45 protein-coding genes (1 of these 45 cut by a window edge) are annotated in these 53,286 nt (G+C 71.7%); 17 read left to right on the forward strand and 28 right to left on the reverse strand.

The genetic code is table 11. The annotated features are described in order from the left end of the window. The 3 genes from LXT23_RS43655 to serB all read left to right on the forward strand — a co-directional run. Positions 1 to 276 carry the 3' end of a TIGR02266 family protein gene (locus LXT23_RS43655; protein WP_253986434.1) on the forward strand. It extends 474 nt beyond the left edge of the window, so 276 of the gene's 750 nt are visible here — the last part of the coding sequence; its start codon lies off the left edge, out of view; it ends in the stop codon at positions 274 to 276. Between the two features lie 73 nt (positions 277 to 349). Further along, the gene (locus LXT23_RS43660; RefSeq protein WP_253986435.1) at positions 350 to 1,918 is read left to right on the forward strand and encodes a serine/threonine-protein kinase; all 1,569 of its coding nucleotides are present in this window, start codon (positions 350 to 352) and stop codon (positions 1,916 to 1,918) included. Positions 1,919 to 1,931: 13 nt separating this feature from the next. Next, positions 1,932 to 3,125, forward strand: a complete 1,194-nt coding sequence (gene serB / locus LXT23_RS43665; RefSeq protein ID WP_253986436.1) for a phosphoserine phosphatase SerB — start codon at positions 1,932 to 1,934, stop codon at positions 3,123 to 3,125. Between the two features lie 75 nt (positions 3,126 to 3,200). On the opposite strand, the gene LXT23_RS43670 is transcribed toward serB, so the two are convergent. After that, the gene (locus tag LXT23_RS43670; RefSeq protein ID WP_253986437.1) at positions 3,201 to 4,049 is read right to left on the reverse strand and encodes a GspE/PulE/PilB domain-containing protein; all 849 of its coding nucleotides are present in this window, start codon (positions 4,047 to 4,049) and stop codon (positions 3,201 to 3,203) included. An 81-nt stretch (positions 4,050 to 4,130) separates the two neighbouring features. On the opposite strand from LXT23_RS43670, the gene LXT23_RS43675 reads away from it, so the two are divergent. Together LXT23_RS43675 and LXT23_RS43680 are read left to right on the forward strand one after the other, a co-directional pair. Further along, on the forward strand, positions 4,131 to 4,325 hold the full coding sequence (locus LXT23_RS43675) for a CPXCG motif-containing cysteine-rich protein (protein WP_253986438.1): 195 nt from the start codon (positions 4,131 to 4,133) through the stop codon (positions 4,323 to 4,325). Positions 4,326 to 4,556: 231 nt separating this feature from the next. Further along, positions 4,557 to 5,000, forward strand: a complete 444-nt coding sequence (locus LXT23_RS43680; protein WP_253986439.1) for an Hsp20/alpha crystallin family protein — start codon at positions 4,557 to 4,559, stop codon at positions 4,998 to 5,000. A gap of 111 nt (positions 5,001 to 5,111) precedes the next feature. On the opposite strand, the gene LXT23_RS43685 is transcribed toward LXT23_RS43680, so the two are convergent. The 6 genes from LXT23_RS43685 to LXT23_RS43710 form a co-directional block, all read right to left on the reverse strand. Beyond that, a complete protein-coding gene (locus LXT23_RS43685) occupies positions 5,112 to 5,732 on the reverse strand; it encodes a response regulator (protein WP_253986440.1) in 621 nt (206 codons plus the stop codon). A gap of 34 nt (positions 5,733 to 5,766) precedes the next feature. Then, positions 5,767 to 6,348 carry a KdsC family phosphatase gene (locus LXT23_RS43690; RefSeq protein WP_253986441.1) on the reverse strand — a complete coding sequence of 194 codons (582 nt, stop codon included), beginning with the start codon at positions 6,346 to 6,348 and terminating at the stop codon, positions 5,767 to 5,769. Positions 6,349 to 6,381: 33 nt separating this feature from the next. Beyond that, positions 6,382 to 7,218: a 3-deoxy-8-phosphooctulonate synthase gene (kdsA, locus tag LXT23_RS43695; RefSeq protein ID WP_253986442.1), complete on the reverse strand. Its 837-nt coding sequence runs from the start codon at positions 7,216 to 7,218 to the stop codon at positions 6,382 to 6,384. Continuing rightward, entirely contained in the window at positions 7,215 to 8,855 is a 1,641-nt protein-coding gene (locus LXT23_RS43700) for a CTP synthase (protein ID WP_253986443.1), read from the reverse strand. The genes kdsA and LXT23_RS43700 overlap by 4 nt, the downstream gene beginning before the upstream one ends. Positions 8,856 to 8,939: 84 nt before the next feature. Further along, positions 8,940 to 9,173 (reverse strand): hypothetical protein, encoded by a 234-nt coding sequence (locus LXT23_RS43705; RefSeq protein ID WP_253986444.1) that lies wholly within the window; start codon positions 9,171 to 9,173, stop codon positions 8,940 to 8,942. Between the two features lie 307 nt (positions 9,174 to 9,480). Continuing rightward, positions 9,481 to 11,250 (reverse strand): ABC transporter ATP-binding protein, encoded by a 1,770-nt coding sequence (locus LXT23_RS43710; RefSeq protein ID WP_253986445.1) that lies wholly within the window; start codon positions 11,248 to 11,250, stop codon positions 9,481 to 9,483. A 106-nt stretch (positions 11,251 to 11,356) separates the two neighbouring features. Here LXT23_RS43710 and LXT23_RS43715 point away from each other — a divergent pair, with 106 nt between their 5' ends. After that, the gene (locus tag LXT23_RS43715) at positions 11,357 to 12,205 is read left to right on the forward strand and encodes an aldo/keto reductase (protein WP_253986446.1); all 849 of its coding nucleotides are present in this window, start codon (positions 11,357 to 11,359) and stop codon (positions 12,203 to 12,205) included. On the opposite strand, the gene LXT23_RS43720 is transcribed toward LXT23_RS43715, so the two are convergent. Together LXT23_RS43720 and kdsB are read right to left on the reverse strand one after the other, a co-directional pair. After that, positions 12,198 to 13,136, reverse strand: coding sequence for a hypothetical protein (locus LXT23_RS43720; protein ID WP_253986447.1), 939 nt, complete (start codon positions 13,134 to 13,136; stop codon positions 12,198 to 12,200). The genes LXT23_RS43715 and LXT23_RS43720 overlap by 8 nt on opposite strands. A 2-nt stretch (positions 13,137 to 13,138) precedes the next feature. Then, the gene (kdsB, locus tag LXT23_RS43725) at positions 13,139 to 13,888 is read right to left on the reverse strand and encodes a 3-deoxy-manno-octulosonate cytidylyltransferase (RefSeq protein WP_253986448.1); all 750 of its coding nucleotides are present in this window, start codon (positions 13,886 to 13,888) and stop codon (positions 13,139 to 13,141) included. A gap of 105 nt (positions 13,889 to 13,993) precedes the next feature. On the opposite strand from kdsB, the gene wecB reads away from it, so the two are divergent. From wecB to LXT23_RS43740, 3 genes are all read left to right on the forward strand, one after another. Then, complete coding sequence (gene wecB / locus LXT23_RS43730; protein WP_253986480.1) at positions 13,994 to 15,124, forward strand: non-hydrolyzing UDP-N-acetylglucosamine 2-epimerase; 1,131 nt, start codon at positions 13,994 to 13,996, stop codon at positions 15,122 to 15,124. A gap of 144 nt (positions 15,125 to 15,268) precedes the next feature. Continuing rightward, positions 15,269 to 16,273, forward strand: a complete 1,005-nt coding sequence (locus LXT23_RS43735; protein ID WP_253986449.1) for an RluA family pseudouridine synthase — start codon at positions 15,269 to 15,271, stop codon at positions 16,271 to 16,273. A gap of 79 nt (positions 16,274 to 16,352) precedes the next feature. Then, positions 16,353 to 16,589: a hypothetical protein gene (locus tag LXT23_RS43740; protein ID WP_253986450.1), complete on the forward strand. Its 237-nt coding sequence runs from the start codon at positions 16,353 to 16,355 to the stop codon at positions 16,587 to 16,589. A 72-nt stretch (positions 16,590 to 16,661) separates the two neighbouring features. On the opposite strand, the gene purF is transcribed toward LXT23_RS43740, so the two are convergent. Continuing rightward, positions 16,662 to 18,047, reverse strand: a complete 1,386-nt coding sequence (gene purF, locus LXT23_RS43745) for an amidophosphoribosyltransferase (protein ID WP_253986451.1) — start codon at positions 18,045 to 18,047, stop codon at positions 16,662 to 16,664. 146 nt (positions 18,048 to 18,193) lie between these two features. Here purF and LXT23_RS43750 point away from each other — a divergent pair, with 146 nt between their 5' ends. Continuing rightward, a complete protein-coding gene (locus LXT23_RS43750) occupies positions 18,194 to 19,504 on the forward strand; it encodes a neutral/alkaline non-lysosomal ceramidase N-terminal domain-containing protein (protein WP_253986452.1) in 1,311 nt (436 codons plus the stop codon). 57 nt (positions 19,505 to 19,561) lie between these two features. Next, entirely contained in the window at positions 19,562 to 20,350 is a 789-nt protein-coding gene (locus tag LXT23_RS43755) for a crotonase/enoyl-CoA hydratase family protein (RefSeq protein WP_253986453.1), read from the forward strand. A 27-nt stretch (positions 20,351 to 20,377) separates the two neighbouring features. Here the strand turns inward: LXT23_RS43755 and LXT23_RS43760 are convergent, their stop codons facing one another. The 4 genes from LXT23_RS43760 to LXT23_RS43775 form a co-directional block, all read right to left on the reverse strand. Beyond that, positions 20,378 to 22,351 (reverse strand): heparinase II/III family protein, encoded by a 1,974-nt coding sequence (locus LXT23_RS43760; protein WP_253986454.1) that lies wholly within the window; start codon positions 22,349 to 22,351, stop codon positions 20,378 to 20,380. Positions 22,352 to 22,444: 93 nt separating this feature from the next. Further along, entirely contained in the window at positions 22,445 to 22,753 is a 309-nt protein-coding gene (yhbY, locus tag LXT23_RS43765) for a ribosome assembly RNA-binding protein YhbY (RefSeq protein ID WP_253986455.1), read from the reverse strand. Positions 22,754 to 22,802: 49 nt separating this feature from the next. Then, positions 22,803 to 24,869, reverse strand: coding sequence for a DnaJ domain-containing protein (locus LXT23_RS43770; RefSeq protein ID WP_267146745.1), 2,067 nt, complete (start codon positions 24,867 to 24,869; stop codon positions 22,803 to 22,805). 1,112 nt (positions 24,870 to 25,981) lie between these two features. Further along, complete coding sequence (locus LXT23_RS43775) at positions 25,982 to 26,794, reverse strand: hypothetical protein (RefSeq protein WP_253986457.1); 813 nt, start codon at positions 26,792 to 26,794, stop codon at positions 25,982 to 25,984. A 133-nt stretch (positions 26,795 to 26,927) separates the two neighbouring features. Between LXT23_RS43775 and LXT23_RS43780 the strand changes: the two genes are divergently transcribed. Beyond that, complete coding sequence (locus LXT23_RS43780; RefSeq protein ID WP_253986458.1) at positions 26,928 to 27,704, forward strand: TSUP family transporter; 777 nt, start codon at positions 26,928 to 26,930, stop codon at positions 27,702 to 27,704. Positions 27,705 to 27,713: 9 nt separating this feature from the next. On the opposite strand, the gene LXT23_RS43785 is transcribed toward LXT23_RS43780, so the two are convergent. The 7 genes from LXT23_RS43785 to LXT23_RS43815 form a co-directional block, all read right to left on the reverse strand. Further along, positions 27,714 to 28,229 (reverse strand): YfbM family protein, encoded by a 516-nt coding sequence (locus LXT23_RS43785; RefSeq protein WP_253986459.1) that lies wholly within the window; start codon positions 28,227 to 28,229, stop codon positions 27,714 to 27,716. A gap of 116 nt (positions 28,230 to 28,345) precedes the next feature. Continuing rightward, positions 28,346 to 29,629, reverse strand: a complete 1,284-nt coding sequence (locus LXT23_RS43790) for a sensor histidine kinase (RefSeq protein WP_253986460.1) — start codon at positions 29,627 to 29,629, stop codon at positions 28,346 to 28,348. 165 nt (positions 29,630 to 29,794) lie between these two features. After that, positions 29,795 to 30,304, reverse strand: coding sequence for a biotin/lipoyl-containing protein (locus LXT23_RS43795; RefSeq protein ID WP_253986461.1), 510 nt, complete (start codon positions 30,302 to 30,304; stop codon positions 29,795 to 29,797). Positions 30,305 to 30,334: 30 nt separating this feature from the next. Continuing rightward, positions 30,335 to 31,852: an acetyl-CoA carboxylase biotin carboxylase subunit gene (gene accC / locus LXT23_RS43800; RefSeq protein WP_253986462.1), complete on the reverse strand. Its 1,518-nt coding sequence runs from the start codon at positions 31,850 to 31,852 to the stop codon at positions 30,335 to 30,337. Between the two features lie 40 nt (positions 31,853 to 31,892). Continuing rightward, a complete protein-coding gene (locus LXT23_RS43805; RefSeq protein ID WP_253986463.1) occupies positions 31,893 to 32,507 on the reverse strand; it encodes a hypothetical protein in 615 nt (204 codons plus the stop codon). A gap of 118 nt (positions 32,508 to 32,625) precedes the next feature. Next, positions 32,626 to 34,185 carry an acyl-CoA carboxylase subunit beta gene (locus tag LXT23_RS43810; protein WP_253986464.1) on the reverse strand — a complete coding sequence of 520 codons (1,560 nt, stop codon included), beginning with the start codon at positions 34,183 to 34,185 and terminating at the stop codon, positions 32,626 to 32,628. A gap of 10 nt (positions 34,186 to 34,195) precedes the next feature. Beyond that, a complete protein-coding gene (locus tag LXT23_RS43815; protein ID WP_253986465.1) occupies positions 34,196 to 34,885 on the reverse strand; it encodes a Coq4 family protein in 690 nt (229 codons plus the stop codon). 203 nt (positions 34,886 to 35,088) lie between these two features. On the opposite strand from LXT23_RS43815, the gene LXT23_RS43820 reads away from it, so the two are divergent. After that, positions 35,089 to 36,249: a site-2 protease family protein gene (locus tag LXT23_RS43820; RefSeq protein WP_253986466.1), complete on the forward strand. Its 1,161-nt coding sequence runs from the start codon at positions 35,089 to 35,091 to the stop codon at positions 36,247 to 36,249. Positions 36,250 to 36,258: 9 nt separating this feature from the next. Here the strand turns inward: LXT23_RS43820 and LXT23_RS43825 are convergent, their stop codons facing one another. Then, positions 36,259 to 37,647 (reverse strand): hypothetical protein, encoded by a 1,389-nt coding sequence (locus LXT23_RS43825; protein WP_253986467.1) that lies wholly within the window; start codon positions 37,645 to 37,647, stop codon positions 36,259 to 36,261. A gap of 331 nt (positions 37,648 to 37,978) precedes the next feature. Further along, complete coding sequence (locus LXT23_RS43830) at positions 37,979 to 38,332, reverse strand: hypothetical protein (protein WP_253986468.1); 354 nt, start codon at positions 38,330 to 38,332, stop codon at positions 37,979 to 37,981. Positions 38,333 to 38,591: 259 nt separating this feature from the next. Between LXT23_RS43830 and LXT23_RS43835 the strand changes: the two genes are divergently transcribed. From LXT23_RS43835 to LXT23_RS43850, 4 genes are all read left to right on the forward strand, one after another. Beyond that, a complete protein-coding gene (locus tag LXT23_RS43835; RefSeq protein WP_253986469.1) occupies positions 38,592 to 41,681 on the forward strand; it encodes an aminotransferase class I/II-fold pyridoxal phosphate-dependent enzyme in 3,090 nt (1,029 codons plus the stop codon). A 162-nt stretch (positions 41,682 to 41,843) separates the two neighbouring features. Continuing rightward, the gene (locus LXT23_RS43840) at positions 41,844 to 42,842 is read left to right on the forward strand and encodes a class I SAM-dependent methyltransferase (protein ID WP_253986470.1); all 999 of its coding nucleotides are present in this window, start codon (positions 41,844 to 41,846) and stop codon (positions 42,840 to 42,842) included. A gap of 93 nt (positions 42,843 to 42,935) precedes the next feature. Beyond that, positions 42,936 to 43,751 carry a hypothetical protein gene (locus LXT23_RS43845; protein ID WP_407692955.1) on the forward strand — a complete coding sequence of 272 codons (816 nt, stop codon included), beginning with the start codon at positions 42,936 to 42,938 and terminating at the stop codon, positions 43,749 to 43,751. A gap of 61 nt (positions 43,752 to 43,812) precedes the next feature. After that, positions 43,813 to 45,198: a WS/DGAT/MGAT family O-acyltransferase gene (locus LXT23_RS43850; protein ID WP_253986471.1), complete on the forward strand. Its 1,386-nt coding sequence runs from the start codon at positions 43,813 to 43,815 to the stop codon at positions 45,196 to 45,198. A 6-nt stretch (positions 45,199 to 45,204) separates the two neighbouring features. Here LXT23_RS43850 and LXT23_RS43855 read toward each other — a convergent pair whose 3' ends face one another. The 5 genes from LXT23_RS43855 to LXT23_RS43875 all read right to left on the reverse strand — a co-directional run. Then, positions 45,205 to 46,608, reverse strand: coding sequence for a sigma-54-dependent transcriptional regulator (locus LXT23_RS43855; RefSeq protein WP_253986472.1), 1,404 nt, complete (start codon positions 46,606 to 46,608; stop codon positions 45,205 to 45,207). Further along, positions 46,605 to 48,137, reverse strand: a complete 1,533-nt coding sequence (locus LXT23_RS43860) for a sensor histidine kinase (RefSeq protein WP_253986473.1) — start codon at positions 48,135 to 48,137, stop codon at positions 46,605 to 46,607. The genes LXT23_RS43855 and LXT23_RS43860 overlap by 4 nt, the downstream gene beginning before the upstream one ends. A 64-nt stretch (positions 48,138 to 48,201) precedes the next feature. Then, complete coding sequence (locus LXT23_RS43865) at positions 48,202 to 48,987, reverse strand: phosphodiesterase (RefSeq protein ID WP_253986474.1); 786 nt, start codon at positions 48,985 to 48,987, stop codon at positions 48,202 to 48,204. Between the two features lie 71 nt (positions 48,988 to 49,058). Continuing rightward, positions 49,059 to 52,301: a GspE/PulE/PilB domain-containing protein gene (locus LXT23_RS43870; RefSeq protein WP_253986475.1), complete on the reverse strand. Its 3,243-nt coding sequence runs from the start codon at positions 52,299 to 52,301 to the stop codon at positions 49,059 to 49,061. Positions 52,302 to 52,353: 52 nt separating this feature from the next. Beyond that, on the reverse strand, positions 52,354 to 53,286 hold a 933-nt coding region (locus tag LXT23_RS43875), incomplete at its 5' end, for an RDD family protein (protein ID WP_256561748.1).

Genomic DNA, 53,286 nt, shown 5'->3' on the forward strand with positions numbered 1-53,286 from the left:
GCGCCGGACGGGCACCACGCGCTGCTGATGCTGCGCGAGGGCCGCTTCAACCTGGTGATGACGGACCTCTACATGCCGGTGATGGACGGCTTCGCCCTCGTGGAGCGCATCCGCGAGGAAGAGGCCCTGAGGACCATCCCCATCATCGCCATCTCCGCGGGCGGCAAGGAAGCGCAGGACCGCGCCATGCAGCTGGGCGTGGACATCTACCTGCGCAAGCCGGTGCGCTTCGTGGAAGTGCTGGAGACGGTGAAGCAGCTGCTGCGCATCAAATAGTGCGCGGCGCGCACTTTAGAGTGCGACCAACGTTGAGCGCCGGCGCGGGGTCCGCGTAGAGTCCTCCGCACCCATGCCGAAGCCCGCCATCAACCGCGACACCGTCAGTGGCGAGGCGCTGTTCATCCTCCGCAACCTGAGGGAGAACGGCCGTCTAGGACGCTCCAACAAGCTGGCCGATGTGAAGGCCACGCTCGAGCCGTCCGTGTCGCTGGAGTTCGACAACTACTTCTTCTTCCTGCGCAAGTTCCACTACATCGCCATGGACCGCGAGGCCCAGCTCAAGCTCACCGAGCACGGCGAGCGGGTGGCGGGTGGGGAGCTGCAGGACCGCTTCACCTCCGAGGTGGGCGAGTTCTTCGCGGATCAGCTCGGCCCCTCCGAGGACGAGCCGCCCGTGGCGCAGGGCACCGACGAGCCGCTGGTGATGCCGCCGCCCCCGCCGGAGCTGCTGCTGGACGAGGCGGAGGTGGTGATTCCGCCCCTGCCGCCGGCTCCGCCCCCGGCCATGCCTCCCGCGCGCGGCTCGCGCACCGGCCTGCCCGCGCTGGAGGTGACGGCGTCGCAGGCCTCACCGCTCTCCCTGGCGCCGGCCACCCCGGCGGCGCCGGAAGCCCGCCGGGAGGCGACCCTCATCGCGCCTTCGCCCTTCGCGCCGTCCGCGCCCACGCCGGTCGCCGCATCGCTGCCCTCCATCACTCCGCCGCTCGCCGCCGCCCCCATGCCTCCTCCCGCCGCTCCGACTCCCGCCGCTGCCGCGCCGGCCGCCGCCTCCGCCCCGAAGGGCGCGGAGCTGGACCTGCGCTACCAGAAGTTCGACCCCATCGGCACCGGGCCGCTGGGCACCGTCTTCAAGGGCCGCTTCACCGCGCTGGGGTTGGACATCTGCCTCAAGGAGCTGAAGGACATCTTCGGCTACTTCTCCTTCCTCCAGCGCGGCGAGGTGCTGCGGCGCCTGAAGAAGGAGCTGTGCGCCCAGGCCCAGGTGCGGCACCCGGGCGTGGTCCAGGTGGTGGACCAGAACGTGGACACCGCGCGGCCCTACTTCGTCCTGGAGCTGATGCACGGCAGCCTCAAGGAGCGGCTGGACGCGGGCGGTGGCAACGGCATCCCGGTGCCCGTCGCGCTGCGCGCGTTCCTGCAGATGGCGTACGGCCTGCGGGCCGCGCACGCCTCGGGCCTCACGCACCACAACCTCAAGCCGGAGAACGTCCTCTTCGACGCGTACGGCAACGCGAAGCTGTCCGACTTCGGCCTGGGCCGCGTGGTGGAGGTGGACGCCACCAAGGGCATGCCCCAGGTGTTCATGGGCACCGGCGGCATGTCCTATATGGCCCCCGAGCTGCTGGGCCGTGGGGGCAAGGAGCCGGGCGCCTCCGCGGACGTGTACGGGCTGGGCATCCTCCTCTACGAGATGCTCACCGGGCAGATTCCGGGCCGCCGCTCCGCGCTGCCCTCCGAGGTCAACCCCGAGGCCCCCAGCGGCCTGGACCAGCTCTTCGACAAGGCCACCCAGGACAAGCGCGAGCAGCGCTACCCGGACATGGACGCGATGCTGGAGGACTTCTACAAGGCCTTCCCGGACAAGGAGTACCTCGTCCGCGGCGACGTCATCCTCTCTTCGGACACTCCGAAGGGGTAGCTGACGGGTGCCCATGACCTCGCGCCCGTCCGGCAGTGTGCTCGTCAGCGTCACCGGGAAGGACCATCCCGGCATCACCTCCCGCCTCACGGGCCTGCTCGCCGAAGCGGACGCGGAGCTGCTCGACGTGGAGCAGGTGGTGGTGCAGGGCCGGCTCACCCTCTGCCTGCTGGTCCGTCTCCCCGAGGCGAGCGGCGTCCTGAAGGAGCTGCTCTTCGCCGCGAAGGAGCTCGGCGTGGAGCTGGACTTCCATGCGGTGGAGGAGACTCCCGCGGTGGCCGGAGGCGGCCCGCAGCGCTACGTCGTCACCGCCGTGGGCCGCGCGCTGGGCGCCCGGGAGCTGCACGCGCTGTCCGCGTGTCTGGCCGGGCATGGCGCCAACATCGAGCGGATTGCCCGCCTCACCGAGACGCACCTGGGCTCGGTGGAGATTCGCATCACCCTGCCTCCGGCGAAGGACCCGGACGCGCTCAAGCGCGCGCTGCTGGAGCTGTCCATGAAGGCCACCTCCTTCGACGTGGCCCTCCAGCGCGAGAGCCTCTACCGGCGCAGCAAGCGGATGGTGGTGATGGACATGGACTCCACGCTCATCCGCATCGAGGTCATCGACGAGCTGGCGCGTGCGCACGGTGTGGGCGAGCAGGTGGTGCGCATCACCGAGCGCGCCATGCAGGGGGAGATGGACTACGACGAGTCGCTGCGCCAGCGCGTGGCGCTGCTGGCCGGGCTGGACGTCTCCGTCCTGCGGCGCCTCGCCGCGGACCTGCCGCTCACCGAGGGCGCGGAGACGCTGGTCCGCGTGCTCAAGCGCCTGGGCTACCGCACCGCCGTCATCAGCGGCGGCTTCTCCGTGGCCGCGGAGGCGCTCAAGTCGAAGCTCGGCATCGACTACGCGTACTCCAACGTCCTTGAGGAGCAGGACGGGAAGCTCACCGGCCGCACCCTGGGGCCCATCGTCAACGCGCGCCGCAAGGCCGAGCTGCTGGAGACGCTCGCCCAATCAGAAGGCATCCTCCTCGACCAGGTCATCGCCGTGGGGGACGGCGCCAACGACTTGCTCATGCTGGAGCGCGCCGGGCTGGGCATCGCCTTCCGCGCCAAGCCCAAGCTGCGCGAGGCGGCCGACACGTCCATCTCCGCCAGCGGCCTCGACGCCATCCTCCACCTGCTGGGCCTCACCGGACGCGAGCTCCAGGAAGTCCGCTAGAGGACACCGGCCGCGCAAATCCCGCGCGGCCCGCGCAAGGCCTGCGCGCCGGGCGCAAGGCCTGCGCGCCGGGGGCTACAGCCGCATCCGCGCCGCCAGCTCCTTCTGCTGGAGCTGGCCCTTCTCCAGCAGCAGCTCCAGCAGGGCGCGGAGGATTTTGGAGCTCTTCTCCTGGTTCTGCTGCACGGTGTTGAGGCGCTGCAGGTCCTCCTCCGTCCACTCCGACTTGGGCGTCCCGCCGGCGAGGATTTCGTCGAGGATGTCTCCGGCGCTCGCGCCGGCGCCGGGGACGGGCGGGCCCGGCTTCTCCGCGGGGGCGGTGGCGGGGGACCCGGGCGGGACGATGTCGGCGATGCGCTTCACCACCGTCTTGCCGCTCATGTCGACGACCTTGAACTCGTCCTCGCCCTGCTCGTCGAACTCGCCTCCGGAGGAGGACTGGGACGGGGAGCCGCTGAAGCGGGTGCTGGAGACGGGCTCCTGGTTCCGGTAGTGGCGGAGGATGGCGTGCTCGATTTCCCGCTCGCTCGCCACCATGACGACCACGCGGGCGCGGCTCTTCGCCGCCACCTGGTCCAGGGTGGACAGGTCCGTGGGGTCCGCCATGGCCAGCACCAGCGTCTTCCCGTTGTCCTTCAGGCCCACCGGGAAGATGCCCTTCTGCTCCGCCAGGGTGACGTCCACGCGCGCCAGCGCCCCGGCGTCCCGGGTGATGTTGCCCAGCTGCACGCGCTGCATCCCCAGGCCCTGGCAGATGGCCTCGGCGATGGTCTCATCCGTGGCCAGCCCCAGGTCCGCGACGATGCGCGACAGGCGCCCGCCCCACTGGTCCTGACTGGCGAGCGCGCTGCGCAGCTGCAGGTCGTCGATGACGCGGGCCTTGACGAGGATTTCGCCGATGCGATTGCGGGAAGGAGCGGCCATGGTCCGACAGTCTACCGTCTGAATGCGCGGACGCTCAGTCTGTGATGCATACGCCTGCTCCAGCCCCCCAGGAGGCACCCCATGCAGCCCTTCGCCGAAGCCGCCACCCAGGTCTGCCCCTACTGCGGTGAAGAGGTCGAAGTCGACGTGGACCCCGTCGGGGCCAGCTCGGAGACCTACATCGAGGACTGCTCGGTGTGTTGCCGCCCCTGGACGGTCCACGTGTCCCGGGAGGAGGACGCCGTGTCCGTCTCCCTGGGCCGCGACGACGACTGAGCCAGGGCCTCTCTGCTCCCTGGCAGGGCAGGCGGGCAGGCTGCGAAAGCGGGGTGCAGGAGGGCTCCTGGCGGCGCGGGGGCGTTGCTTGACACGTCCGCGAGCATGGTTCTCTTGAGTCCTGTGAGGCGGCGCTGGAGCCCCGGTGGGGGGCCGCGGCGACCGCGAAATGGACAACCCTTTGTCAGTCATGACGTGCGCCCGGAAGGGCGACACGCACAGGAGAAGACCATGCAGAGCCGCAACCCGTTCAACTCCGCCGTCGTCGTCAACCCCTTCATGCGCGACTTCGACGCGCTCTTCCGCGAGCTGACGCAGCCGGTGCGCCGTCAGGCGCCGCGTGAGCGCGTGCCCGCCGCCGACATCATCGAGACCGAGAGCGGCGTGACGCTGCAGCTGGACATCCCCGGCGTCGAGGCGAAGGCCATCCAGGTGAAGGTGGAGAACGACGTCCTCACCGTGCAGGCCGAGCGCAAGGCGGAGCCGCAGGCCCAGGGCGTCACCGTGCACCGCCAGGAGCGCGGCTTCGGGAGCTTCGCGCGCACGTTCGCCCTGCCGGACACGGTGGATGCCTCCAAGGTGGAGGCGCGCTACGAGAATGGCGTGCTCACGCTGACCCTGCCCCGTCGCGAGGAGTCCAAGCCCCGCGTCATCCAGGTCAAGGTCCAGGGCTGAGCCGCGCGCAGACCTCTCCCGGGAGGCCGCTTCCCGCGTCAGCGGTGGCGGCTTCCTCCACACTTCCCCCCTGCCGAGGGCTTCCGCGAGGGGAGCGGAAGCCCTTCCTCCCTAGCGCTTGGCGCTCAGCGCCAGCGGCACGCGGAACAACTCCAGCACCTGCTGCACGTCCAGCGGCTTGGCCATGCACGCCAGCGCGCCGGCCTGCTTGCTCTGCTCGACGACCTCGGGCGAGTGCAGGGACGTCATGGTGATGAGCCGCACGCCCTCCATCTGCTTGCGCGCACGAATCCGCCGGCAGACCTCCAGGCCGTCGATGTCCGGCATGTTGAGGTCGATGATCATGCCGTGCGGCTTCTGCTCCGACACCAGCAGCAGCGCTTCCACGCCGCTCGTCGTCGTCTGCAGCTCCACCTGCGCCGCGTAGGGCTTGAACGCGCGCTTGATGGCGTCCAGCACCGCGCGCTCGTCATCCACCACCAGCAGGCGCACCGTGCCGCTGCCCAGCTCCTCCGGAACCGGCATCTGGTGGGTGATGAGGAAGGTGCGCAGGTCCGCCGAGCGCACCCGGCGATGGCCACCCGGAGTCCTGAATGCCATCAGGATGCCCCGGTCAATCCACTTGCTCACCGTGGACGGATCCACCTGAAGCAAACGACTGATGTCGTGCGTCGTGTAGAGCTGGTCCGTCATCGCCGTACTCCCCTCTTGCTGCATCATTCCGCTGCCCATGGAATTAATCACCTACCTTGAATACGGGGTTTCTTCAACCACCCTGCGCAACGCGTCTATCAGTCCCTCTCATCAGACCCACTGCGTCGTCCCAGCGGCCACTGGCCTTGAGACAAAGCTCCACGAGCTCCCGAGCGGCCCCTCGGCCGCCTGGGCTCTGCGTAACGAAGTGGACCTCCTGACGCACTTCAGGAACCGCATCCGCGGGACAAGCGGCCAGTCCCACGCGTGACAGCGGGGCCAGGTCGTTGTGGTCATCTCCCATGTAGGCACATGCCTCGGCGGGCACGCCCAACTGCTGGAGAAGCTCGTCCAGTGCGGCACCCTTGTCGCGGCGGCCCTGGAATACAGCGGCCAGCCCGAGCTCCCGCCCGCGGACCTCCACGATGCTCGAGGTGCGGGCCGTGAGGATGGCAGCAGGCAGGCCTGAGAGGCGGGCCATGACCAGGGCGTGGCCATCCTTCACATCGAAGCGCTTCATCAGCTCACCGGCGGCGCCGTAATAGAGGCCACCGTCGGTGAGGACCCCGTCTACGTCGAACACGAGCAGGCGCACGCGTGCCGCGCGGGACGTCAGCTCTTCCTTGCCTGGCTTGGAAGGCGCTTCAGTCACCATGGCTTGCCTGGTTCCTCCCCATGTTCAACCTCATCAGCCGGGCTCGTGCCCCAGCACCCGGCGGATGTTCAGCACATTTCGTACCACGTCCTCGAACATCTGTGGATTCAGTGAGCACGGACCGTCACACAGGGCACGGTCCGGATCCTCATGGACTTCCGTGAACAACGCGTCAATCCCGGCGGCGGCCGCGGAGCGGGCGAGCAGGGCGACGAACTTGCGCTCGCCGGCCGTCTCCCCATTGCCGGCGCTGGGCAGCTGCACGGAGTGGGTGGCGTCGAAGCAGACGGCGAGGCCCGCCTCGCGCATCTGGGCGAGGCCGCGCATGTCCACCACGAGGTTGTTGTAGCCGAACGTGGAGCCGCGCTCGGTGACGAGCACGTTGGGGTTGCCCGACTCGAACGCCTTGCGCGCCGAGTGGACGATGTCCTTGGGGGCCACGAACTGCCCCTTCTTGAGATTCACGCCCTTTCCAGTCCGAGCCACGGCTTCCACCAGGTCCGTCTGCCGGCACAGAAAGGCCGGTATCTGGATGATATCCACTACTTCCGAGGCAGGCCCGACGTGGCTGGTTTCGTGGACGTCCGTGAGGACCGGGACACCGACCTCTTTCCGGATGCGTGCTAGAATTCGCAGCCCTTCCTTGAGGCCCGGGCCTCGGAAGGACTTCCCGCTTGTCCGGTTGGCCTTGTCGTAGGAGCACTTGAAGGCATACGGCACGCCCAGCCGGCCCGTAATCTCCTTCAGCATGTGGGCGTGGCGCAGGGCCATGTCCTCGGACTCGATGCTGTCCGGGCCGGCGATGATGAAGAGCTTCTGGCCGGGGCCGACCTTGAAGCCGCACAGTTCAATGGGGAGGGTACCGCTCATGCGCGCACCTGGCCGGCCGTCGCATTCGCGTCACGGTGTTCCACCGCCGCGCGGATGAAGCCGGAGAAGAGAGGGTGGGGAGCAAAGGGCTTGCTCTTGAACTCGGGGTGGAACTGGCAGCCGACGAAGTAGGGGTGGTCCGCCAGCTCAATCATCTCCACCAGGTTGAGCTCCGGGTTGTGGCCGGAGATGACGAGGCCGGCCTCCTGGAGCTTGCCGCGGTAGGCGTTGTTGACCTCGTAGCGGTGGCGGTGGCGCTCCTGGATGAGGTCCTGGCCGTAGAGCTTCTGCGCGAGCGAGCCGGGCTTCATGGCGCACGCGTAGCTGCCCAGGCGCATGGTGCCGCCCTTGTCCTGCACCTTCACCTGGCTCTCCATGAGCGTCACCACCGGGTGCGGGGTGTGCTCGTTGAACTCCAGGCTGTTGGCGGCCGCCAGGCCCAGCACGGTGCGGCTGAACTCCACCACCGCCATCTGCAGGCCCAGGCAGATGCCGAAGAACGGCACCTTCTTCTCGCGCGCGTAGCGCACGGCGGCAATCTTGCCCTCGGTGCCTCGCACGCCGAAGCCGCCGGGCACCAGGATGGCGTCCACGCCGGCCAGCAGCGCCTCCGGCCCCTGCGCCTCCACGTCCTGGCTGTCCACGAAGTGCAGGTTCACCTTCACGTCGTTGGCGATGCCGCCGTGGAGCAGCGCCTCGTTGAGGCTCTTGTAGCTCTCCGTGAGGTTGACGTACTTGCCGACAATCGCGATGCGCACCTGCCCTCGCGCCGGCTCGTACACCTTGCGGATGATGTTCTCCCAGCGCTCCAGGTGGGGCGCGCGGCTCCAGATGTTGAGGACCTCCGCGAGCCGCTCGTCCAGGCCCTGGCGGTGCAGCTCCAGCGGCAGCTCGTAGATGCTCTTCACGTCCGGCGAGGTGAACACGCTGCGCGTGTCCACGTTGCAGAACATGGCAATCTTGTCCTTTATCTCGCGCGACACCTCGCGGTCCGTGCGGCACACGAGGAAGTCGGGCTGGATGCCAATCTCGCGCAGCTTCATCACCGAGTGCTGCGTGGGCTTGGTCTTCACCTCGCCGGCCGCGCCGATGTACGGCAGCAGCGTCAGGTGCACGTAGACGACATTCTCGCTGCCCACGTCGTAGCGCATCTGGCGGATGGCCTCGAGGAAGGGCAGCGACTCGATGTCGCCCACGGTGCCGCCGACCTCGACAATCACCACGTCCGCGTCCTGCGCCGCCTGGCGGATGCTGGACTTGATTTCGTCGGTGATGTGCGGAATCACCTGGACCGTCTTGCCCAGGTACTCGCCGCGCCGCTCCTTCATGATGACGGCGTGGTAGATGCGGCCGGACGTGAAGTTGTTGAGCCGGCTCATCCGGGCGTTGGTGAACCGCTCGTAGTGGCCCAGGTCCATGTCCGTCTCACCGCCGTCCTCGGTGACGAACACCTCGCCGTGCTGGAACGGGCTCATCGTGCCCGGGTCCACGTTGATGTACGGGTCCAGCTTGATGAGGGTGACGGCCAGCCCGCGGTTCTCCAGCAGGGCGCCAATCGAAGCCGAGGCGAGGCCCTTGCCGAGGGAGCTGACCACTCCGCCCGTCACGAAGATGAACTTGGTTTTCTTGGAGCGCATGTCCCGTTCTGCCAACTGAGGGAGGGATGCGTCAATTATTCTGTTTCCGATGGACGGCCGGTCGGTGAAGCGCTGGACGCAGCGTCAGTTGCCGTCCCAGGCACCGGGGCGGGCGACGGCGAACTCGCGGGCGGTGGGCTGGCCCACGCGGAACTGGCGGAGGTCGCAGTTGCGGCAGCTCCACCCCTCCCACCCACGCTTCACCACCAGGTGCAGGCAGGCGTCGTAGTTCGGGCAGAACAGGTTGCGCTGGGTATCCACCGCCTCCTCGTCACGGAGGGCAGTGGGCAGCGGGCTGGGGCACGGGGTGATGGACACGGCAAAGGACTCCCGGATGGAACTTCGTGGGTCGGCCACTCCCCCCGGCGCGTCCGAACAGGGAGGTCGTCTCCGCATTCCCGAGCCGACGTAAAAAGGCCCGTCCCCCATGTAGGGGAACGGGCCCGAACCGCCAGCGTCTGCCACCGCTCCAGGACCTTTTCAGGCCACCGAAGCGGAGGTGGACGCCTTGGACTTGCTGTCGATCAAGGCATCACCTCCTTTCGAGGAGCCGGATTTAATCAGGGTCCGAAATACGCGCCATACTCCTTGAACCCATTACCGCGCCTGGAGGGAGGGCAGACGTTCAGGCGGCAACGAACTGGCGCTCCACCAGCCGGCGGTAGAGGCCTTCCTGGCCCATGAGGGCCGCGTGGGTGCCGCTCTGGATGACGAGGCCGCCCTCCAGCACGAGGACGCGGTCCGCGCTGGCCACGGTGGACAGGCGGTGGGCGATGATGAGCGTGGTGCGGCCCTTCATCAGCCGCTCCAGCGCGTCCTTCACCAGGTGCTCGCTCTCCGCGTCCAGGGCGCTGGTGGCCTCGTCGAGGATGAGCAGGCGCGGGTCCTTCAGCACGGCGCGGGCAATGGCCACGCGCTGCTTCTGGCCACCGGAGAGCTGCACGCCGCGCTCGCCCACCGGGGTGCCGTAGCCCTCCGGGAAGCGCTGGATGTAGGCGTGCGCGTTGGCCGCGCGGGCGGCGTCCTCCACCTGGGCGTCGGTGGCGTCGGGCCGGCCGTAGCGGATGTTGTCGGCGATGGAGCAGGAGAACAGCTGCGGCTCCTGCGCCACCATGCCGATGTTGCGGCGCAGCCACTCGGGCTCCAGCGAGGTGAGCGGGTGGCCGTCCAGCAGCACCGCGCCGCCCTGCGGGTCATAGAAGCGCGACAGCAGCGAGGCCAGCGTGGACTTGCCCGCGCCCGAGGGGCCCACCACCGCGACGACTTCACCGGGCCGCATCTCCAGATTGAGCCCCTGCAGCACGGGCACGTCCGGACGCGTGGGGTAGGCGAACTGCACGTCGCGGAACTCCACGTGGCCGCGCACCTCGGCGAGCCGCTCACCGCCGGAGGGGATGGCGGGCTTGCGGTCCAGCAGCTCGAAGACGCGCTCGGCGGCGCCGGTGGCGCGCATGAAGTCGCCCCACAGCTCCGCCAGCGCGCTGAACGAGAAGGCCACCAGCATGGTGTAGATGAGGAACGAGGTGAGGGCGCCCACCGTGAGGTCGCCGGCCACCACCAGCCGGCCGCCGTACCAGAGCACCGCGGCGATGGAGCCGTAGCCGGCGATGGAGGCCGCGCCCATGAAGATGGAGGACTGGCGCGAGCGCTCGCGGGCGAGCTCGAAGGAGCGGTCCACCGCGGCGCCATAGCGGTCGACTTCATGGCGCTCGGCGGCGAAGGAGCGCACGGTGCGGATGCCGGACAGGTCCTCCTCGGCCACCTCGCTGCTGGCGGCCAGCGCGTCCTGCACCTGCTTGGAGATGACGCGCACCCGGCGGCCGTAGAACACCGCGCCCACCGCCACCGCGGGGATGATGGCGAGCATGACGCCGGTGAGTCGGGCGGACGTGTAGAAGAGCAGCGCGATGCCGCCCAGCGCCGTCACCGTGTAGCGCAGGCCCATGGAGATGTTGGTGGTGACGGTGTTCTGCAGGACGGTGGTGTCCGAGGCGAGCCGGCTGGTGAGCTCGCCGGTGCGGCGCGCATCGAAGAAGGCCACCTCCTGCGACAGCAGCGCGCGGAACAGGTCCTTGCGAAGCCGCGCCACCACGCGCTCGCCGGAGGTGTTGAAGAGGTAGGCGCGCAGGGCCATGGCCACGCCCTGCACCACGAAGACGGCGACCATCCCCAGGGCGAGCGCGTCGAGCCGGTCCTGGCTGCGGGAGCCGAGCGCCTCGTCCACCAGGCTGCCGATGGCCTTGGGGTAGGCCAGCGAGGCCGCGCTGCTCACCAGCAGGAAGAGGGTGCCCCAGGTGAGGAAGACCAGCTCAGGCCGGGCGAGGGACAGCAGGCGGCGCAGCGTGACGCCGGAGGGACGTGTGGGGGGCGGGGACTTTTTCTCGGAGGAAGACACCGGCGGAGCCTAACGCTTACCCTCCACGCGCGCACCGTCGGAGGCCTGCCAGTCTCCCCGGAGGGTGCCCATCCTTCACGCGCGGTCGCTCTGATGGAGGTTTGCCGTGGAAAAGCGAAGCTTTGGCGGAACCGGAGTGGCGGTACCCGTCCTGGGACAGGGGACGTGGCAGATGGAGGACGACGACCGGGCAAGCGCCATCCGCGCCCTGCGCGCCGGGCTGGACCTGGGCCTGACGCACGTGGACACCGCGGAGCTGTACGGGCGCGGCAAGGTGGAGGAGCACATCGTCTCCGAGGCCATCGCCGGCCGGCGGGACGAGGTCTTCCTCGTGTCCAAGGTGATGCCGTCCAACGCCACCTACGCGGGCACGCTGGCCGCGTGTGAGCGCAGCCTCAAGGGCCTGCGCACGGACCGGCTGGACTGCTACCTGCTGCACTGGCCAGGGCCGCACCCGCTGGAGGAGACGGTCCGCGCCTTCGAGAAGCTGGTGAAGGACGGGAAGATTCGCTCGTGGGGCGTGAGCAACTTCGACGTGGACGACCTGGAAGAAGCGCTCGCGCTGGCGGGGCCGGGGCGCATCGCGTGCAACCAGGTGCTGTACCACCTGGAGGAGCGCTCGATTGAGCACGGCGTGATTCCGTGGTGCGAGAAGCACGGCGTGGCGGTGGTGGGCTACAGCCCCTTCGGCAACGGGAGCTTCCCCGAGCCGGACAGCCCGGGCGGCAAGGTGCTGGGGGCCATTGCCCGCGCGCACAAGGCCACGCCGTACCAGGTGGCGCTCCAGTTCCTCGTGCGCCGGCCGTCGCTGTTCGCCATTCCCAAGGCCAGCCGCGAGGCCCACGTCCGCGACAACGCCGCCGCCGCGTCGGTGAAGCTCTCCGCCGACGAGCTGGCCCGGCTCGACGCGGCCTTCCCCCTGGGCGACGAGCCCGAGGGGCTGCCCGTCATCTGATTCCGGCGGCGAAGGCCTTCTTGAAGGCGGACACGGTGGGCTCCCCGGAGCCGGGAGCCACCGACACCGTGCCTGTCTCGCCCTCCACGGCGACGCGCGTGTCGCGGCCCTGCACGAAGCGCACGGTGAGGATGCGGCGGAGCACCTCGCGTCCCCGCTCCTGCACCAGCGCGCGCAGCGCATGGCCCGCCACGTTCATCGCCGTCTCGAGGGCGCGGCGGCCCGGCTCGTCGTCCAGCCCCACCCAGTCCACCTCGAAGCGCAGCGGACGGCCGCCCAGCGACGCCTCGCCCGGCCAGAACTGCTCCATGAGGGCGTGCGGCAGCTTCTCCATCAGCGACATCAGGTCCTGCCGCGTGGGGTTGGGGCGCACGAGCTGCGCCAGCTCCAGCAGCTTGTCCGCGTTGCCCACCGACACCGCCACCACCGTGGTCAGGTCCACGTAGGCCACCGAGGCAGAGCGCAGCAGGCCTTCCTTGCCGAGCGCCAGCAGCACCGACTCGCGCGGCACGTAGTCCACCACCTCGCCCGTCATGGTGTGGCCGTGCGCCAGGTGCAGCGTGACGGTGAGGGAGGGCACCTCCTCACCCGTGCGCGCCCGTGCCGCCAGCGTGCCGAGCTGCTCCAGCACCCGCTCCACCTTGCGAGACAACAGCCGTTGCACGCCCTCCATGTCCTCGTCCTCCTCGAGCTGCTGCTTGCGAGTCTCCTGCTTCCGTTCCAGCTTCGGCTTCGGTGGCTCTACCGGCTTGGGCGGCTCCACCGGCTTGGGTGGCTCTACCGGCTTGGGCGGCTCCACCGGCTTGGGTGGCTCCACCGGCTGGGGTGGCGCCTCCGCCGTCGCACCGGGAGTTTCCGGGGCAGGGGAGGTGGGCTCCTCCTTCGGCGCCTTGTTCTTGCCCCCTCCGAACAGGTCACTCCAGAAGCCCATGGCTACGCTCTCCGCTCTCGCATGATGGCCTCCACCTTCGCCACGTCCCCGGGGACGTCCACCGCCACCGTGCGCCAGGATACCCGCGCGCAGCGGATGGGGATGCCGTACTCGAGCGCGCGGAGTTGCTCCAGCTTCTCCGCCTCCTCCAGCGGGGTGGACGCCAGGCCCGCCAGCGTCAGCAGCACGTCCCGCCGGTAGCCATAGAGGCCGATGTGGCCCCAGCGCCGCACCGGGGTCCCCGGCTCGCGTACGAAGGGCACCAGGCTGCGGCTGAAGTAGAGCGCGTTCCCGTCGAGCGAGAGCACCGCCTTCACCACGTTGGAGCTGCCCGCCTCGTCCTCCTCCAGGGGGCGCACCAGCGTGCCCATGCGCACCGAGGTGTCCTCGAAGAGTCCCGCCAGCACCTTCAGCGCGGCAGGGTCCACCAGCGGCTCGTCACCCTGCACGTTCACCCAGACGTCCACATCCGGACGCACGCGCGCCACCTCCGCCACCCGGTCCGTGCCCGTGGCGCAGTCGGGGCTCGTCATGATGGCCCGGCCGCCGAAGCCCTCCACCGTGGAGAAGATGCGCGCGTCGTCGGTGGCCACCCACACCTCGTCGAAGGTCCTCGCCTCCTGGCAGCGATTCCACACGTGCTCAATCATCGGCCGGCCGGCGATGAGGGCGAGCGGCTTGCCAGGGAAGCGGGTGCTGGCGTGGCGGGCAGGGATGACGGCGACTGTCTTCGGGGCGGAGGACGAGGACATGACACATCCCGTCTATCAGATTCAGGACGGAACGCCGCTACCGGCAGCCGCGCCCACCTGAGACCACTAGGCAGTGGACGCGCAGTGCCTAGGTTCGCTGGCGAAATGAAGAAGGTCATCCATATCGTCGGCGCGCGTCCGAACTTCATGAAGGTCGCGCCCATCTACCGGGCCATCGCCGCGCGCACCCCGCTCCAGCAAATCCTCGTCCACACGGGCCAGCACTACGACGCCAAGATGAGCGACGTGTTCTTCGCTGACCTCGGCCTGCCCGCGCCCGACGTCCACCTGGGCATCGGCTCGGGCAGCCATGCGCAGCAGACCGCGCGCATGATGGTGGACCTGGAGAAGGTCTTCCTGGAGCACCAGCCGGACCTGGTGTCCGTGGTGGGTGACGTCAACAGCACCGTCGCCGCCGCGATGGTGACGTCGAAGCTGGTGATTCCGCTGGCCCACGTGGAGGCGGGCCTGCGCAGCTTCGTGCGGCACATGCCGGAGGAGGTCAACCGCGTCGTCACCGACCGGCTGGCCGACCTGCTGCTGACGCCCTCGCGCGACGCGGACGCCAACCTCCTCAAGGAGGGCATCGACCCGGCCCGCATCCACCTCGTGGGCAACGTGATGATCGACTCGCTCCTGGTGGCCAAGGAGAAGGCCGACAAGCTGACCACCCTGAAGGACCTGGGCATCACCCCGCGCGGCTACGCGGTATGCACGCTCCACCGGGCCTCCAACGTGGATGACCCACGGCTGCTGGGCGGGCTGCTGTCCGCCATTGCCCACGTGTCCACGCGGCTGCCCGTCATCTTCCCGGTGCACCCGCGCACGCGGAAGATGATTGCCGAGCAGGGCCTGGGCCACTGGTTCGAGAGTCACCCGAACCTGCGTCCCGTGGACCCCATGGGCTACCTGGACTTCGTCGCGCTCACCGCACAGGCGCGGCTCATGCTCACCGACTCGGGCGGCCTCCAGGAGGAGACCACCGCGCTGGGCATCCAGTGCCTCACCCTGCGTGAGGAGACCGAGCGCCCCATCACCGTCGAGGAGGGCACCAACGAGGTGGTGGGCACCGACCCCGACACCATCCGCCAGGCCGCGGACCGCGTGCTCGACGGGCAGGGCAAGAAGGGCCGCATCCCGGCGTACTGGGACGGCCGCAGCGGCGAGCGCATCGCCGACCTGTTCTCGCGCTTCCTGGGCGTGGAGAACGCGCCGCTGCGCGCCGCGTCCGCCTGAGCCACGGCACCGGGTGGCTCCGGTGCGTCACGGGCGTCTTCCCACTCGGAGGAGGGGGAGGGCGCCCGGCTGCTTTTCCGGGGGCCGGGCCTCCGTGCGGACTGTGCGGTGGGGCCGGGCGTGTTAGAGCGCGCGGAAGAGCCCATGCACCGCGAGCAGGACATCCCGGCGGACCCGACCGCCTCCGCGCCGGACGAGGCCCCCGAGGGCTACGTCGACATCCCCTTCGTCGTGGAGCCCAACTACGCGGGGTGGCGGCTGGACAGGTACCTGGGCCAGAAGCTGCGCCGCATGTCCCGCGAGCGCCTGCAGGGCGTCATCCTCCGCGGCGTCATCTGCGAGGAGCGGCGCCTCAAGCCCTCCACGCCCGTCTATCCCGGCCTGGCGTTCCGCCTGCGCCGCCGGGGCAGCGAGGAGCCCCAGACTCCCACCGAGCTGCCCGTGGTGTTCCAGGACGCGTGGCTGCTGGTGCTCGACAAGCCGGCGGGCCTGCCCATCCACCCCACCGCGCGCTACCACAAGGGCACCCTCGTCACGCTCCTGCGAGAGCGCTTCGGAGAGTGCTTCGCGGAGCCCGCGCACCGCCTGGACCGCGAGACGAGCGGGCTGGTCGTCTGTGGCCGCACCACCGAGTCCTGCCGCGTGCTGGGGCGCCTCTTCGTGTCGCGCGACGTGCACAAGGAGTACCTCGCCATCTGCGAGGGCCACCCGCCCGAGGACACCTTCGTCGTGGACGCGCCCATCGCCGAGGGCACCGAGCTCATCCGCATCGCCGTCCGCATCGACCCGGTGGAGGGCAAGGAGAGCCGCACCCGCTTCCAGGTGCTCCAGCGCTTCTCCCGCGACGGCGAGCCCTTCGCGCTGCTGCGCTGCTACCCGGAGACGGGACGGCAGCACCAGATTCGCATCCACCTGCGCGAGGCGGGCTTCCCGCTGGTGGGCGACAAGATGTACGGGCCGGACCCCGGCTACTTCGACCGCTTCAGCAAACACTGCCTGGAGCCCGAGGCCTGGCCCCGGCTGCGCCTGCCCCGGCACGCGCTGCACGCCGCGCGCATCGTCTTCCCGCACCCGGGCACCCGCCAGCAGGTCGCCTTCGAGGCACCACTGCCAGCGGACCTCACGGACTTCATCGAGGGCCGGGCGTAGGGCCGCGCAACTTCCGGAGGGCACCCGGGTTCATGGGGGAAACGCGCTTCACGCGCCCCACACCCACCCGGAGCCCACCATGCGCCGCACCCTCGTCGCCGTCACCGCCGCCTTCTTCCTGGGCGGCTTCGCCAACCACGCGTATGCCGACCGCCAGCCGCGCATGCGCGACGCCATGGTCCACCTGGAGAAGGCGCTCGCGGCGCTCAAGGCCGCCAATGCCGACAAGGGGGGCCACCGCGTGAAGGCCATCGGCCTCACCGAGCAGGCCATCGGCGAGGTCCGCGAGGGCATCAAGTTCGACAACCGGCACTAGAAACGCCAAGGCCCCCGACCCGGTGAAGGGCAGGGGGCCTGGCGGGGCCTCGCGGCGCCGGAGCGCGCCGGCTCAGGCGGTGAGCTTGCTGACCTCGGCCATGGGCGGGGTCAGCTCGCCGACGAGGTACTGGCCGGAGAAGCACGCGGTGCAGAACCGGTCGCGCTTGGGGTCTCCCACCGCCGCGCCCAGGCCCTCCAGCGAGATGTAGCCGAGCGAGTCCGCCGTGACGTACTTCGCAATCTCGTCGGTGGAGTGGCTGGCGGCGATGAGCTCGGTGCGGCTCGGCGTGTCGATGCCGTAGTAGCAGGGCCACTTCGTCGGCGGCGAGGAGATGCGCAGGTGCACCTCCACCGCGCCCGCGGCCTTGATCATCTTCACGATCTTGCGGCTGGTGGTGCCACGGACGATGGAGTCGTCCACCACCACCACGCGCTTGCCCTTGAGCACCTGCCGCACCGCCGACAGCTTCAGCTTCACGCCGAAGTGACGGATGGACTGCTGCGGCTCGATGAAGGTGCGGCCCACGTAGTGGCTGCGGATGAGGCCCACGTCGTACGGAATCCCGCTCTGCTGCGAGTAGCCGATGGCCGCCGCCACGCCGGAGTCCGGCACCGCGATGACCAGGTCCGCCTCGGCGGGCTGCTCGATGGCCAGCTGCTTGCCCAGCCGCTTGCGCACCTCGTACACGTTGTTGCCGAACAGCGTGGAGTCCGGCCGCGCGAAGTACACGTGCTCGAAGATGCACTGGGCCAGCCGCTTCGGCTCCGCGAAGGGCCTGCTGGTGCGCATGACGCCGTTCTCGATGACGAGCAGCTCGCCCGGCTCCAGCTCGCGCACGATGTCCGCCTCGATGAGGTCCAGCGCCGTCGTCTCGCTGGCGAGCACGTAGGCGCCTTCCTTCATCTTGCCCAGCACCAGCGGGCGGATGCCCATCGGGTCTCTCACCGCGACGAGCTTGTTCTCCGTGAGCACCAGGATGCTGTACGCGCCCTTCACCTTGCGCAGCGCCTCCACGAGCTTCAGCTCGAAGGTGGCCTGCTTGGAGCGCGCCAGGAGGTGCATGACGACCTCCGTGTCCGCGTCCGACTGGAAGATGGCGCCCTCGGCCTCGAGCTCTTCCTTCAGCTCCGCCGCGTTCACCAGGTTTCCGTTGTGCGCGATGGCGCACTGGCCGCCCGCGTACTGCACGAAGAGCGGCTGCGCGTTCTTGAGCGCGCTGCCACCGGCCGTGGAGTAGCGCACGTGCCCGATGGCCGCCTGCCCGGGCAGGCCGGCAATCACCGGGGCGTCGAAGATGTCCGCGACGAGCCCCATCTGCCGGTGCGCACGCAGGGCGTGCCCGTCAGACGAGACGATGCCAGCGGACTCCTGGCCGCGGTGCTGGAGGGCATGCAAGCCCAGGTACGTCAGGTTGGAGGCCTCGGCGTGCCCCACGATTCCGAAGATGCCGCACATGGCGCGGTGCCTTACTCCTTTCAGGCTGCGAGCGGAACAGGAACGCATGCCCCTCTGCTGGGTATTCCACCCGCCGCCAGGGTCGTCTCATGTGGGCAGTCAGTCCTCCCGATACATGACGCATGGAGATACGCTGCGCCTCGCACATGGCCTTCCTGAGACGGGTTCCCTGGCGTTCCCTGATTCCCCTGATGCTGCTCACCGTGGGCGCGGCGTACTCGCTGGCGTCCTGGAACTGGTGTGGCGTCTGGGCGGAGCGCGCGCCGGTGGTGGTGTCCCAGGTGCGTGACGAGGGGCCGCTGCGCGCGGGTGCGGCGAAGGTGGCGCTCGTGCCGCCCTTCCCGGTGGTGGTGGCCGGCTACTCGCCGCCCCGGCCCGAGGCGAGCCAGGCGGACCCGCCGCTGCACGCGCGCGCGGTGGTGCTGGAGGTGGGCGGGACGCGCGTGGGGCTGGTGTCGCTGGAGCTGCTGTCCGTCACCCAGGAGCTGGTGGCCCGGGTGCGCGCGCGCGCCGCCACGGCCGGGCTGAAGGACGTGCTCGTCGTCGCCACGCACACGCACTCGTCGCTGGGCGGGTATGACTCGCGGCTGGTGGCGCAGCTCGTGGGTACCGGCCGCTACCGGCAGGAGTCGGTGGATGCCATCGCCGCGGCCGCCGTCGAGTCCCTGGCCCAGGCGACCGCCGCGCTCACCGACGTGACGCTGGAGGTCGGCCAGGCGCGCGAGCCGGGCTTCGTCTACAGCCGCAGCGGTGGCGCGGCGCCGGATGGCACGCTGACCCGCGCGGTGCTGCGCGGCCAGGCGGGGCCGGTGGCAGAGCTGCTCGTCTTCGCGGCGCACCCCACGATGGTGCCTCGCCAGCGGGCGTACGTGGACCCGGACTACCCGGGCCGGCTCAGCTCGCTGCGCGAGGCGGACGGCAGCGGCGTGACGCTGTTGTTGCAGGGGACGGTGGGCAACGCGTCGGTGTCCTTCTCGAAAGGGCAGGGGCTGGAGCGCGTGTCGGCCTTCGCCCAGGCGCTGGCGGCGCTGGCCGGCAAGGCGCCCCTGGCTCCCGTGGAGGGACCGGTGAGGCTGTCGCTGGCGCGCGTGGAGGCGGCGATGCCCCGGCCGGATGCGTCCCGGCTGGTGCCGTCGCTCACGCGCGCGGCCGGGGACAACCTGCTGTGCGGCTCCGCGCAGCGCGTGGCGGAGGTGGGCGCGCTGGCCCTCGGGCCGCTGGAGTGGGTGGCCGTGCCGGGCGAGCCCACGGTAGGGGCCGGCGCGGAGCTGCTGCGGCGCACCGGCGCCACGGGCGTGCTGGGGCTGGCGGACGGGTACGTGGGCTACGTGGAGACGGCCGAGCTGGTGAAGGACCGGCGCGGCGAGTCCATGCGGCAGTACTTCGGCCCCGCCCTGCTGGAGCGGCTGGTCGTCGCGGCGGAGCTGGCGGCGGGGACGGCGGGCTTCACGCGCTGAACGCTTCGTTCACGAAGCCGTGCCCGGTCGCGTCCGGACGGGTGAAGATGCCCGTCCATGAGCCAGACCGACCCCCGCATCACCCTGGAAGTGCGCGGCCACATCGCCCTCATCGGCATCAACCGTCCCGAGAAGCGCAATGCCTTCGACGTAGGCATGCTGCGCGCCTTCTCCCTGGCAATGACGGAGGCGGACCGGAACCCCGAGGTGCGCTGCATGGTGGTGTTCGCCGTGGGCGACCACTTCTCCGCCGGCCTGGACCTGGCCAGCGTGGCGCCTGCGCTCGCCCAGGGCGAGGGGCTCGCGCCGAAGGACTCCGTCGACCCGTGGGGCACCCACGGGCTGCTGCGCACCAAGCCGCTCATCGTCGCCGTCCAGGGCCTGTGCCTCACGCTCTCCATCGAGCTGATGCTGGCCGCCGACATCTCCGTGGCCTCCGAGGACGCGCGCTTCGGGCAGATTGAAGTCAAGCGCGGCATCTTCCCCTTCGGCGGCGCCACGCTGCGCTTCCCGCAGGTGGCCGGCTGGGGCAACGCCATGCGCTGGCTGCTCACCGGCGACGAGTTCGACGCGCGCGAGGCGCACCGGCTCGGGCTGGTGCAGGAGGTCGTCCCGAAGGGGCAGCAGTTGGAGCGCGCCCTCAAGCTGGCGGAGACGGTGGCGAAGCAGGCGCCCCTGGGCGTGCAGGCCACGCTCGCCTCCGCCCGGCAGACGCTGCACGAGGGCCCCGAGGCCGCCGCGAAGGCCCTGCTGCCCCGGCTGCTGGAGCTGGTCGGCACGGAGGACGCGGCCGAGGGCGTGCAGTCCTTCATCGAGCGCCGGGAGGCCCGCTTCACCGGCCGCTGAGCGGAATGGAACCTCCATTCCAGCGGCTCAGGGGGCGGGGAGGGGACACGCGGCCAGCGTCTCCAGCGTGGCCCGCTCCCCCGGGCCCGCCAGGTCCACCACGGTGAGCCGGAAGCCCCTGCCGTCCGGGATGCACACCGTCGCCACGTAGCCCTGCGGCGTCCGCTCCGCCACCGCCGGCAGGGCGCCGGCCTCCGCGAACGCGCCCGACGCGAGCAGCGTGGCGAACTGCGTGCGCTTCGACACCTTCCGCCAGCGCAGCGTGAAGCCCGGCACCTTCTGCTCGAACCGGGCGGAGTGCCAGCCCTCCAGCGGCACCGTGTGCCCCTTGCGGACCGACACGAGCATGCTGCTGGCCGACAGGAGCTGGTGGACGGTGAGCAGCGTCTTCCCGGAGACGGGGTCCAGGGCCTTCGCGCGAAGCTTGTCCACCTGGAGGTCCGCCTCCGGGAAGAGGTTCCACGTCTGGTCATACGCGTGGGGCGTCTCGCTGCTCAGGTCGTCCAGGACGAGCACCAGGTCCTGCCGCAGCAGCGCCACCGCGCGCTTGTGCAGCACCCCGTCGTAGAGCGTGTGCGAGCCTGACTGGTACGCCCAGCCCCCGGCCACGCCGCCAGTGGACAGGCCGGCCTTCGCGGTGCCCTCTCGCTGGTCCCCTCCGTCCACCACCACCGTGTTGTGGGCGCGCGTGCCGCGGAAGTAGTCATAGCCCTCCGTCTCCGGCTCGTTGGTGTAGTGGCCCGAGTCCGGCAGCAGCGTGCGCCCCGCCGAGTACAGGTGCACCGCCAGCGCGTCCAGGTGGCTGTGCAGGGTGCGGTAGGGGCCCACGTCGAAGATGACGTGCGTCTGCATCTTGAAGTTCTTCGCCGCGCCGAAGCTCGAGCGCAGCACGGCCTGCCCCGACGACGGGAAGAGCACGCGCGTCTCCAGCGGCGGCGTGCCCGCGGCGCCCGCGGAGAGGACGTAGGCGAAGCGCGGGTCGATGGCCGCCATCTGCTGGAACAGCGGCGTGTCCTGCGACCTGCGGATGTTGCGCTCCACGCTGGAGCCAATCATCGGGATGTCCCCGTCCGGCAGGACGATGTGCGTGGCGTAGCGGAGCATCTGCCGGATGCGCGGCTCGGCGTTGGCGGACAGCGCCACGCCGTGCATCTGGGCCCAGTGGTAGAGCTGCCAGAAGCCCGTCAGGAAGTAGAAGTGGTAGAAGGGCGACTGCTCCACCTCCACGCCATCCGCGTCGAGCACCTTGTCCAGCAGCAGGTCCAGCCGCGCCACCGCGGTGGCGCGCCACTCGGGCGAGGCGTCGAAGCCGGGGAAGTTCTCCGCGATGAGCAGCAGCGCCCCGGCCTGGGCGAGCCCGTGGTTGTAGTCCTCCTCGAAGTTCTCGGGGTCCCTCAGGAAGGCGCCCAGCTCCTGGATGCGCAGGCGCAGGCGGCCCGCCAGCGGCTCCTTGAGGCTCCGGTCCGAGAGCAGCTTCACGTACGTGTTCACCAGCACCATCGCCCGGAAGGCGGCGGTGTGCTTGTCCCAGGCGAACCCGGACTGGTGTCCGCGCTGGGCGAAGCCCTCCAGCACGTGGAGCAGCTTGGCGCGGTAGCGCACGTCGCCCGTCTGCCGCCACGCCCACAGCAGGTGCCGCGTGGGCCTCAGGCCGTAGAAGGTGAAGCGCCAGTACTTCTCGTTGAAGGGGTCCTCCGTCCAGGTGAGCGACGGGGAGAGCTGGACGGGCTCGAAGCGCGGCACCGGCCAGCGGTCCTGGAGGATGAGGTCCGCGTCCGCCAGCGTGCCCTCGTCGAGGAACGCGTACACCAGCTCCCGGGCCGACGGGGCGGCGCGCGGGAGGCAGGCCTCGGGCACCTGCTCACAGTCCGGCAGGTCCAGGGGCTCCGACGCGAGGTGCGAGGGCTCCGCGAGCTCCCCGGACGGCGACCGTCCCAGGGCCAGGGGCCCCGGGGTGGAGAGCAGCAGGACGAGGACGACGAGGGGGGCGGGGGCGCGCATGCACCCCGCAAGCTGGCTCGCGGCGCCGACGGGGCCATTGCCTTGTCGGATGACTCCGTGTGCAGCAGGACGGTGGTGCGTTCTACCCAGGCCCTAGAACTTCTCGAACTTCGACTTCTCCTTGCGCTTCTTGAACAGGAGCGCGGTGCGGCCCAGGAGCTGGGCGAGCTCGGACTGGGTGCCCTCGGCCACCTTCGCGGCGGCCTCCTGGCGCGTCTCCGGGCCCTCGTTGATCTTGATCTTGATGAGCTCGTGGTCCTTCAGGGCCTGCTCGACCGCGGCGATGACGCCTTCGGTGACGCCGGAGTTCCCGACGATGACCACCGGCTCCAGGTGGTGTCCTAGCGCGCGCAGGGCGCGGCGTTGCTTCCCGGTGAGCGGCACGTTCCTCGACTCCTTCATGATTCGTGGCAGGGGACCCCCGGTATCACCCGGGAGCGGGGGACGCACCCTACTTCTTCTGGGACGCCATGCGGATCTCCCGCTGCGCGTCGATGTGGTCTGGCTGAAGCTCCACGGTCCGCTTGAAGTGCTTCAGGGAGCCCGGGACGTCGCCACTCAGCTTGGCAATCACCCCCAGGAAGTAGTGCGCGGGGGCGCAGCGCTCGTTGCGCTTGATGGCGTTCATGATTTCGCGGAACGCCTCGGGCTGGGCGGCCTTCTTGTCCGTCGCCGTGAAGAAGCGCGCGTAGCCCCGCCACGCGTAGAACTCCGCCTCCTCCGCGTTCAGCTTGATGGCCTCGTCCAGCATCTTCACGGCCTCGGGGAACTTGCGGGCCTTCACGAGGATGGTGGACTTCTGGAACAGCTCCTCGGCCATGAGGATGGAGTTGATGTCCACCTCTGCCCCGGCGCCGCCACTCTTGAGCTCTTCGATGTAGGCCGCGCGGCTCTTGTCGTCCGAGAGCATCCGGTACGCATCGCCGATGTACGCGAACACCTCGGCCTTCAGCTTCTCCAACTCCGGGGGCGCGCCCTGCGGGAGCGTGTCAGGGTGGTACAGCTTGGCCAGGCGGAAGTAGGCAATCTTCACCGCGCTCGAGTTCGTCTGCTCCGTGAGCGCGAGCCGCTGGAAGTGGTTCTGCTGCTTCATCGCCATCGCGAGCTGGCGCAGCGCGGGAATCTCCTCCGCGCCCGGGGCATTCGCGGGCGTGGCGGCGGCGGCCGGGGCCGCCGGGCGGGCAGGCGGGGCCGCGCCCACGACGGGAGGCGCACCGCCGGGAGGACGCGGCGCGGTGGCGCTCGGGCCCGCGGGCCGGGGTGCCGCGGCGGCGGCTCCGGCGGGGCTCGGCCCCACGACGGGGGGCGGGCGCGGTGCCGCGCCAGGACCGGCCATTGGCGCGGTGGCGGGGCGGGCCGGGGCACCTGGAGCGGCCGGCGACGCGGCGGCGTGGGGCGCGGCTCCCGGTGCGGCAGGGCGGGGCGTCGCGCCTGGAGCGGCGGCGTGGGGCGTGGCTCCCGGCGCGGTGGAGTGGGGCGCTGTGCCTGGAGCGGCGGGACGGGTCGCTGCTCCCGGCGCGGTGGAGTGGGGCGCGGCTCCCGGCGCGGTGGAGTGGGGCGCTGTGCCCGGCGCGGTGGAGTGGGGCGCTGTGCCCGGCGTGGCGGCGTGAGGCGCCGAGGCCGGCGCTGCCGCGGGGCGAGGTGCTCCCGCGGCAGGCGGGGGCCCGACGGTGGGGGGCGTGCCCGGACGCTGGGGCGCGGCTCCCGGTGCGCCCTGGGGGGCCGTGGGCGGGCGCTGCCCGGCGGAAGGTGGCGTGGCGGCGGGTGGGGGCGTGGCCGAGGTCGCTGGCGGCGGCGCGACTGCGACCGCCCTCGCGGGCGCGGCGAAGGACACCGCGTCCAGCTCCTTGAGCAGGAAGCAGATGCGCAGCAGGTGGTCGGCGTCCTGGGGGAAGTCGGTCAGGAGCTGCGCCACCGAGCGCACCCCGTCGATGACGGCGAGCGCACGGACCTCATGTGGCGTGAGGCGCAGCTCGCTCGCGGCCACCAGCCCACCGGACTTCATGATGGGCAACTGGAGCACCGACGCCAGCCGGCGCTTGAGGTCCCCGGTCGGCAGCCGGCGCACTGTGTCGCTCAGCACCGCCCAGCGGTTGCCCAGCGGCATCGCCTTCTGGCCGGGCAGGTCGCGCGGCTCGAAGGTGAAGGTGCCGGACTCGGCGCGCAGGCCTCGGGACAGGATGAGGACCGCGCGCTGTGCCAGGTGCGTGAAGGCGCTGGCCGGCTGGAGCAGGCCCAGTCCGAAGAGGGCGGAGAGCAGCTCTCCTCCGAAGCGCTCGCGCGCGGCCTCGGCCTGCTGGAGCTGCTCGGACGTGAGGAGCCGGGCTCCCATCAGGGAGACGCCGAGCGCGTCATCCGGGTGCGAGGAGTCGACGAACTCGGGGTTGCCCTTGCGGAAGTGGATGAGGACGGTGCGGTCCGGGAGCGTGAGCGTGAGCAGCCCCGTCTGCTCCCCGGCGGCGATGCGGCCGTAGAGGCGGATGGTCGAGTGCTGCTCGAGCTGTCCCTGCGACGGCATCGCGAAGGGAGATGCGTCCTCTGGCACCACCGCGGGAGCGGGCGCGGCGCTCGCGGCGGGCGGTGGCTGGGCGGGACGGGCCTGCGTCGCCGGTGGCGGCGTCGGCGCAGTGGCGGGATTCGGTGCGGCGGCGGGCCTTGCTGCCTGGGGTGCTCCAGAGGACGCTCCGGGGGGCGTGCCTGGGGCTCCAGGAATCGTGCCCGGCGTGGCGGAGGCGGCGACGCCCGGCTGTGTTCCGGGCGCGACGGGCGGACGGGTTCCCGGTCCGGCCATCGGAGCCGCTCCCGGCCCAGCGGGTGGGCGCGTCGCGGGGCCGCCCGTGGGAGCCATGCCCGGCGCCATGCCCGCTCCGGCCATCGGCGCGGCGCCGGGTCCGGCCATCGACGGTGCTCCAGGCCCCGTGGGCGGACGGGTTCCCGGGCCAGCCATCGGTGCGGTGCCAGGACCGGCCATCGGTCCGGTGCCAGGGCCCGCCATCGGCGTTGCTCCAGGTGCCGAGGGAGGCCTCGTTCCCGGACCCGCCATGGGTGGTCCTCCTGGCGCCCCGGGAGGCCGGGTGCCCGGTCCGGCCATCGGCGCGGTGCCGGGGCCTGCCATCGGCGTTGCTCCCGCAGCCACGGGCGGACGCGTCCCAGGTCCCGCCATCGGCGCTCCACCCGGCCCCATGGGAGGCCGCGTTCCGGGCCCCGCCATCGGTGCCGCACCCGGAGTCGGCGTCCCCTGCGCCGCATGAGGCGTCGCCTCGGGCGTGGGGCCAGGCGAGCTGACGGCGCCGGGCCCGGAGGTCAGGTCCGCCGGCGCGCCATCACCCCAGAGGGTGCGGGGGAAGACGTCGCGGACGGCTTCCGGGAAGCGCCAGGGGAAGGCGAAGTTGAGCCCGTCCTCGGACACCTGGAGCTTGCCCTTGATGGAGCCGCTCTCGATGAGCAGTTCGATGGTCGGCAGGGTGAGGGGCCCCCACATGGTGCCCCTGTCGTTGCGGACCCAATACTGCCGGACCTCACCCTCCGCCATGCGCCGCTCGACTCCGTTCGACTGCGTGAAGAGGGAACCCTACCGCTGTCCTCCCGAGGGTCAAAGCAGACGGCGGGGCGGCAGACCCGTACTGCCCGTCAGGGCATCACTCCGTCCAGCGCCGCCAGCCCCAGCGCGGACAGGCACGCCGCGTCCGCCCGCTGCTCGGCCGGCGGGTCGAAGCAGGACACCTCGGTGTCGAACACCTTGCACAGCCCCGCGGGCGTGGCGGCGCAGGCCGCCTTGGAGAACGCGGTGGTACACGCATAGCCACACACCGGACCCGTCTCGCTGTTGCGGCACTCGGGCGCGGGCAGCGTGCGCTTCCACGCACACAGCGCGGCCGGGGACGGGTCGAAGCAGGTGATGCGGCCGCTCGCCAGCTTGCACACGCCCGCCGGCGTCCGGGCACAGCGCACACCCTCCGGTGCATTCACACAGCCATAGCCACACGTCAGCTGCACCCCGTTGCTGATGCAGTCCGCGCGAGGCGTGTCCTTGCCATACACGGCGAACACCACGGCCGGCGGGTCGAAGCACTCCACCTCTCCACCGCGCCCCTTGCACACTCCCGCCGGGGACTTCGCGCACTTCACCCGGCCGGGCTGCGTGGCGCAGTTGTAGCCACACGCCACCACCCCATCGATGTTCTTGCACTCGGGGGCCGGCAGCGCCGCGCCGTAGGCCTTCTGGACGTAGGCCGGCGGGTCGAAGCACACGGCCTGCCCGTCCACCACCTGGCAGTGGCCCTGGGGCGTCTGCGCGCACCGCACCCGCTGCCCGTCCGACTTGCACCCGTAGCCGCACGACACGTGGCCATCCAGGGAGCGGCAGGTGGGCGCGGACGGGTCCTGCGACGGAGGGGCCGACCCCAGCGTGAGCGCCAGCACGGTGACGAGGGAAGCGAGCACGGGGACCTCGAGGGGGGCAGAAGCGACGTCTGCCGCCATTGACACCCAAGGCGCCCGGTTGCGCAAGCGGGCGACCGCGACGGAGCGCGCGCAGCGTGGTACCCAGGCGCCGCCCGCGCGGAGGTGGGCCCCCGTGGACGTGGACGTCAGCACGCTGCACCTCATCCTGCTCTGCCTCGCGGCGCTGACCGCGGGCATCGTGGACGCCATCGCCGGAGGCGGCGGGCTCATCACCCTGCCCGCGCTGCTGACGGCCGGCCTGCCACCGCACGTCGCGCTGGGCACCAACAAGGGCCAGTCCGTCTTCGGCACGCTCGCCGCGCTGGTGCGCTTCTCCCGCGCGGGGCTGGTGGACGGGAAGCTGGCGCGGGTGACGTTCCCCTTCGGGCTGGTCGGGGCGCTCGCGGGCGCCGCGCTGGTGCTGCTGGTGAAGCCGGAGGTGCTCAAGCCGCTGGTGCTCGTGCTGCTCATCGGCGTGGCGGTGTTCCTCACCTTCCGCAAGTCCCCGCGCCCCAGCGACGCGCCGGAGCCCGGGCCGCGCCCCCGGGCCCAGGCCATCGGCGCGCTCATCGCGCTGGGGCTCGGCACCTATGACGGCTTCTTCGGCCCGGGCACGGGCACCTTCCTCATCGTCGCCTTCTCCACGCTGCTGGGCCACGGCCTGGCGCGCGCGTCCGCGGACGCCAAGGTGGTGAACTTCGCCTCCAACCTGGCCTCGGTGGCGCTGTTCGCCCTCAAGGGCGTGGTGCTGTGGAAGGTGGCGCTGCCCATGGCCGGCGCCCAGTTCGCCGGCGCGTACATCGGCGCGCACCTGGCGGTGAAGGGCGGCGACACGCTGGTGCGCAAGGTGGTGCTCGGCGTGGTGGTGGCGCTGGTGCTGAAGCTGGGCCACGACGTGGTGACGGGCTGACGCCCCCCGTCAGCCGATGTGCACCAGCAGCGCGTCCCCGCGCTTCGCCACCGTGGCCATGAACTTCTGCAGCTCCTCGAAGTAGGAGACCAGCTCCTCCAGGAGGTCCACGTCCTCCTCGGGCTCCTCCCAGGTGCCGGGGTAGATGTCCTGCGCCTGCATCTTCGCCGGGTCATACCGGCGGCGCAGCGTGGCCTCGGACACCTGCTGGAGCGCCGCGGAGAGGGCCTTCACCTGCGCGGGCGTGAAGACGCGCGCGGTGCCCTCGTCGGAGGGGATGTCGCCCACGTCCTCGCCCCCGCGCACCAGGAAGTCCAGCGGCGCGGCGCCCTCCCAGGGCGTGCCCGTCAGCAGATACTGGAGCCCGTGCCACGCCTCGCCGATGTCCAGCTCCACGAAGGCCGTGCCCTTCGCGTCTCCGAAGTCCTCCTCGTCGTCGAGGAAGTCCTCCAGGCGCTCGGGCGCGCGGAGCAGGGCGGCGCGCTGCGCCTCCGTGGCGCTGCGCAGGGTGCAGAGCATCTCCATTCGGTGTGACCTCGGGAGCCCGGGATGGGCCAATGGCGGCGGCGACCCTACCAGCCCTGCGCGAGGCCACGGAACCTTTGCGGTGCCGGCGCCGTCCGGAGGCGCACGAATGCGGCCTACCGGAGCGGGCGGGCCACGGCGCTGGCGGGAGCCGACTCGGCCTCGGCCGCGACGTCCAGCTCTCCGCCCAGGGGCAGCTCGACGGTGAAGGTGGCGCCCAGGCCCGGCGTGCTGGCCGCGGCGACGGTGCCTCCGCTCGCCTCGACAATCCTCCGGACGATGTAGAGCCCCATCCCCAGGCCGCTGAAGTGCCGGCTCGACACGGCCCGCTCGAAGCGGTTGAAGATGCGCTCGAGCGACTCGGCGGGAATGCCAATCCCCTCATCCCTCACCGTCAGCCGCGCGTGCGTGCCCCGCTGCTCCAGCCGCACGGAGATGGGCTTGCCCGCGCCATACTTCAGGGCGTTGGACAGCAGGTTGTCGAGCACCTGCTCGAACCGGCGCGGGTCCACCCGGCCCGGCATCGCCCCGGGCACGTCCAGCGCGAGCGGGCACCTGACGCGCGCCGCCTCCGGCTCGAAGCGCGTCACCGCCTCGCGGACCAGCGAGGAGAAGTCCACCCGCGCGGGGCTCAGCTCCATCCGGCCCGCGGAGATGCGCGACACGTCGAGCAGGTCATCCACCAGCTCCACGAGCTTCTTCACCTGCCGCTGGGCGACGTCCAAGTGGGCCAGGCCCCGCTCCGGGGCGGGCTGCGCCGTCAGCTCGCGCCGGAGCGCCTGCAGCTTGAGTCCGAGCGGGGTGAGCGGCGTGCGCAGCTCGTGGCTGGCCACCGCGAGGAACTCGTCCCGGGCCGCCAGCGCCTCCTCGGCGAGGGCCAGGCTCAGCCGCAGCCGGGCGGAGTCCACCCACAGCATCCGCAGCGTCAGCCCCACGCAGGCCACCACCGCGAGGAAGAGCACCCCGCGCTGGAGCAGCAGGGGCGGTTGCTCGACGAGCGGCGGCAAGAGGCCGCCCACCACCAGCACCCAGACATCCACCACGAAGGCGGCGACCATGTAGCGGGCCAGGGCGGGCCGCTCCAGGTAGGGCAGCACCAGCGCCACCCCGGCGATGGGAATCATCATCAGCGCCGCGTAGAGGAAGCCCAGGAACGGCGCCCCGAGGGCAATCATCACCAGCAGCGCATGGCCGCTCACGGACGAGGCCCGCGCGGACTGTCCATTTCCGGCCAGCCGCCGGGCCCAGGCGAGCGCCACCGCGTACACCAGCACGGCCACCGCCCCACCCGCGAAGGCCACGCTGCGGAGCACCACGGCCAGCGCGGTGTAGACGAGCAGGAAGCCCACCGCGACGGGCAGCATCCAGGTGAGGAACTGCCGCAGCCGCAGCTGCTTCAACGCTTGTTCGGAGGACTCATGCATCCCAGATGACCCGGCAACGGACTGGCGGGCCGACCGAACCACGAGTCACGGCCCCATGTCATGTGGGGACCTGGGCGAACGGTTGAGTGGTGACCACGGCCCTCCAGCGAGCGTGCGCGGGAGGGCCTGGCAGGAGGCTTGCTACTCCACCACCACCAGCTTCGCGTTGTTCTCCACGGCGGTGCCTTCCCTGGCGAACAGCTCGGTCACCTTGCCGGCCTTGGGGCTCTTGAGCTCGTTCTCCATCTTCATGGCTTCCACCACGACGAGCCCCTGGCCCTCCTTCACCTCGTCGCCCACCTTCACCAGGACCTTGACCACCTTGCCCGGCATGGGGGCGGTGACGAGCTGCTTGCCCTCCACGGAGAAGGCGGCGTTGCCCGCGCGCAGCCGCAGCCGGCGCTCGTCCGCCACGTCGATGCGGTTCACCTGCCCGCGCAGCATCACGCCCACCTCGTCGCCGTTCTCCTCGAACTCGACGCTGTAGGACTGGCCGTCCACGAGCATGGTCATCGTGCCGTGCTCCAGCATGATGGCGTCCACCTGGTGCGTCACGCCGTTGACCGTCAGCTTGTAGCGGTCATTGCCCAGCGGCTCCAGGTCCACCGGCACCGCTTCCTTCTGGCCCTGCTGCTTCGTGAAGTAACGCATGGAAGTCTTTCCGAGCTCGAAGGGAAGGGGTTAGCGGCGGCGCGTGCTCAGCGCCAGCTTCCACGGGGACGGACGGCCATTGCCGCCGCCCTGGCCAGCGCCCTGGGGCAGCGTCTTCGCGCGCTTCTGGTCGCGCTGGTACGCGTGCACCACGCTGGCCAGCAGCGCCATCTCGCTCAGCTTCGGGTCCTCCGCGCCCAGCAGCGTCTCGTGCTCGCGCGTGAGGAAGCTGGTGTCGTAGTCGCCCCCGATGAACTCGGGGTGCGCGAGAATCGCCTTCAGGTAGCGGATGTTGGTGGTGATGCCCTTCACCACGTACTCGGACAGCGCCCGCTGCGTCCGCGCAATCGCCTCGCGCCGCGTGGGGGCCCACACGGACAGCTTGGAGATCATCGGGTCGTAGAAGTTGGGCACCGTGTAGCCGGGGAACACGCCCGAGTCGTCACGGACGTTGGGCCCGCCCGGCACGCGCAGGTACGTAATCTTCCCGGGGCTGGGCATGAAGTTGCGCGACGGGTCCTCCGCGTAGACGCGCACTTCGATGGAGTGGCCGCGCGGCTCGGGGGCCTGGGTGAGGGCGAGCTTCTCTCCCTCGGCGGCCTTTATCTGCATGGCGACGAGGTCCAGCCCCGTCACCCACTCCGTCACCGGGTGCTCCACCTGGAGGCGGGTGTTCATCTCCAGGAAGTAGAAGTTGCGGTGCACGTCCACCAGGAACTCCACCGTCCCGGCGCCCACGTAGTTGACGGCCTTGGCCGCCTTGACGGCGACCTCGCCCATCTTCGCCCGCAGCTCCGGCGTGAGGATGGGGCTGGGCGTCTCCTCCACCACCTTCTGGTGGCGGCGCTGCGCCGAGCACTCGCGCTCGTTCAGGTGGATGGTGTTGCCGTACTGGTCGGCGAACACCTGAATCTCCACGTGGTGGGGCTTCTCCAGGTACTTCTCGATGTAGACGGCGTCGTTGCCGAAGGCGTTCATCGCCTCGCTCTTGGCGGCGCGCCACGAGGAGTCGAACTCGTCGACATGGCCCACGCGGCGCATGCCCTTGCCGCCGCCACCGCCGGCGGCCTTGAGCATGACGGGGAAGCCAATCTTCACGGCGTAGGCGCGCGCCTCGTCCTGGGAGGCGAAGGGCTCGGTGCTGCCGGGGACGACGGGCACGCCGGCCTTGGTCATGTTCGCGCGGGCGCGGGTCTTCTCGCCCATGGCGTCCATGGCGGAGGCGGGCGGGCCGATGAAGGTGATGCCGGCGGCCTCGCAGGCGCGGACGAAGGAGGCATTCTCCGAGAGGAAGCCGTAGCCGGGGTGGATGGCATCCGCGCCGGCCTGCTTCGCGGCGTCGATGATGCGCTGCTGCACCAGGTAGCTCTCACGCGAGGGCGGGGGCCCCACGAAGTACGCCTGGTCGGCCGTGCGCACGTGCAGGGCGGAGCGGTCAGCCTCCGAGTACACCGCCACCGTGGCGATGCCGAGTTCCTTGCAGGTGCGCATCACCCGGATGGCGATCTCGCCGCGGTTGGCGACGAGCACTTTGCGGATCTTGGGCATGGGCGCCCCTCTAGCACGAGGCGCCCCGGATTTCGCGCCCCTACTTCCGGTTGCTCCGGTACTGCTCCATGTAGAGCTTGGCCTGCGCCAGCTTGGCCTCCACGAACCGGTCATCCTCGTCCGGCTCGGGCGGGACGGGCGGCTTGGCGGCGCCCGGCTCGTTGCCGAAGTCCACCGCCGCGGCCAGCAGGTTGCGCGCCGCGTTGCCGCCGCCAAACAGCTTGGCCAGCATGCCCGTCTCCACGTCCAGCCAGCGCGCGGCCTGGCGGATGACGTCCAGCACCTCGCCCTCCACGGCCTTGGAAGGACGGCCCGGGCCACTCACACACGTGCGCGCATAGCTGTGCTCCCGGTCCACGAAGACGCCCAGGGCGCGGTCGCGGAAGTCTTGCGCGAGCGCCTGCGTCATGGCGTCCAGCTGCTCCTCCAGGAAGGGCTGCTCGGACTTGCGGGCCTTGCGCCCCGGGGCGGGGGGCAGCTCCAGCTCGGCGGCGTGCCAGCCCGCCTCGGCGAGACCCTCCGGTGGCGCCTCGACCCACTTGATTTCTGGCGTGGGGAGCTCCACCGCCTCACAGACGCGCTTCAACGTCTGGCGCAGTGCGGTGAGGTTACCTTCAACGTCGGAGAGAAAGAGGATGAGTCGGCGGTGGGACAAATGGGGTTCCTTTCCTGGCAACCTGAAAGCCCGTGCGCCACCCTCAAATTTCCAGGATGGCGCGTGCCTGCCTGCCCTGCTGCCAGGGCAGCTCGCTCGCTCCCCATAGGGAAGAGGGCTACAGGGGGATGTTGCCGTGCTTGCGCGGCAGGTTCTCCTGGCGCTTGTCCTTCAGCATCTCCAGCGCGCGGATGATGCGCGAGCGCGTGTCCTCGGGGCGGATGACCTCGTCGATGTAGCCGAGCTCGGCCGCCTTGAAGGGGTTGGCGAACTTCTCCCGGTACTCGGCCGTCAGCTTCGCGCGCTCGGCCGCGGCGTCCGGGGCCTTCTGCAGCTCGTTGCGGAAGATGATGTTCACCGCGCCCTCGGGGCCCATGACGGCGATTTCGGCGGTGGGCCAGGCGTAGTTGATGTCCGCGCGGATGTGCTTGGACGCCATGACGTCGTAGGCGCCGCCGTAGGCCTTGCGGGTGATGAGGGTGATTTTGGGGACGGTGGCCTCGGCGTAGGCGTACAGCAGCTTGGCGCCGTGGGTGATGATGCCGCCCCACTCCTGCGAGGTGCCGGGCAGGAAGCCGGGCACGTCCACGAAGGTGATGAGCGGGATGTTGAAGCAGTCGCAGAAGCGCACGAAGCGCGCGGCCTTCACGCTCGCGTCGATGTCCAGCACACCAGCCAGCACCGCGGGCTGGTTGGCGACGATGCCCACGCTGCGCCCGTTCATGCGCGCGAAGCCGACGACGATGTTCTTCGCGAACTGGTCCTGCACCTCGAAGAAGTGCTTGTTGTCGACGACGGCCTTGATGACTTCCTTGATGTCGTAGGGCTTGTTGGGGTTGCTCGGGACGATGTCCTTGAGCAGCGCCTCGGCCCGGAACGGGTCGTCGTCATTCGGCTGGACGGGCGGGTCCTCCTGGTTGTTGGAGGGCAGGAAGGACAAGAGCTCGCGCGTCATCAGGATCGCGGCCTGCTCGTTCTCCGCCGCGAAGTGCGCCACGCCGGACTTCTGGTTGTGGGTGAGCGCGCCGCCCAGCGCCTCCTTCGTCACCTCCTCGTGCGTCACCGTCTTGATGACGTCCGGGCCGGTGATGAACATGTAGGAGGTGTCCTTCACCATCATGATGAAGTCCGTAATCGCCGGCGAGTACACCGCGCCGCCCGCGCACGGGCCCATGATGAGCGAAATCTGGGGGACGACGCCGGACGCCAGCGTGTTGCGCAGGAAGATGTCCGCGTAGCCGGCGAGGCTCTCCACGCCCTCCTGGATGCGCGCGCCGCCCGAGTCGTTCAGCCCGATGACGGGCGCGCCCACGCGGGTGGCCATGTCCATGATCTTGCAGATCTTCTGGGCATAGGCGCCGGACAGCGAGCCGCCGAAGACGGTGAAGTCCTGGGCGAAGACGAAGACCTGGCGGCCCTCCACCGTGCCGTAGCCGGTGACGACGCCGTCGCCCAATATCTTCTTGTCGCCCATGCCGAAGTCGTGCGAGCGGTGGGTGACGAACTTGTCCAGCTCGCAGAAGGAGCCCGGGTCGAGCAGCAGGTCGATGCGCTCGCGGGCGGTGAGCTTGCCGGCCTCGTGCTGCTTGGCGATGCGGTCCGCGCCGCCGCCCAGCTCGGCCTGCTTCTCCATCTGCTGGAGTCGTGTGCGCAGGGGGTTCTCGGAGGTCTCGTCCATGGGCGCCCCTCTAGCACGATTGGGCGGGGTGCGCGCCTCCCGGAAGCACCGCCTCCACGGCGGCCAGGTCCAGGCCGTAGTGTTGACGCACCTCGGCCAGGGGGCGCTCCCACATCTGTCGCCAGGGCGCGCCGAAGAGGAGCCGGGCGCGCCGGCCCAGCAGCCATCCCCGGACGATGGCGCGCATGCGCACGTCCCGCTCGGAGAAGGCATAGAGGAGGGTGTTGGTCAGCCCCCCGGCGAGGATGCCCAGCGCGAAGGGGCTGCCCACCTGGGCCAGGCTGAAGGCCTGGATGCCCAGCTCTCCGGCCACGTCCGTGTGGAAGCCGGTGAGCACGTGCCAGATGTCGTGGGACTCCAGCATGTGGGCCCGCACGTACTCCTCGTCCGTGTGGGCCTCCAGGTAGGGCAGGGCGTCCGGGTCCAGGCCGTTCTCCACCAGGTGGTCCGCGAAGGCGCGGCCCAGGGTGCCCTCGGGGAGGGTGCGCAGCGACGCCAGGTGGAGCAGGCCCAGGCGCGGGCGTTCGATGAAGGCCTGGGCCGCGGGGGCGTGCTGCATCAGCCGCTCCACCAGCCGCCGCATGGCGATGGGGGGCGCCAGGACGCCGGCCAGGTCCAGGATGTCCTGGAGCTGCGTCGGGTCCCTGAGCACGCGCACCATCCGCCATGCCGTCCGCGCATACGCGACTGGGTTCGGCATGCCGCCTCCGGAGGAAGTCGTGGGGTGCCACAGGGTACGCGCGGGGGCCGGTGGGAGCGGGACGGGCGGGAGGCGCGGTGCTCGCGAGCGGACATCCCGAGCGCCCGGGAGCGGACACTCAGGGACCGGGCAGCCGAACGGGTCTCCCCCGGGCCCGTGCGCATCCGGTGTCAGGGACGGACGTTGAGACTCGGAGGGCCGCCATGCGCGCTGCGAAGGGTTCGTTGCAGGTGGGCTCGTTCCGCGGCATTCCCATCCGCGTCCACTTCACGCTGTTGCTCATCCTGCCGGTGCTGGCCTTCATGTTCGGCGGGGCCTTCCGAGAGGCGGCACGGATGGCGGAGGTGCCGCCGGAGCGGCTGCTCGGCTCGCCCGCACTGTGGGGGCTGGGTGTGGCGGTGGGCCTGTTCGCCTCGGTGCTGGTCCACGAGCTGGCGCACACCGTGTACGCGCTGTGGCGCGGCGGCCGGGTGCGCGCGATTACGCTGATGATGGTGGGCGGCGTGTCGGAGCTGACGGAGGCGCCACCCAGGCCGAAGGACGAGGCGCTGATGGCGCTGGTGGGGCCGCTCACCAGCATCTTCCTGGCCGTGGTGTTCGGCGGCGTGACAGTGCTGCTGCAGGACACGCGCTCGTTCAACCTCCAGTTCGCGTGCTTCTACCTGGCCAGCCTCAACATGTTCCTGGGCGTGTTCAACCTGCTGCCCGCCTTCCCCATGGATGGAGGGCGCATCGTCCGCGCGGCGCTGACGGGCCGGCTGGGGCCGGTGCGCGCGACGCGGGTGGCGTCGGGCCTGGGCCGGGGCATGGCGGTGCTCTTCGGGCTCTATGGCGCGCTGGTGCTCAACCCGTTCCTGGTGGTCATCGCGGTGTTCATCTACGCGGGCGCGGAGGGAGAGGCGCGGCAGGTGCGGATGAAGGCCACGCTGGAGCGCGTGCCGGTGTCGTTGCTGATGACGCCGGGGCTGGTGGGCGTGGACGTGGCGGCGTCGCTGTGGGAGGCGATGTGGGCGCTGCGGCGCGAGAAGAAGGTGGTGCTGCCGGTGACGGAGGGCGGCCGGCCCGTGGGCTGGCTGTGGCTGGAGCCGGTGCGCGAGGTGCCCGAAGAGGAGCGCGCCACCTTCACCCCGCGCGAGCTGATGCGCCCGGCGGCGGTGGTGGGCGTGGACGAGAACGCGTGGACCGCCCTGCGGCGCATGGCCGAGCACGAGGTGCCCCAGCTCGCCGTGGTGGCGGCGGATGGGACGCTGGCGGGCACCCTGGACCTGAGTGACGTGCAGCGCGGCCTGGCGCTGTACCAGGAGCGCACGGAGCGCAACGAGCGCGCGGCGCGGCGCGGCTGGCGGCAGGAGCGGCCGGCCTGAGAGCCGGAGCTACTTCGCCTCCGGCAGCAGCCACGTCATGGAGAAGCGGTGCGCGCCGCCGGGGGCGCTGTCCATCCACCCGGTGATGCGCTCGCTGCGCTCCAGCAGCGGGCCCAGCTCCGAGCTGACGGCGAAGAGGGCGGCGAGCTGCTCGTCGGCGAGCACGTCCGCCAGCGACACCTGGTCCAGCCCCCGCGCGAAGCGCTTCGGGTCCAGCGAGAAGTCCGCCGCGCGCTCCAGCTTCGCGCCCGTCTCCGGCAGCGCCGCCACCGTGGCCTGCGTCACCGCCTCGTCATTGCCCACCACCAGCTGCTTGCCCTTCAGCCGGACGAAGACGTTGCCGCCCTTCACCGCCAGCACCCAGCCGTCCGCGAGCGTCTTCGCGCCCGGGAAGTTGCCCAGCGGCGCCAGCGCGGACTTCACCGCCGCCGCGTCCGTCACCTCCGCGGCCAGCGCCTGGCGCACGGCGAAGAAGCGCGCCTCGGGGGCGCGCAGCGAGCCGCGCACCTGCACGTTGTCCATGTTCACCAGCATGTTGCCGGTGAGCTGCTTCGCCACCGTGTCCGCCACGGTGCGCACCTGCTCCTTCGGGCAGTCCGGGCACACCGCCTGGATGGTGGAGCGCAGCGAGCCCACCGCCTGCTGTACGCCCGCGGGCGTCACCGACACGCGCGAGAAGAGCATGCCCTCGGGTTTCATCGTCCCGTAGGGGCTGGTGCCGCGCGCCTGGAAGGGCGGCAGCGGCAGCTTCAGCGCGGTGCCCTCCACCTTCAGCGCGCTGCCCGAGCCATCCAGCCCCACCACCGTCCCGCCCGACGCGAGGTACGCCACGCCCGCCACCTTGCCCAGCCGCGCGTCCGCCGCGGGCGCCTTGCCCACCAGCTTCACCGACTCCTTGAGGAGCGCGCCGCCGCCCTCGTCGGTGGCGCCGAACGAGCACACCTCCTGCCCCTTCAGCGCGTAGCCCATGACGCCGCCCGCCGCGCGCTTCGCGCTCACCGACGTCACGCCCTTGGAAGTGGTGGGCTTCGCCTCCTCGCCACCGGCGGCCGTCATCGCCTCCGCCGCCTTCTCCTGGAAGACCTTCGTGTCCTTCACGCGCATGCAGGAGACGCGGCCATCCGCGCGCAGCGACACCGTGGCGGGGCCCGCCGGGTCCAGGCCGAAGGCGGAGAGCGACTCGGGCTTCGTGGGGTCCAGCACGAGGAAGGGGTGCAGCTCCGTGCGCCAGGCCGAGGGCCGCAGCAGCGCCGCGTGGGTGCCCGCACGCTCGAGGAAGGCCGTCAGCCCCGCCATGGCATCCAGCTTCGGGACATGGACGACAGTCTGGGCCGACGCGGCGGAGCGGGGGGCGGGAGTCGCGGCCAGGGTGGCCGCCAGGACGAGCGAGGAGAACATGCCCTCCGTGAGAACAGCCGGGCTCCGCCCCTGTCAAGGAAGACGCGCCAGCAGGGTGGCCCGGAGTGTCGGCCGTCCGAGAGAGGACTGTTGGCCCGCGCTACGGGAGCCAGCGGGGCGGCGCCAGTCCGCCCGGCCTGCCTCCCGGGGCATACGGCGGCGTGCGGCGCGGGGCCTGACGCCGGGGAGCGCCCGGGACGGCGGCTTGCAGCCGGACGCCCCGGGGGCCAATGGGCTTCGTGGAACGCGCCGGGACTTCACGGCGCGGCTGTCGTGGACGGGCTGCCCTCACCATTACCGCTCTCCTCACAGGGCACACCCGCTACCCGAGCTACAGGCGGCCGGCGTTGGCCCAATCAATCATCCGCCCCGCCAGCTCCTCGGCGTTGCGGCGCAGGTGCGCGAGCTGCAGCACCTGGTCATCCGTTCGCGCCAGCACCATGCGCAGCGCCACCGTGTCGGCGAAGCGCACCACCTGCGCGATGCTGATGCAGTCCCGGTCTTCCGCTGCTCCCGCGAAGCGCGCCAGCTCCGCGTCCACCATCAGCCCCTCCGCCACCAGCGCCTGCACCAGCGCGCCGCGTGACACCGGATTCTCGTACTCCTCCGGGTTGCGAAGCTGACGCTTCCACGGCTGTGCCTCCCACCGCGTTCGCGCGGGGTCCCGAGAGACCCTGTGCGTCATGGTCCGCGCGACTGGCGGGCGAGCTTCCCCCAAGCTCCAGACATTCATCTCCATCACTGCCCCCTCTCCACTACGGGGTCCGTCCACAGGCATGAGCGACATCGATGCATCTCCGTGAGTCCCAGCCTTCTGACCTCACGCATCTAATTACGGCCAGTCGCCGATTCCTTGACTCGCACCAAGGCGCCAATGGGTTGCGTGCGGGCGCCACCCCGCATCCGTTGACAGGGGGACGGGGGCCCGGGACAGTCCGCGCGCCATGTCCACCTACCCCACCTCACCCCGAGAGGCCTTCCACCTGCTGCGCGTGCTGTCGGAGGACCTGTCGCACGCGGAGCGTCGTCCCCGCGCACTGGCAGAGCTTCGCGCGCTGGCGGAGGCGGCCCGCAACCAGCCGGAGACGGCGCCGCTGCGGCTGGTGACGGTGACGGTGGCGGTGGGCGCGTCGCAGGAGCGGCTGGAGCTGCTGCTGCTGCCCTCCATCTTCGCTCCCGAGGCGTGGGCCTACACCTTCATGGAGGGCCTGCTGAGCGTGCCGCTGGACGAGTACGCAGGGAAGCGGCTCGTGGAGGTGGGCGCGGGCTCGGGCTGGATTTGCATCGCGCTGGCGAAGTTCACCCGGCTGGCGCAGGTGCACGGCGCGGACCTCAACCCACACTCGCCGGTGGTGGCGCGCTGCAACGCGTGGCTCAACGGGGATGAGGCGCTGGTGTCGCGGCTGTCCTTCGGGGAGAGCGACCTGTTGCGCGGCATACCTTCGGATGCCCCGTGGGACTTCGTGGTGGGCTGCATTCCCCAGGTCCTCCGGGGCGAGGAGCCGCCGGTGGAGCTGTCGCAGGCGGACGAGCAGGCGCTGTACGACCTGTCCAACTACACCACGCTGCAGAACGTCTATGAGGACCACTTCGGCCTGGGGCTCATCGCGCGGCTGCTGGACGAGGCCCCGGAGCGGCTGGCGCCGGGCGGGCGGCTCTTGCTCAACCTCGCGGGCCGGCCGGGGCGCCCCATCATCGAGCGCATGCTCACGCGGCGCGGCTTCACCACGCGGGTGCGGGTGGCGCGGCGGGTGATGCAGGCGGCGGACACGGACATCCGCCCGCTGGTGGCGCTGGAGCAGCGCACCGGCCGCGAGTTCGAGTTCTTCATGGAGGCGCGCAGCCCGGAGCCGCTGCGCGCGGCCACGGCGCTGGGGTGGCTGCAGGCGGGCCACCCGGTGTGGCACGAGGTGGCGGTGTGGGAGGCACACCTGGCGCGGCCTCGCGAGACGCTGGCCCTGCGCGCGGCGCTGCGAGAGCTGGGCGCGGCGTCGCTCCAGGAGGAGCTGGATCTGGGCGCGGCGTCGGGCGAGCAGCTCGGCTTCGTGGCGGAGCTGGCGGGACGGCTGGCGCGCGGGCCGCTGATGCCGTACGCGCACGAGGCGGGCGACGCGTCCTTCCGCGGCCGGGTGGTGCGCTACCTGGACCGGTACTTCGGGCTGCGGCTGGCGGAGCAGGAGCTGTTCGTCGCGCCCGAGCGCGAGCAGGCCGTGTACTCGCTGCTGATGGCCACGTGCGACGCGGGCGACGAGGTGCTGGTGTCGCGCAACCTGCATCCTTTATATGCGCGGGCGCTGGAGAAGGCGGGCGTGCGCGCCACGGTGACGCACACCACGCTGGAGGAGCTGCGCCGGCTCCTGACGGCCTTCGACGTGAAGATGGTGCTGCTCACGGTGGAGAAGAACGAGCGCACCAACCTGGCGGTGCTGCGCGACATCATCGCGGAGGCGGCGCGGCGCGGCATCTGGGTGGTGCTGGACGAGAGCGCCTTCTTCAACATCACCGGCGAGGTGGAGCCGCTCACGCTGTTCGAGTTCCTGGCGCGCGAGCCGTACTCGCCCAACCTGGTGGTGCTCTACGGCCTCATCAAGAACGCGGTGTGGCCGGACCTGGAGCTGACGCTGCTGCTCCCCGTGCCGGAGCCGCTGCGCGCGGACCTGGAAGTGGCCGCGGAGGTGACGTACTCGCGCATCAGCACGCTGGCGCAGTGGTTCTACGAGCGCACCTTCGCGGACCTGCTGTCGTTCCGCATCTCCTTCGCGGAAGCCGCGGCGCCCGCGTCACGGCGGGCCCCGGTGGTGGCGCTGCCCCGCTCGAAGCGAATCGCGCAGCTGGCCGGCTTCCCCGCCTTCGCGCCGAAGGTCTTCCACGAGGACGACGCGGAGCTGGTGCGGCTGGACTACGGGGAGAACGAGGGCCCGCTGCCCGCGCCGCTGGTGGAGGGGCTCATCGCCGCGGGCACCGCGCCGCGCGACTCGGGCACGCAGACGGGGCTGGCGGAGGCGGTGGCGGCCTTCCTGCTGGAGACGCGCGCCGCGCGCTACGCGCCCGAGGACCTGGTGGTAGCGCCCGGCGTGTGGCCCCTCATCCACCACCTGGGCGTGGCCCTGCGCCGGCGGCTGGGCCGCGCGCCCCGCGTCTTCCTCACCACGCCCTGCTACGGCGTGCTGCCGCCCACCTTCGTGTCCGCCGGGTGCGAGGTGGAGCAGGGCCCGCTGTCCGCGCTGCTCGCGCGGCGGGCCCAGGGGCTGGGCGCTCCGGACGCCGTCGTCGTGTCGCAGCCCTCCAACCCCACGGGCATCTACCTGTCCCACGAGGAGCTGGTGGCGCTGGCCACCTACGTGGTGGAGCAGCGCTGCCTGCTGGTGTCGGACGAAATCTTCGGGCTGGTCAACCTCACCAGCCCCACGGCGGAGACAGTGCCCAGCCCGGTGACGCTGGAGGGCGCGGTGCCTGGCGTGGGCGCGCGCACGGTGCTTTTGGGCGGGCTGTCCAAGGAGTTCGCCGCGGGCGGGCTGCGCGTGGGCTGGCTGGCCACGCGGGACAGGGCGCTGGCCTCGGCGGTGCGCGACAGCGGCCCGGGCGTGCTGCACCTCATGACGGCGCGCGCGGCGGCCTACCTGTATGCGGGCTATGCGCGCACGCCGGACGGCCAGCGCCTCTACCCGGCGCGGCACCGCGCGCTGCGCTCCTTCCTGACGAAGATGCGGCGCGAGCTGGCGGAGAAGCGCGAGCTGCTGGCGGAGGCGCTGCCCGGCGACGGGCGCTCGGATGCCGGTGACGCGGGAGGACTCTTCCTGGCGCCCCGCGTGTCGCCCTGGCTGGGCCGCCAGGTGGATGGCGAGACGCTCACGCCGGACAACCTGCCCCGCATCATCTATGAGCACACCCACGTGGTGCTCAATGGCGGACCCTGGTGCGGAGACCCGGAGCGGGTGCGCGCGGTGTTCTCCATTCCCCGTGAGAAGCTGCTCCAGGCGCGCGAGCGGCTGCTGGCCTTCGCCACGAAGCTGCGGGGTCCGGGCAACCCCTGACGCCGTTGCAAACCCGGCACGAAGCCTGTTCAGCCGGGGACAGTGACCCTGTCCCCCCGCTGGATTGGCGTGAATCTGAAAGCCCCGCATCGTAGGAAATCCCGGTGCCACGCTCAGGGCCGGGTTTGTGGCTCGACACATCCAAGCATCCGGGGGGATGCCATGCCGAATCTGCTCGACCTGCCTCGACAGGCGTTGATGGACCTGCGCTCACGCCTGAGCCACCTTCCACTGGTTTCACAGCTGCCGCTGCGCAACGTGGTGCCCGACAGCCTGCTGCTGTCCAGTCCCGCGCCGCAGGACCACGCGTTCGCGGACCCGGAGCGGGTCGACGCGTGGCAGAAGGCGTGTGAGCGCTACGTGCGGCCCGGGCAGGTGGTGATGGACGCGTGCAGCGGCTCGGGGCTGCGCACCTTCATGGCGGCCAGCCGCCACCCGAAGAAGCTGTATGCGGTGGACGGCACGCGGCTGCTGGACACGGCGCAGTGGGTGGCCCGGCGCAATGGCCTGGAGCACATCGACTTCGTGCGCGCGCACCCGTGGCAGTACCAGCCACAGGAGAAGGTGGACGTGCTGCTGCACGAGCTGCTGGGAGACGCCCTCTTCGACGCCGGGCTGGTGCCGAGGATGCTCGACTTGCGCACCCGGGTGCTGAAGCCGGGAGGCCGGATCCTCCCCAACCGCTTCGAGGTCTTCGTGGAGCCGGTGCAGCTGCGGGACGAGGCCTGCATCCCCTTCATCTGGAGCCAGCGCTTCCCCACGGTGGACTACAGCTGCCTGCAGACGCTGCGCGAGGCGATGAACCCGTCCTACTTCACGCGCGTCATCCGCTCGTACGAGGTGGACCACCTGCTATGCGACCCGGAGCCCGCCTTCGCCTTCGACCTGGAGTCCATGGCGGCGGATGGCCTGCCTCACCGCGTCCGCTACGAGCGGCCCGTGTCGGAGGAGGGGCGCGTGGACGGCTTCTGCCTCTTCTACAAGGTGGCCTTCGACGCCGAGCTGTCCTTCACCGTGTCGCCGCTGCGCGGACAGAACCACGCGGGCATGACGCTGTTGCGCGTGGACCCGCGCGAGTTCGAGCGCTTCGACACGCTGTCCTTCGAGCTGGAGCTGGCGGACCCCGCCGACGTGCGCACCTGGCGCTGGCAGTTCACCTGAGGGCAGAGCCCTCGGACGCAGTGCTAGCGGGTGGACAGCGGGGGAGGGCGGCACGCTTCCGGGAGGCTCCGGAAGCGAGGCGCCGTGGCTAGCTTGCGCCGCGGCATGTCCTCTTCGCGCTTCCTCTTCGTCCTGGGCCTGACGCTGTCCGCCGCGCTGCCGGCCGCAGCGCAGTCTTCCGAGCGCCCGCGCACCGTGGCCGGCGTGTGCGGTGCCACCAACTGGGTCTGCGTGGCCGAGTGCATCGACGCCGCGTGCGTGGACAAGTGCCTGCGCGAGGACTGCGAGAAGGCGCTGGACCGGCTCAAGGCGTGTACCCGGAAGGCGGGCTGCGCCCCGGAGGACACGCAGTGCTCGGCGCGTACGTGTGGCCAGACGTGCCAGCGCTCCTTCGAGCCGGCGCCTCCGAGCCCGGAGAAGGAGAAGATGGAGCCGTGCCAGGGCCTGCCCGAGTCGGCCGCGAAGCCTCCCGAGGAGCTGGTGGGGCTCTGGACGCTGGCGGCAGCCAGCCTCCCGGAGGAGGTGGACGGCGGGCCGGAGCGCATCGAGGCCGAGCCGCGCGCGGACTATGAGCGCACGCTCCAGATATCGCCCAATGGCTGCTTCGTGATGCGCACCACCCTGGAGGACGCGACGCTGGGGCAGGGCAACGGGCTGGTGGTGCGCGCCTGGGGCCTGGTGGAGGTGACGGGCAAGGACCGGCTGACGCTGCGCACGAAGGACGGCCAGGCGGTGGGCCCGGTGTGCGGCGACAAGCGCGTCATCCCGCTGTCGCGCAAGAAGCTGAAGTTCCGTGGCGGCGCCTACCGCTGGGACGTGGAGGATGGCGCGCTCACCCTGATGGTGGACGACGCCACCAAGCAGACCTTCCAGTTCGACCGCAGCCCACCGGAGCCCGAAAAGAAGTAAGCCGTGGCCAGCGCGCCGGAGCCGTTCGTCCCGCCGGCGCTACCGGGAGGAAGCTCCAGCGATGCGGGCGCACGAGCGGATGGCGAGCGTGGACGCGCTGTGGTTCCACATGGAGGAACCCGCGAATCTGATGATGATTACCGCCGTGCTCTGGTTCGAGGGCCGGCTGGACTTCGAGCGGCTCCAGGCGGTGGCCCGCGAGCGGCTGGTGGAGCGCTACCCGCGCTTCCGGCAGCGCGTGGTGCTGGGGCGGCTGGGGGCGCCCCACTGGGAGGATGCGCCGGACTTCGACCTGGACGCGCACCTGTCGCGCCTCACGGTGCCAGCGCCCGGGGACCGCGCCGCGCTGGAGACGCTGGTGGGGCAGTGGATGAGCACGCCCCTGGAGCGCTCACGGCCGCTGTGGCAGTTCCACGTGCTGGAGGGCGCGGCGGGCGGGGACGTGCTGCTGTGCCGGCTGCACCACTGCCTGGCGGATGGGATTGCGCTGGCGCGGGTACTGCTGACGCTCACGGACGCGCAAGGGGCGGAGGAGGGCGTGGCGCCGGAGCTGCGCGAGGAGCGGCGGGCCCCGGCGCCCGGGCTGGCGCGGTGGATGCGCGGCGCGCGGGTGGTGGCGGGGGCGGCGCGGGCGGCGGTGCGAAAGGGGGCGGAGCTGGCGGCGGAGCCCATCCTCGCGGGGGACCTGGTGCGGCAGGGGGCGCGGGGCGCGGCGGCGATGGCGAAGCTGCTGGTGATTCCGCAGGACCCGCGCACGCCGCTGCGGGGGCCGCTGGGGCCGGAGAAGCGCGCCGCGTGGTCGGACCCGGTGCCGCTGGAGCGGGTGAAGGCGGTGGGCCGCGTGCTGGGCGGCACGGTGAATGACGTGCTGCTGGCGGCGGTGACGGGGGCGCTGCGGCGGTATCTGGAGTCTCAGGGCGTGCCGCCGGAGGACCTGCACGCGCTGGTGCCGGTGAACCTGCGTCCGTTGGATGAGCCCGTGCCGCGCGAGCTGGGCAACCGCTTCGGCGTGGTGTTCCTGCGGCTGCCGGTGCACCTGGAGGAGCCCCAGCGGCGGTTGACGGAGCTGGCGCGGCGGATGGGCGAGGTGAAGCGCTCGCCGGAAGCGGTGCTGACGTTCGGCGCGCTGGAGGTGCTGGGGTACGCGCCCGCGGCGGTGGAGCGGGCGATGGTGGATGCGTTCGGATCCAAGGCCACGCTGGTGGCCACCAACGTGCCCGGCCCGCGCGAGGCGGTGTCGCTGGCGGGCACGCAGCTGGGCGGGCTCACGTTCTGGGTGCCCCAGGCGGGGCACCTCGGCCTGGGGGTGAGCCTCTTCAGCTACGCGGGGCAGGTGACGGTGGGCGTGGCGGCGGACGCGGGCCGGATGGCCGACCCGCATGCGCTCATCCGCGCGTTCCATGACGAGATGGACGCGCTGGCCGCCGCGGTGCCCGCTGCCGAGTGAGCCGGCTCACAGCAGCCCGTGCTCCTCCAGCTTGTTGTAGAGCGTGCGCCGGCTGATGCCGAGCAGCCGCGCCGCCAGCGTGCGGTTGTCGCCCGCGCGCTTCAGCGCGTCCGCCAGCGCCTGTCGCTCCATGCCCTTGCGCTGCGACTCCAGCGTGAGCCCCGCGTCCGCACCCGCGGGCTGCGCGCTCGGGAGGCTCGGGGCTCCAGCCGGCGCGGGCGCGGCGGGGGCAGGGGACAGGCCCGGCTGGCGTGCCAGCTCGCGCGTCACCTCGGCGCCGGTCAGCACCTGCCCGTCCGACAGCACCACCAGCCGCTCCAGGAAGTTCTGGAGCTGGCGCACGTTGCCCGGCCACGGCTGCGCCTGGAGCACCGCCAGGCCATCGTGGGTCAGCGTGAAGGGCGGCCGGCCGTTGGCCTTCGCGTGCACCTCCAGGAAGTGCCGGGCCAGCGGCTCGATGTCCTCCGGGCGCGCGCGCAGCGGGGGCAGTTCCACCGGCACCACGTTGAGCCGGTAGAAGAGGTCCTCGCGGAAGCGGCCCGCCTTCACCAGCTCCTCCAGCGGCTGGTGCGTGGCCGCCACGAAGCGCACGTCCACCTTGACCGACTGCGTGCCGCCCAGTCGCTCCAGCTCGCGCTCCTGAATCACGCGCAGCAGCTTCACCTGCATGGAGAGGGGAATGTCGCCCACCTCGTCCAGGAACAGCGTGCCGCCGTTCGCCAGCTCCACGCGCCCGGGCTTGCGGTTGGCCGCGCCCGTGAAGGCGCCCTTCTCGTAGCCGAACAGCTCGCTCTCCAGCAGCGTGTCCGGCAGCGCCGCGCAGTGCAGCTTCACGAAGGGCCCCGTGCGCCTCGGGCTGCCGTCATGCACCGCCTTCGCGGCCAGCTCCTTGCCCGTGCCGGACTCGCCGCGCAGCAGCACCGTGGCGGTGCCCGTGGCCGCCTTCGCCAGCATCGTCTGCACGTCCGCCATGGCCCGGCTGCTCCCGATGAAGGGGCTCGGCGCCCGGAGCGGCTCGCGCGCCGTGTCGTCGTGCGCGCGCAGCAGCGCCTTGCGGACGGTGAAGAGGATCTCCTCCCGGTCGAACGGCTTGAGCACGAAGTCCGCCGCGCCCGCCCGCATCGCCTCCACCGCCAGCGGCACCGTGCCGTGCGCGGTGAGCAGGATGACGGGCACGTCCGGCCAGCCCCGCGCCACCTCCGTCAGCAGCTGCATGCCGTCCATGCCCGGCATGCGCACGTCGCTCACCACGACGTCGATGGGCTTGCGCCCCAGCAGCGACAGCGCCTCCTGCCCGTCCCGGGCCACATGCGCCGTCAGCCCCGCCTGCGTCAGCAACGCCCCCAGCACCTTGGCCACCGCCGGGTCGTCATCCACCAGCAGCACGTTTCCCTTCAATGGCTCGCTCACGCGGCCTCTCCTTCCGCCCCGCTCGATTCACGCCTGGGTCCCGCCGGCAGGCGCAGGCGGACCACCGTACCGTGACCCTCCCGGCTTGTCAGGACCACCTCGCCACCGTGCGCCTCCACCACCCGCCGGACGAACGCCAGCCCCAGCCCGCTGCCCGTCGCCTTGGTGGTGAAGAAGTCGTCGAAGGCGCGCTCGCGGGTGCGCGCGTCCATGCCCTCGCCGGTGTCCTCCACCTCCATCGCCACGCCCGCGCCGTCCCGCAGCGTCCGCACGGTCAGGGTGCCTCCACCGGGCATCGCCTCGCAGGCGTTGCGCACCAGGTTCTCCAGCGCGTTGGCCAGCAGGTCCTCGTCCCCGGCGCACGGCGGCAGGCCCGGTGTCAGCTCGCGGACGATGGCCACCTGTCCGGGGCTGGCGAAGGCCTGCAGCGACAGCACGCCCTCCACCAGCCGGCCCAGGTCCACCGGCCGGGGCAGCGGCTCCACGCGCGCCAGCCGCTGGTAGGTGTCCACCACCCGGTCCAGCCGCTCCACCTGCTCCAGCAGCAGGTCCAGGAACTCGCCGTGCCCGTCCCAGGACTGGCCGCGCGCGTGCTCCTCCTTGAGGTACTGCGCGGCGCCCTTCATCGCGGCGATGGGGTTCTTCAAGTCGTGCGCCATCTGCGCGGAGAAGCGGCCCAGGGTGGCCAGCCGCTCCATGCGCTCGTTCCGCGTGACGAAGGCGGTGACGCCCCGGCGCGTGGCGGCCAGCAGGGCGAACGTCACCGCCGTGGTGCACACCACCAGGATGCCGGCCTGCGCGGCGAAGAGGCGGAAGACGGCGAGGTATGCCAGCACGCCCACGGCCGCCACGCCCGCCGCGTGCAGCGCCATGCGCGGGGCTCCCCCGTCGCTGCCGAACAGCCCGAAGCGCAGCGCCACCGTGGCCATCACCGGCAGGCCCAGCAGCGTGCCCAGGTTGCCCAGGCGCACCACCTCGAGCCCCAGCTCCGCGAACAGCTCCGTCAGGAGCAGCGCCACCAGCAGCGTCAACCCCAGCAGCACCAGCCCCGCGCGGGCACGCTCGTCCGGGTGCTGCGCGCGGCGCAGGTGCAGCACCAGCAGCGCGAAGCCCCAGCCCAGCGGCGGCGCCACCAGCGCCGTCACCGTGAGGCCGAAGCGGAGCGTCAGCAGGCGCTCCTCCAGCGTGGGCGCCCCCAGCGCGGCCAGCATCGCCATGGCCAGCGCGCAGAAGACGGCGTAGGTGCCGAACATGACCGACGCCGAGCGCCGCCGCCGCCCTACGAAGGCCAGGATGAAGTGCAGCGTGCACGGCACCGTCATCATCCCCGCGGCGAAGCCCACCAGCTTCCAGCCCGCCTCGTCCGAGCGCGCCAGCGCGAAGCCGGAGAAGTTCCACGTGGACAGGGTGATGGACAGCAGCGACACCGGCAGCGCCAGCGGGCTGCGGCCCACCCGCGCGAGCGCCAGCCCCGCCAGGGCCAGCTGCCCCACGCAGGCCAGCAGGCTGACCCACGTCCCCCCCGTCATGCGGCGCTCCCACGCAGGTTGGCGAGGGCCCTGGACAGGCCGGCCCCCAGACGCGTGCGGTGGCTCATGCCGCGGGCCGGAAGTCGTCGATGTAGCTGGTGTGCGAGACGAGCCCGGAGGCCTCGCTCCAGAGGTGCAGCTGGCAGGCGGGGGGCTCGGGCACGAGGGCGAGGCGGCCGGGCAGCCCCAGGTCGAGCGCCACCTGGTGCATGGTGCTCGGGCAGGTGCTGGCCACCGTCCCCGCGAAGCGCTTCACGATGGGGCGGTGCAGGTGCCCGCAGAGCACGCGCTCGACCTGCGGATGGCGGGCAATCACCGCCGCCAGCGCGTCCGAGCCCTCCAGTCCCATCATGTCCGCGCGGTGGATGCCGGTGGCGAACGGCGGGTGATGCATGAACACGAGCGTCGGCCGTCCGGGCGCCTCGGCCAGGCGCGCCTCGAGCCACGCCAGCCGCTCAGCGCACAGCCGTCCTCCCGGCTCGCCGGGCACGTGGGTGTCGAGGCCGATGAGCCGCAGCGGGCCCAGCTCCACCGCGTAGTGGAGGAAGCCCTGCGCGGGCAGGTAGCCCTGGTGGGCGAAGGCGGCGCGCAGGTGCTCCCGGTCGTCGTGATTGCCCGGGATGACGTACCAGGGCATGGGCAGTGGCTTCAGGAGGGCCGCGAGTCGCGCGTACTCCTCGGGGAGCCCGTCGTTGACGAGGTCCCCCGTACACAGCACCGCGTCCGGACGCGGCTCCATCCGGATGAGGTGCTGCACCGCGCGCTCCAGCCGGGCAGCACTGTCGAACCGGCGGTCCATGTCCGCGCCGGCAACACCGATGTGGAAGTCGGAAATCTGGGCAAGGAGCACGGCGGAAGGCTACCAGCATCCGCCCGGGGACGGGGCTCTCCGCCCTCCCTCGCGAGGGACGGCCGACCGGCCTACAGCATGCCCAGCCGGCGCGCGTAGGCCAGGTTCACCGCCGCGGCCTCCCAGCGGCGCACAGCCTGGTCGCGCTCGGCCTCGGGCGCGTCCGCGTAGTAGCCGAGCGTGTCGTTGAGGGCGCGGCTGAGCTCCTCAATCGCCGCCAGCCGCACGTCCAGCTCACGGTGGCGCAGGGCGGTGATGAGCCAGTCGGCGCGGCGGCGGCTGCGGTTCTCCGCCCACCACGTGGCCCACTGGCGCGGGCTGAGGCCGAAGGTGGCGCGCGTCACCTCGCGCAGCGCCTCCGAGGCGGCCTGGGCGCACATCTCGTCGTCGCTGCCGGTGAGGGCGATGAGGCCTTCGATGGCCTCCCGGTCATGCAGCATGCCCAGGGCACGCGCGGCCAGCGAGCGGCGCAGCGCGTCCTTGCTATTCAGCTCCTGGCGCAAGTCGCGCAGGGCAGCGTCCAGCCGGGGGAGCTGCTTGAGGGCGGAGGCAGCCACGCGCGCGGCGCTGGAGATGTCCGGCTCCAGGTCGAACAGGCCGCGCAGCACGCCGTCCACCAGCTCCACGTAGGGCAGGTTGCCGGCGGTGAGCAGCGCGAAGTAGCGCGTGTCCGGGTCGTGTGAGTCCAGCAGCGGCGCCAGGGCGTGCGCGGCGGGACGGCCCAGCCGGGAGAGCGCGCCGGGGATGGGGCCCAGCTCGTCCGCCTCGGGCAGCTCCACCACGGGCAGGCGGCTCCATGCGGTGGGGCCGGGGAAGTGCTGCGCCAGCACGCGGGCGCTGGCCTCGGGGGAGCGCGCCAGCTCCGCCATGGCGTTGGAGCGCTGCGCGGCGTCCGGGCCGGTGAGGCGCCGGAGCAGCGGCGCGAAGTCAGGCGGCGGGCGCTCCTCTTGAGACTGCGCGCGCGGCGGCAGCGCGGCGGCGCGGCCCATGTTGCCCGAGGCGCCCCGGCCGAAGAAGGGGCTCCACCCCAGGCCCGCCACCACCGCGGGCGCGGGGGCCGGCACGGCGGCGACCGGCACGTCCACGTCGATGGTGAGCTCGGGCTCCTCCGGCGCGCGCAGCTCCGACACGCGCTGCTTGCGGAAGAGGATGAGCTCCTGGAAGGCCGCCGGCAGGTCCTGGCAGAACAGGATGAAGTCGGACAGGCGGCGCTGGCTGATGGGCTTCTGCCCGCAGTCGCCGTAGAGGATGGCCACCAGCCGGCCCTTCACCTCCACCGGGTACAGGAAGATGGTGCGCGGCGTCTGCCGACCGAACAGCTCCAGGTAGTGCCGGGTGAGCGCGTCCGGAGGCAGCGGGCCCGCGTAGCTGCCGCGCGTGACGGCCACCGTGCGGAAGACGCTGCTCGCGTCGAGCGGGACGGACACCGCGGCGAGCGGCTCACCCATCATGCCCTCGCCACGCGCCTCCAGGCCCTGCGCCGCACCGCGCACCACGGCGAAGGAGGCCACGTAGTCGAACGTGCGGCGACCGAAGCGCAGCGCGACGTCGATGAGCCTGTCCCGGTCCTTGGTGGCGTCCTTCAGCGCGGCGCGTGCCTGGGCCAGCGTCCAGTCCGGCACGTCCTGGCCCGTGGGCGCCTGTGACGGACGGGGCTCGGGCGCGGTGGGCTCGGAGGCGCGCGGACGGGTCGGGGCGCCGGGGTTGGGGAAGATGAGGAACGCGGGCTCGCCGCCGCGCGCGGGCGGGGCCGGCGGCGGGAGGTCCGACTTCGGCGACAGCGGCGAGCCGAAGCGCAGCGTGGGCGGGTTGGGCGCGCCGGAGGGCTGCGCGGGCGCGGGCGGCCACACCTGCGGCGTGCCGGAGGTGGCGCTCACCGCGTTGGGCTGCGCGGACGCGGGCGGCCACACCTGCGGCGTGCCCGGGGCGGCCGGCGGGGTGGGGCGCTGGGAGGGGGCTGTGCCGTTCTGAGGCACCGGCGCAGGGCTCGCGGCGGACGGCGTCGCGGTCGGCTGTGCCGTCAGCGTGGGCGGCGCGGCGGGCGCCGTGGTGGGGCGAGCGGCGGGCTGAGGCGTCGCGCTCGGGGGCGAAGAGGGCACGGGCCGCGCCGCGGCGCCTGCGGCGGGCTGCGGTGCGGTGCCCACGGACGGAGGCGCGGTGGTGCCGATGCCCGGAGGCGTGACGGGCCGCGCAGCGGGACCTGCGCCCGTGGCGGACTGCGGTGCGGTGCCTGCGCCCGGAGCGGCGTGCGGTGCGGCGCCTGCGCCCGTAGCGGCCTGTGATGCGGTGCCTGCGCCCGTGGCGGGCTGTGATGCGGTGCCTGCGCCCGGAGGCGTCACGGGCCTCGCAGCGGTGCCAGCGCCCGTGGCGGCTTGGGGCGCCGTGGTCGGAGTCGAAGCCGTGACGGGCCGAGCCGCCTGCGGGGCACCGGCAGCGGGCTGGGGCGCCGTGGTCGGAGTCGAAGCCGTGACAGGCCGAGCCGCCTGCGGGGCACCGGCGGCCTGCGGCGCCGTGGTGGGGGCCGGGAACTGCCGCACCTGCGCGGGCTGCTGCGGCGCCGGCGCGGCGTCCTCCTTCGGCATGTTCAGCCGAAGCGGCGCCCGCACGAAGGCCGGCGGGGACGGAGGCGTGGCGTCCGGAGGAGGCGGCGGAGGCGGTCGCTGGGCCTCTCGCACGGCGGGCTCGGGGCGCTGGGGCGCGGCGGGCTCGCGCGGGGCAGACCTCACCTCGGAGGGCAGCGGCTCCTGCGCCACGGAGCGCGCCAGGCGCTCCACCATGTCCGCCGTGAGCGAGTCCTCCGGCGGAGGGGGAGGAGGCGGTGTGGCCGGGAGCGCCGCCTGGCGCTCGGGGTCGAGCGAGGCCGCCAGCTGGGAGAAGCGCGGGGACAGCGGCTGGCGGTAGATGGTCGACACCCACTCGCGGATGCGCACCTCCAGCGCCACCCACAGCTCCAGCGGCCGGCCGAGGAGGAAGCCCACCTCGTCGAGCTCCTTCTTCGGCACCGGGTAGCCGCAGGCCACGTGCAGCGTGTTGCCGTCCAGGGACAGCGGCACCACGCACAGGCGCTCGGCGATTTTCGGCGGGATGAAGGAAGCGACTTCGGCGTTGGGCTCGAAGTCCATCAGGTTCACCGGCCGGAAGCCGGAGACCTCGCCGAGCAGCGCGAGCACGTCCGCCTCACCGGCGATGCGCTGCTCCAGCAAGACGGTGTCCACATGCCCGCCCTGGGCCTGGTGCTGGCGCAGCACCTCCCCCGCCTTCTCCTGTGTGAGAAGCATGCGCGAGACGAGGAGCTGGGCGAGGCGGGCGGGCATGTAGGGCGCGGCATCTTACGGCCGCGGCCGCAAGGCACAATGAGACGGAGGGTCAGCTCGGTTGAACGACGAAGGTGGACGTCAGCTTGTCATGCAGCGTCTGACCGCGCCTGTCGAAAAGCGCCATCCAGAAACCACCGAGGAAGAAGACGAAGGATACGCTGGCCAGCAGCGCGCGCACGATGGCGCGACCCGGCGCCGGGGCCAGACCATGCGTGTCCACGAGCCTCAGCCCGAGGAGCAGCCGGCCAAGCGTGCGACCGTTCCAGAGGAAGGCCGCCACCGCGCAGTACACGAGCGCCAGGACCAGTACCAGGAAAAAGCCGGGCAGCAGGACGGTATGGAGCGCGCGCAGCCAGGCCACGAAGGCATCCAGGCCCACCAGCCCTGCCTCGGGCGCCTTCGTCCCCGTCACCGACGAGGCGAGGGTGATGTAGAGCGCGGCCACGCCGGCAATCGCCGCCGTGTCGATGGAGAAGGACAGCAGCCGCCGCCACAGCGAGGCCGGACGCGCGCGCACCTCCGCCACGCCGGACGCGTTCTTCGCGGCGGGAGTCGGGCCCTTGCTGTTCTCCGCGCGAGCCACGACAGGCGCGGGAGCCGGGGGCCGGGACTCCATCCGGGGCAGCCCCGGAGCCGCGGCCTCCATGACGGGCAGGCCCGCCGACGGAGCCGGAGCCACCGGCGCGGTGGTCTCCATGCGCGGCAGGCCCGGCGCGGGAGCCGGGGCCACCGGTGCGGCGGTCTCCATCCGGGGCAGGCCGGAGGAAGGCGCGGCGACGCCGGGCAGCGGCGCGCGGGGCGCCGAGGCGGTGGGCGTGCCATAGGCGGGAGTCATCGGCGAGCCCGCGGGAGGCTGCGCGGCCGGCCCCTGCGGCTGGGCGGCGCGGGGCGCGGCCACGGGAGGCTGCGCGGCCTGCGGCTGGGCGGCGCGGGGCACGGGGGCCACCGGAGGCGGCGCATTCGCGGCGCGGGGGGCGGCCAC

Source organism: Pyxidicoccus xibeiensis, from assembly GCF_024198175.1.
In the GTDB taxonomy this organism is placed as follows: Bacteria; Myxococcota; Myxococcia; order Myxococcales; family Myxococcaceae; genus Myxococcus; species Myxococcus xibeiensis.

Bases quoted from the DNA above. Each gene is read 5' to 3' on its own strand.
- LXT23_RS43840 (WP_253986470.1), top strand. From the start codon at position 41,844: ATGCCGAATCTGCTCGACCTGCCTCGACAGGCGTTGATGGACCTGCGC.
- LXT23_RS43770 (WP_267146745.1), bottom strand. From the start codon at position 24,869: ATGCCGTCGCAGGGACAGCTCGAGCAGCACTCGACCATCCGCCTCTAC.
- kdsB (WP_253986448.1), bottom strand. From the start codon at position 13,888: ATGTCCTCGTCCTCCGCCCCGAAGACAGTCGCCGTCATCCCTGCCCGC.
- LXT23_RS43860 (WP_253986473.1), bottom strand. From the start codon at position 48,137: ATGACGGGGGGGACGTGGGTCAGCCTGCTGGCCTGCGTGGGGCAGCTG.
- LXT23_RS43685 (WP_253986440.1), bottom strand. From the start codon at position 5,732: ATGGGCAGCGGAATGATGCAGCAAGAGGGGAGTACGGCGATGACGGAC.
- LXT23_RS43785 (WP_253986459.1), bottom strand. From the start codon at position 28,229: ATGGAGATGCTCTGCACCCTGCGCAGCGCCACGGAGGCGCAGCGCGCC.
- LXT23_RS43700 (WP_253986443.1), bottom strand. From the start codon at position 8,855: ATGCGCTCCAAGAAAACCAAGTTCATCTTCGTGACGGGCGGAGTGGTC.
- LXT23_RS43795 (WP_253986461.1), bottom strand. From the start codon at position 30,304: ATGCGTTACTTCACGAAGCAGCAGGGCCAGAAGGAAGCGGTGCCGGTG.
- LXT23_RS43850 (WP_253986471.1), top strand. From the start codon at position 43,813: ATGCGGGCGCACGAGCGGATGGCGAGCGTGGACGCGCTGTGGTTCCAC.
- LXT23_RS43825 (WP_253986467.1), bottom strand. From the start codon at position 37,647: ATGTTCTCCTCGCTCGTCCTGGCGGCCACCCTGGCCGCGACTCCCGCC.
- LXT23_RS43815 (WP_253986465.1), bottom strand. From the start codon at position 34,885: ATGCCGAACCCAGTCGCGTATGCGCGGACGGCATGGCGGATGGTGCGC.
- LXT23_RS43720 (WP_253986447.1), bottom strand. From the start codon at position 13,136: ATGGGCTTCTGGAGTGACCTGTTCGGAGGGGGCAAGAACAAGGCGCCG.
- LXT23_RS43755 (WP_253986453.1), top strand. From the start codon at position 19,562: ATGAGCCAGACCGACCCCCGCATCACCCTGGAAGTGCGCGGCCACATC.
- LXT23_RS43680 (WP_253986439.1), top strand. From the start codon at position 4,557: ATGCAGAGCCGCAACCCGTTCAACTCCGCCGTCGTCGTCAACCCCTTC.
- LXT23_RS43760 (WP_253986454.1), bottom strand. From the start codon at position 22,351: ATGCGCGCCCCCGCCCCCCTCGTCGTCCTCGTCCTGCTGCTCTCCACC.
- LXT23_RS43670 (WP_253986437.1), bottom strand. From the start codon at position 4,049: ATGGCCGCTCCTTCCCGCAATCGCATCGGCGAAATCCTCGTCAAGGCC.
- LXT23_RS43660 (WP_253986435.1), top strand. From the start codon at position 350: ATGCCGAAGCCCGCCATCAACCGCGACACCGTCAGTGGCGAGGCGCTG.
- LXT23_RS43830 (WP_253986468.1), bottom strand. From the start codon at position 38,332: ATGACGCACAGGGTCTCTCGGGACCCCGCGCGAACGCGGTGGGAGGCA.
- yhbY (WP_253986455.1), bottom strand. From the start codon at position 22,753: ATGAAGGAGTCGAGGAACGTGCCGCTCACCGGGAAGCAACGCCGCGCC.
- LXT23_RS43675 (WP_253986438.1), top strand. From the start codon at position 4,131: ATGCAGCCCTTCGCCGAAGCCGCCACCCAGGTCTGCCCCTACTGCGGT.
- LXT23_RS43870 (WP_253986475.1), bottom strand. From the start codon at position 52,301: ATGCCCGCCCGCCTCGCCCAGCTCCTCGTCTCGCGCATGCTTCTCACA.
- wecB (WP_253986480.1), top strand. From the start codon at position 13,994: ATGAAGAAGGTCATCCATATCGTCGGCGCGCGTCCGAACTTCATGAAG.
- LXT23_RS43735 (WP_253986449.1), top strand. From the start codon at position 15,269: ATGCACCGCGAGCAGGACATCCCGGCGGACCCGACCGCCTCCGCGCCG.
- LXT23_RS43810 (WP_253986464.1), bottom strand. From the start codon at position 34,185: ATGGACGAGACCTCCGAGAACCCCCTGCGCACACGACTCCAGCAGATG.
- serB (WP_253986436.1), top strand. From the start codon at position 1,932: ATGACCTCGCGCCCGTCCGGCAGTGTGCTCGTCAGCGTCACCGGGAAG.
- LXT23_RS43740 (WP_253986450.1), top strand. From the start codon at position 16,353: ATGCGCCGCACCCTCGTCGCCGTCACCGCCGCCTTCTTCCTGGGCGGC.
- kdsA (WP_253986442.1), bottom strand. From the start codon at position 7,218: ATGAGCGGTACCCTCCCCATTGAACTGTGCGGCTTCAAGGTCGGCCCC.
- purF (WP_253986451.1), bottom strand. From the start codon at position 18,047: ATGTGCGGCATCTTCGGAATCGTGGGGCACGCCGAGGCCTCCAACCTG.
- LXT23_RS43750 (WP_253986452.1), top strand. From the start codon at position 18,194: ATGGCCTTCCTGAGACGGGTTCCCTGGCGTTCCCTGATTCCCCTGATG.
- LXT23_RS43690 (WP_253986441.1), bottom strand. From the start codon at position 6,348: ATGGTGACTGAAGCGCCTTCCAAGCCAGGCAAGGAAGAGCTGACGTCC.
- LXT23_RS43820 (WP_253986466.1), top strand. From the start codon at position 35,089: ATGCGCGCTGCGAAGGGTTCGTTGCAGGTGGGCTCGTTCCGCGGCATT.
- accC (WP_253986462.1), bottom strand. From the start codon at position 31,852: ATGCCCAAGATCCGCAAAGTGCTCGTCGCCAACCGCGGCGAGATCGCC.
- LXT23_RS43835 (WP_253986469.1), top strand. From the start codon at position 38,592: ATGTCCACCTACCCCACCTCACCCCGAGAGGCCTTCCACCTGCTGCGC.